51 protein-coding genes, 1 tRNA gene, 2 pseudogenes and 1 riboswitch (1 of these 55 cut by a window edge) are annotated in these 57,671 nt (G+C 38.6%); of the genes and pseudogenes, 20 read left to right on the top strand and 34 right to left on the bottom strand.

Annotated features, from left to right (window positions below):
* On the bottom strand, nt 1-26 hold the beginning of the coding sequence (locus tag NSR00_RS01065; RefSeq protein WP_340786379.1) for a permease. 967 nt of this gene lie to the left of the window's left edge; only the first 26 of its 993 coding nucleotides appear in the window; it begins with the start codon at nt 24-26; the stop codon falls past the left edge of the window.
* Nucleotides 27-917: 891 nt separating this feature from the next.
* Between NSR00_RS01065 and NSR00_RS01060 the strand changes: the two genes are divergently transcribed.
* Both NSR00_RS01060 and NSR00_RS01055 read left to right on the top strand, forming a co-directional pair.
* Entirely contained in the window at nt 918-1,481 is a 564-nt protein-coding gene (locus tag NSR00_RS01060) for a biotin transporter BioY (RefSeq protein WP_063386449.1), read from the top strand.
* Nucleotides 1,481-1,612 (top strand): annotated as a pseudogene (locus NSR00_RS01055) (AAA family ATPase); the annotation flags it as partial. The gene NSR00_RS01060 and the pseudogene NSR00_RS01055, both read left to right, overlap by 1 nt.
* A gap of 289 nt (nt 1,613-1,901) precedes the next feature.
* On the opposite strand, the gene NSR00_RS01050 reads toward NSR00_RS01055, so the two are convergent.
* The 4 genes from NSR00_RS01050 to NSR00_RS01035 all read right to left on the bottom strand — a co-directional run bounded on the left by NSR00_RS01050 (nt 1,902) and on the right by NSR00_RS01035 (nt 6,988).
* Nucleotides 1,902-2,873 (bottom strand): carbohydrate kinase family protein, encoded by a 972-nt coding sequence (locus tag NSR00_RS01050; protein WP_340786377.1) that lies wholly within the window; start codon nt 2,871-2,873, stop codon nt 1,902-1,904.
* A gap of 16 nt (nt 2,874-2,889) precedes the next feature.
* The gene (locus tag NSR00_RS01045) at nt 2,890-4,371 is read right to left on the bottom strand and encodes a glycoside hydrolase family 32 protein (protein WP_340786375.1); all 1,482 of its coding nucleotides are present in this window, start codon (nt 4,369-4,371) and stop codon (nt 2,890-2,892) included.
* 79 nt (nt 4,372-4,450) lie between these two features.
* Entirely contained in the window at nt 4,451-5,893 is a 1,443-nt protein-coding gene (locus tag NSR00_RS01040) for a sucrose-specific PTS transporter subunit IIBC (protein ID WP_340786373.1), read from the bottom strand.
* Between the two features lie 96 nt (nt 5,894-5,989).
* Nucleotides 5,990-6,988 carry a LacI family DNA-binding transcriptional regulator gene (locus tag NSR00_RS01035; RefSeq protein ID WP_066249868.1) on the bottom strand — a complete coding sequence of 333 codons (999 nt, stop codon included), beginning with the start codon at nt 6,986-6,988 and terminating at the stop codon, nt 5,990-5,992.
* A gap of 461 nt (nt 6,989-7,449) precedes the next feature.
* Between NSR00_RS01035 and NSR00_RS01030 the strand changes: the two genes are divergently transcribed.
* Nucleotides 7,450-7,671, top strand: a complete 222-nt coding sequence (locus NSR00_RS01030; RefSeq protein WP_340786369.1) for an immunity 22 family protein — start codon at nt 7,450-7,452, stop codon at nt 7,669-7,671.
* Nucleotides 7,672-7,899: 228 nt separating this feature from the next.
* Here NSR00_RS01030 and treR read toward each other — a convergent pair whose 3' ends face one another.
* The 20 genes from treR to moaA all read right to left on the bottom strand — a co-directional run bounded on the left by treR (nt 7,900) and on the right by moaA (nt 28,714).
* Nucleotides 7,900-8,646: a trehalose operon repressor gene (gene treR / locus NSR00_RS01025; protein WP_144598512.1), complete on the bottom strand. Its 747-nt coding sequence runs from the start codon at nt 8,644-8,646 to the stop codon at nt 7,900-7,902.
* 23 nt (nt 8,647-8,669) lie between these two features.
* The gene (treC, locus tag NSR00_RS01020; protein WP_340786364.1) at nt 8,670-10,355 is read right to left on the bottom strand and encodes an alpha,alpha-phosphotrehalase; all 1,686 of its coding nucleotides are present in this window, start codon (nt 10,353-10,355) and stop codon (nt 8,670-8,672) included.
* A gap of 117 nt (nt 10,356-10,472) precedes the next feature.
* A complete protein-coding gene (gene treP, locus NSR00_RS01015) occupies nt 10,473-11,888 on the bottom strand; it encodes a PTS system trehalose-specific EIIBC component (RefSeq protein WP_340786361.1) in 1,416 nt (471 codons plus the stop codon).
* A 31-nt stretch (nt 11,889-11,919) separates the two neighbouring features.
* The gene (locus tag NSR00_RS01010) at nt 11,920-12,405 is read right to left on the bottom strand and encodes a PTS sugar transporter subunit IIA (protein ID WP_063386461.1); all 486 of its coding nucleotides are present in this window, start codon (nt 12,403-12,405) and stop codon (nt 11,920-11,922) included.
* A 207-nt stretch (nt 12,406-12,612) separates the two neighbouring features.
* The gene (locus NSR00_RS01005; protein WP_340786358.1) at nt 12,613-13,188 is read right to left on the bottom strand and encodes an HXXEE domain-containing protein; all 576 of its coding nucleotides are present in this window, start codon (nt 13,186-13,188) and stop codon (nt 12,613-12,615) included.
* 372 nt (nt 13,189-13,560) lie between these two features.
* Entirely contained in the window at nt 13,561-13,704 is a 144-nt protein-coding gene (locus NSR00_RS01000) for a hypothetical protein (RefSeq protein ID WP_235600428.1), read from the bottom strand.
* Nucleotides 13,705-14,229: 525 nt separating this feature from the next.
* A complete protein-coding gene (locus NSR00_RS00995) occupies nt 14,230-14,607 on the bottom strand; it encodes a hypothetical protein (protein ID WP_063387544.1) in 378 nt (125 codons plus the stop codon).
* 662 nt (nt 14,608-15,269) lie between these two features.
* Nucleotides 15,270-15,542: a hypothetical protein gene (locus NSR00_RS00990; RefSeq protein WP_340786355.1), complete on the bottom strand. Its 273-nt coding sequence runs from the start codon at nt 15,540-15,542 to the stop codon at nt 15,270-15,272.
* The gene (locus NSR00_RS17965) at nt 15,539-15,844 is read right to left on the bottom strand and encodes a TIGR04104 family putative zinc finger protein (protein ID WP_066248242.1); all 306 of its coding nucleotides are present in this window, start codon (nt 15,842-15,844) and stop codon (nt 15,539-15,541) included. Before NSR00_RS17965 ends, NSR00_RS00990 begins: the two co-directional genes overlap by 4 nt.
* A gap of 764 nt (nt 15,845-16,608) precedes the next feature.
* Nucleotides 16,609-17,859 (bottom strand): benzoate/H(+) symporter BenE family transporter, encoded by a 1,251-nt coding sequence (locus NSR00_RS00985; protein WP_340786351.1) that lies wholly within the window; start codon nt 17,857-17,859, stop codon nt 16,609-16,611.
* Nucleotides 17,860-17,958: 99 nt separating this feature from the next.
* On the bottom strand, nt 17,959-18,747 hold the full coding sequence (locus NSR00_RS00980; protein ID WP_117017502.1) for an enoyl-CoA hydratase/isomerase family protein: 789 nt from the start codon (nt 18,745-18,747) through the stop codon (nt 17,959-17,961).
* Nucleotides 18,748-18,777: 30 nt separating this feature from the next.
* Complete coding sequence (locus NSR00_RS00975) at nt 18,778-20,337, bottom strand: class I adenylate-forming enzyme family protein (RefSeq protein WP_340786345.1); 1,560 nt, start codon at nt 20,335-20,337, stop codon at nt 18,778-18,780.
* Between the two features lie 7 nt (nt 20,338-20,344).
* Nucleotides 20,345-20,836: a (2Fe-2S)-binding protein gene (locus tag NSR00_RS00970; RefSeq protein ID WP_340786343.1), complete on the bottom strand. Its 492-nt coding sequence runs from the start codon at nt 20,834-20,836 to the stop codon at nt 20,345-20,347.
* On the bottom strand, nt 20,823-21,710 hold the full coding sequence (locus NSR00_RS00965; protein WP_066248256.1) for an FAD binding domain-containing protein: 888 nt from the start codon (nt 21,708-21,710) through the stop codon (nt 20,823-20,825). The genes NSR00_RS00970 and NSR00_RS00965 overlap by 14 nt, the downstream gene beginning before the upstream one ends.
* Before the next feature lie 593 nt (nt 21,711-22,303).
* Nucleotides 22,304-22,759, bottom strand: a complete 456-nt coding sequence (locus NSR00_RS00960) for an SRPBCC family protein (RefSeq protein WP_340786339.1) — start codon at nt 22,757-22,759, stop codon at nt 22,304-22,306.
* Nucleotides 22,756-25,173, bottom strand: a complete 2,418-nt coding sequence (locus NSR00_RS00955; protein WP_340786337.1) for a xanthine dehydrogenase family protein molybdopterin-binding subunit — start codon at nt 25,171-25,173, stop codon at nt 22,756-22,758. The genes NSR00_RS00960 and NSR00_RS00955 overlap by 4 nt, the downstream gene beginning before the upstream one ends.
* A 186-nt stretch (nt 25,174-25,359) precedes the next feature.
* Nucleotides 25,360-25,653, bottom strand: coding sequence for a hypothetical protein (locus NSR00_RS00950; RefSeq protein WP_340786334.1), 294 nt, complete (start codon nt 25,651-25,653; stop codon nt 25,360-25,362).
* A 40-nt stretch (nt 25,654-25,693) separates the two neighbouring features.
* Nucleotides 25,694-26,782 (bottom strand): XdhC family protein, encoded by a 1,089-nt coding sequence (locus NSR00_RS00945; RefSeq protein WP_340786332.1) that lies wholly within the window; start codon nt 26,780-26,782, stop codon nt 25,694-25,696.
* Nucleotides 26,783-26,793: 11 nt separating this feature from the next.
* On the bottom strand, nt 26,794-27,546 hold the full coding sequence (locus NSR00_RS00940; RefSeq protein WP_340786330.1) for a response regulator transcription factor: 753 nt from the start codon (nt 27,544-27,546) through the stop codon (nt 26,794-26,796).
* Nucleotides 27,547-27,694: 148 nt separating this feature from the next.
* The gene (gene moaA / locus NSR00_RS00935) at nt 27,695-28,714 is read right to left on the bottom strand and encodes a GTP 3',8-cyclase MoaA (RefSeq protein ID WP_340786327.1); all 1,020 of its coding nucleotides are present in this window, start codon (nt 28,712-28,714) and stop codon (nt 27,695-27,697) included.
* Between the two features lie 503 nt (nt 28,715-29,217).
* Between moaA and NSR00_RS00930 the strand changes: the two genes are divergently transcribed.
* From NSR00_RS00930 to NSR00_RS00890, 9 genes are all read left to right on the top strand, one after another.
* Complete coding sequence (locus NSR00_RS00930; protein WP_340786323.1) at nt 29,218-30,231, top strand: LacI family DNA-binding transcriptional regulator; 1,014 nt, start codon at nt 29,218-29,220, stop codon at nt 30,229-30,231.
* A 163-nt stretch (nt 30,232-30,394) separates the two neighbouring features.
* On the top strand, nt 30,395-31,453 hold the full coding sequence (locus tag NSR00_RS00925) for a TRAP transporter substrate-binding protein (protein ID WP_340786320.1): 1,059 nt from the start codon (nt 30,395-30,397) through the stop codon (nt 31,451-31,453).
* A 104-nt stretch (nt 31,454-31,557) separates the two neighbouring features.
* Complete coding sequence (locus NSR00_RS00920) at nt 31,558-32,091, top strand: TRAP transporter small permease (protein ID WP_340786317.1); 534 nt, start codon at nt 31,558-31,560, stop codon at nt 32,089-32,091.
* Nucleotides 32,088-33,365, top strand: a complete 1,278-nt coding sequence (locus tag NSR00_RS00915) for a TRAP transporter large permease (protein ID WP_340786315.1) — start codon at nt 32,088-32,090, stop codon at nt 33,363-33,365. Before NSR00_RS00920 ends, NSR00_RS00915 begins: the two co-directional genes overlap by 4 nt.
* 24 nt (nt 33,366-33,389) lie before the next feature.
* Nucleotides 33,390-34,481 carry an Ldh family oxidoreductase gene (locus NSR00_RS00910; RefSeq protein WP_340786312.1) on the top strand — a complete coding sequence of 364 codons (1,092 nt, stop codon included), beginning with the start codon at nt 33,390-33,392 and terminating at the stop codon, nt 34,479-34,481.
* 49 nt (nt 34,482-34,530) lie between these two features.
* A complete protein-coding gene (locus NSR00_RS00905; protein WP_289642870.1) occupies nt 34,531-35,694 on the top strand; it encodes an iron-containing alcohol dehydrogenase in 1,164 nt (387 codons plus the stop codon).
* A gap of 50 nt (nt 35,695-35,744) precedes the next feature.
* A complete protein-coding gene (locus NSR00_RS00900) occupies nt 35,745-37,214 on the top strand; it encodes an aldehyde dehydrogenase family protein (RefSeq protein ID WP_340786303.1) in 1,470 nt (489 codons plus the stop codon).
* A 90-nt stretch (nt 37,215-37,304) separates the two neighbouring features.
* Complete coding sequence (locus tag NSR00_RS00895; protein WP_340786301.1) at nt 37,305-37,982, top strand: RraA family protein; 678 nt, start codon at nt 37,305-37,307, stop codon at nt 37,980-37,982.
* Nucleotides 37,979-38,959, top strand: coding sequence for a 2-hydroxyacid dehydrogenase (locus NSR00_RS00890; protein WP_340786298.1), 981 nt, complete (start codon nt 37,979-37,981; stop codon nt 38,957-38,959). Before NSR00_RS00895 ends, NSR00_RS00890 begins: the two co-directional genes overlap by 4 nt.
* Nucleotides 38,960-39,111: 152 nt before the next feature.
* Here NSR00_RS00890 and NSR00_RS00885 read toward each other — a convergent pair whose 3' ends face one another.
* Nucleotides 39,112-40,308 (bottom strand): ISL3 family transposase, encoded by a 1,197-nt coding sequence (locus tag NSR00_RS00885; protein WP_340786295.1) that lies wholly within the window; start codon nt 40,306-40,308, stop codon nt 39,112-39,114.
* A gap of 103 nt (nt 40,309-40,411) precedes the next feature.
* On the opposite strand from NSR00_RS00885, the gene NSR00_RS00880 reads away from it, so the two are divergent.
* The 4 genes and pseudogenes from NSR00_RS00880 (at nt 40,412) to NSR00_RS00865 (ending at nt 42,906) form a co-directional block, all read left to right on the top strand.
* Nucleotides 40,412-40,555, top strand: coding sequence for a hypothetical protein (locus tag NSR00_RS00880; protein WP_340786292.1), 144 nt, complete (start codon nt 40,412-40,414; stop codon nt 40,553-40,555).
* Nucleotides 40,556-40,746: 191 nt separating this feature from the next.
* Nucleotides 40,747-40,819: transfer RNA gene (locus NSR00_RS00875), tRNA-Val, on the top strand.
* A 720-nt stretch (nt 40,820-41,539) separates the two neighbouring features.
* Nucleotides 41,540-42,367: pseudogene (locus NSR00_RS00870) on the top strand (ComEC/Rec2 family competence protein); the annotation flags it as partial.
* A 323-nt stretch (nt 42,368-42,690) separates the two neighbouring features.
* Nucleotides 42,691-42,906: a DUF3006 domain-containing protein gene (locus NSR00_RS00865; protein WP_094245372.1), complete on the top strand. Its 216-nt coding sequence runs from the start codon at nt 42,691-42,693 to the stop codon at nt 42,904-42,906.
* Between the two features lie 828 nt (nt 42,907-43,734).
* Here NSR00_RS00865 and NSR00_RS00860 read toward each other — a convergent pair.
* The 8 genes from NSR00_RS00860 to NSR00_RS00825 form a co-directional block, all read right to left on the bottom strand.
* On the bottom strand, nt 43,735-45,705 hold the full coding sequence (locus NSR00_RS00860) for a TRAP transporter permease (RefSeq protein ID WP_340786290.1): 1,971 nt from the start codon (nt 45,703-45,705) through the stop codon (nt 43,735-43,737).
* A complete protein-coding gene (locus tag NSR00_RS00855) occupies nt 45,686-46,216 on the bottom strand; it encodes a DUF1850 domain-containing protein (RefSeq protein ID WP_094245370.1) in 531 nt (176 codons plus the stop codon). Before NSR00_RS00855 ends, NSR00_RS00860 begins: the two co-directional genes overlap by 20 nt.
* A 65-nt stretch (nt 46,217-46,281) precedes the next feature.
* Complete coding sequence (locus NSR00_RS00850; protein WP_340786285.1) at nt 46,282-47,292, bottom strand: TAXI family TRAP transporter solute-binding subunit; 1,011 nt, start codon at nt 47,290-47,292, stop codon at nt 46,282-46,284.
* A gap of 800 nt (nt 47,293-48,092) precedes the next feature.
* Nucleotides 48,093-49,250 (bottom strand): cystathionine beta-lyase, encoded by a 1,158-nt coding sequence (metC, locus tag NSR00_RS00845; RefSeq protein WP_327862851.1) that lies wholly within the window; start codon nt 49,248-49,250, stop codon nt 48,093-48,095.
* Nucleotides 49,243-50,358 (bottom strand): methionine biosynthesis PLP-dependent protein, encoded by a 1,116-nt coding sequence (locus NSR00_RS00840; protein WP_340786276.1) that lies wholly within the window; start codon nt 50,356-50,358, stop codon nt 49,243-49,245. The genes metC and NSR00_RS00840 overlap by 8 nt, the downstream gene beginning before the upstream one ends.
* 116 nt (nt 50,359-50,474) lie before the next feature.
* Nucleotides 50,475-50,612, bottom strand: a riboswitch (SAM riboswitch).
* Nucleotides 50,613-51,928: 1,316 nt separating this feature from the next.
* The gene (locus tag NSR00_RS00835; protein ID WP_340786273.1) at nt 51,929-52,939 is read right to left on the bottom strand and encodes an aliphatic sulfonate ABC transporter substrate-binding protein; all 1,011 of its coding nucleotides are present in this window, start codon (nt 52,937-52,939) and stop codon (nt 51,929-51,931) included.
* Nucleotides 52,940-52,956: 17 nt separating this feature from the next.
* Complete coding sequence (locus NSR00_RS00830; RefSeq protein ID WP_340786270.1) at nt 52,957-53,715, bottom strand: ABC transporter permease; 759 nt, start codon at nt 53,713-53,715, stop codon at nt 52,957-52,959.
* Nucleotides 53,699-54,484 (bottom strand): ABC transporter ATP-binding protein, encoded by a 786-nt coding sequence (locus tag NSR00_RS00825; RefSeq protein ID WP_340786267.1) that lies wholly within the window; start codon nt 54,482-54,484, stop codon nt 53,699-53,701. Before NSR00_RS00825 ends, NSR00_RS00830 begins: the two co-directional genes overlap by 17 nt.
* A 178-nt stretch (nt 54,485-54,662) precedes the next feature.
* Between NSR00_RS00825 and NSR00_RS00820 the strand changes: the two genes are divergently transcribed.
* The 4 genes from NSR00_RS00820 (at nt 54,663) to NSR00_RS00805 (ending at nt 57,305) form a co-directional block, all read left to right on the top strand.
* Complete coding sequence (locus tag NSR00_RS00820; RefSeq protein ID WP_340786264.1) at nt 54,663-55,394, top strand: alpha/beta hydrolase; 732 nt, start codon at nt 54,663-54,665, stop codon at nt 55,392-55,394.
* Between the two features lie 61 nt (nt 55,395-55,455).
* Entirely contained in the window at nt 55,456-55,974 is a 519-nt protein-coding gene (locus NSR00_RS00815) for a YjcG family protein (protein ID WP_094245364.1), read from the top strand.
* Entirely contained in the window at nt 55,974-56,408 is a 435-nt protein-coding gene (locus tag NSR00_RS00810; RefSeq protein WP_340786261.1) for a GNAT family N-acetyltransferase, read from the top strand. The genes NSR00_RS00815 and NSR00_RS00810 overlap by 1 nt, the downstream gene beginning before the upstream one ends.
* Before the next feature lie 222 nt (nt 56,409-56,630).
* Nucleotides 56,631-57,305, top strand: a complete 675-nt coding sequence (locus NSR00_RS00805) for a DUF421 domain-containing protein (RefSeq protein ID WP_327862844.1) — start codon at nt 56,631-56,633, stop codon at nt 57,303-57,305.
* The last annotated feature ends 366 nt before the right edge of the window (nt 57,306-57,671 follow it).

Raw genomic sequence — 57,671 nt, 5'->3', positions numbered from 1 at the left:
CCAATCTGCTTCCCTGCATTTTCCATCGTTCATTCTCCTAACATTGTTATTAATAAAACAGAATGATTCTTATTTTCTATATGCCTGTTTATCTTTTAACATACCAATTAACAGTTGTCAAAGTGGAAAAAAATAGCCCTTACCAAACTATGTTTAATAAAGGCAATTTGCAATTAAAGAAAATGCAGCAAACTTTTGTAAAATTTTTCTACACATTTTTATAATTACTCCTTGAGTTTCCCGACTGCTCATAAATATCTGTTTACCCTTCTGAAACGACGAACTTTGTTGTTTTTACTTGAACTCATCCTTCTCCAGAAAACTATCCGTCTTGCAAACCGGACACTGCAAAAGAGATGGTGTTTAAAGGATTGCGAAACAGTAATTCATAAACATGAACAAGAACTTTCTTGATTATAAACTGAAATCATCGACCGCTTGTTCGATTAGATCTTGAACGTGACTGAAGGAGATGAATGAAATCTCTTGCAGAAATGCTACATCTTTCGTGCGCTAAAAAAAATGGCACCCAAACGTTTTTCGAAAGTGCGGGTACCAATTTCAGTGATGCCGTTTTTCTTTGCTTCACGGTTTATACCATAATAAGCTTGTGCTCTTTTAATCCGGAAGCAGCGGGCGGAATAATTCGCCGTGTAAGAAAGAATGTGCTGCAGCTCCCGATTGATTTTGAATCGCTTATATCTATCTATTAAAAGTCAACATTATCCGGGTCTGGACCGAAAAAACTTCATGCTTCAATGACAAAATCGGTCTTTCGATGATTGCTGTTATAGCTGGCAAAGTTCCCTTCATTAACCTCCTTCCTTTTAATATGTTAACCAAATAAAATTTTATGTTGACATTTCTATCATTCTTCTTGCATAATAAAAAACAAATATTGTATTAGGAGGAAAAACATGAAAATCAAGTCGATGGTGTTAATTGCTCTTTTTGCGGCGTTAACGGCGATCGGTGGGTTTATTAAAATCCCTATTCCATATGTCCCATTTACGCTGCAAATTGTATCTGTTTATTTAGCTGGGTGTTTGTTAGGCCCAAAACTCGGAATGTTAAGCCAGCTTGTTTACGTTTTGATTGGACTGGCAGGTGCGCCTGTTTTTGCGGAAGGAGGAGGTCCAAGTTACATTTTTAAACCTACATTTGGTTATTTACTAGGTTTTGTGTTAGGAGCATACGTCAATGGCTGGTTGATTAAGAGATTTCAATTGGTAAAAACATTTTCTATTTTTCTCGCTAATTTCGCCTGCCTTCTTGTAGTGTATCTTCTTGGCTGTCTTTGGTTATATGCAGCAATGAAATTTATTTTCGATAAGTCGTTAACGATTGCTCAAACATTATTATTTGGTTTTGTGATTCCTATACCGGGAGATATTTTCTTATGTATCCTATGTTCCATCATCGCAGCGCAGATTCTTCCACGGACGAACTTTTTGATTCATAAACAAGGAGTTGCATCTTAATGGGAAAAGCGATTTTTATCACAGGGACCGGAACAGAAATTGGCAAAACGATTGTCACTTCCATTCTATTTCTGGTATTGAAAGAAATGGGAGTGAAAACAAAAATATTTAAACCCATTCAAACAGGTGTATGATATAGCTCTTTCCCCTACTAACATCAAAGGCAATGACACTTTGCATAAACATTCCTCCTCCATTATTTGTAGAAGCCTTCATATAACCTTAATGATTCCCTTTTCTTATCCACGATCTCATGGATCCAACATATTAAATCTGATTCTTATAAGATCCGTGAAGTAGGCCAGTTTTTCATTGCGAACCTATCGTTCTTTAGGCTGTCACGACTTTTTCTCCACTTCTACTAAAAAAATAGCAGCACAGACCTTGACCGTGGTCTGTGCTACTAATCTTAATATGTTTTTATTTACATGAAATGAAGTTAAGGATTTCTTCTTTTGTCGGTAAGGACGAAATGGCACCTTTTCCTGTTGTTGTGATCGCACCGCTTGCATTGGCAAAGGTGAGGATTTCTTGATGGTGCTTATTTAATACATCTATTAAGTTATCATGGTTTACTTCTTTTTCGAGTAGTTTATATAAAAAGCCACCGATAAAGGCATCTCCTGCACCTGTAGTATCCTGAACCTCAACTTTGAAACCAGTTGATTCATATTTGGCATTCTTCGTGTAAAGGTCAGCTCCATTAGCTCCTTTTGTGTAAATAACGGCTTTTACATCACCTGTGAATAAGTTTTCAATCGCCTCTTTTTCATTAGTGATTCCTGTGATAAACGCTAATTCTTCATCGGAAATTTTGATGATATGTGCTTTCGGAATAAATTCTAAAATCGTTTGTCGACAATCCTCTGCACTGTTCCATAGTGGAAGGCGAACGTTGGGATCAAAGCTAATGATTCCCCCATTTTCTTTAACAAGTCGAATTGCTTTTTCATGGGCTTTTTTCATTGGGCTTTCGACTAGATCGACGGAGCAAAAATGTAAAATATCTCCTTTGGCAAACCAACTTTCTTCAATTTCATCTTCTGAAAGCAAAAGATCTGCAGAAGGATTGCGATAGAAGGAAAAATCACGTTCACCATCATCGCGCAGTGAAACAAATGCTAATCCTGTATTCGCTTCATTTGTTCGCTTTATTTTATCTGTTTTCACACCGATTTTTTGTAACTCTTCAATTAAAAAGTCACTAAAGGCATCCATTCCAAGCTTTGTAATCATTGCAGATTCTGCTCCAAATCTCGCAACAGCTGCTGCAACGTTTGCTGGGGCTCCCCCAGGTGCACGTTTAAAAGATTGAACATCCTTTAATGCTTTGCCTTTTTGCATTGGAATAAAATCAATTAACACTTCACCAATTGAAAATAAGCGCCCCATTGTCTACACCTCCCTTTTAATTCATAGTGGATAAGTTATATTTCGTTGTGTCTAATGTAACTTTTCCGTTTCGTGCAAAGAAGCGAATATCTGTGCTTTCAGGTCTTGGAAAAATTCGGCTCGTAAATACTTCAACGCCGTCATTGATAAAAATTTCGACAGAAGACGTATCAACAAACAGATGAAGCTTTAACGTATCCCCTTCAACGCTGCACTTTCTTGTTGTTCCATATTCTTTAGCTGGAACCTCGCCTGAATGGGTACGGTCTAAGGTCACCTTTTGTTCCTTTCTGTTATAGGAGATGACCGTTTTTTCATCATTACATGACCGGAATTCAATCCCGACTTCATCTGCTTCCATGTTCGTAAATTCACAAATAAGTTCATACGTCGTCCCATTGAATCCTTCATACATTTTTTTCTCATCATCGAGAATATCTTTCACATTTACCGAATCTTGTCGTAATGCTTCTAGTTCTTTTACAGGACACTGAATAAGCTTTCCATTTTGAACGGTCAACTCTCTCGGTAATGTTAAACAATGAGCCCATCCATCCTTATCAGTTGGATACTCGATTTCGGGAAGACCCATCCACCCGACTAAAAGGCGACGTCCCTTATGGTCAATTGTCGTTTGTGGTGCATAAAAGTCAAATCCACGGTCTAACTCAACAAACTCACCGTGTTCAAAAACTTTTGTCTTTAAATCTAGTGTTTTCCCTAAAAGATAACCGGATTGATAGATATTTTGAAATTGATCTCCCTTTGGCTCTAACCCTTGTGGTGAGAAGATCAGCACACCTTTTCCATCTAGTTCAAAATAATCGGGACATTCCCACATAAATCCAAATTCCTTTAAGTTTGTTTGAACCTCACCTTCAAATGTCCAATTTTTTAAATCAGGTGATGAATAAAGAACAATACAACCTGTTTTGTTTTCCCTCTGTGCCCCGATAACAGCATAAAATGTGTCATTTTCCTTCCAAACTTTCGGATCGCGATAATGATCGGTATAACCTTTTGGAACTTCTTTAATAACCGGCTCTTGTAATTTTTCAATACGTCCATTTTCATTCATTACCGCTAAGCACTGATATGGATGACGAACCCAATTTTCATCTCTTGTATTTCCTGTATACATTAAATGGAGCTTACCGTCATGACAAATAGCACTACCTGAATAAGCTCCGTGAGAATCAAAATAATCGTTCGGCTTAATACCAATTCCGACATTTTGCCAATTGACAAGATCTTTTGATTTTGTGTGATACCAATATTTTAATCCATGAACAGGACCTAGTGGAAACCATTGATAAAACAAGTGATATTCTCCGTTAAAATAAGAAAAACCATTTGGATCATTTAAAAGACCCGTTACTGGTTGAATATGAAATTTCTGACGCCAAATGCTTTTGTTGACTTTTTCTTTTAATGCATTCAATTCTTCTTTTGTCGCTTCTTCGATTCGGCGATACCGTTGTTTTCTCGTCCATTCCATCTTTAAACCTCAAACTCCTTCACGATGTAAACACAGGGCCTGACCTCTTTTTAAGGATCAGACCCCAATATTTACTTTATTAAGATGCTTTTTCTGCTGCTTGTTCTTTTTTCGCTGCACGTTTCGCTAAAATGATGGTTGTTACGAATGCAACGATGAATGAAATAACCATTCCAATTACGTATGGAACTATGGAATCTGGACGAATTGAAATAATACCTGGTAAACCAGCTGCTCCAAGCGCAACAGCTTTTACTTTAAAGATCGTAATAAATGCGGCTGATACAGCTGCACCTGTAATAGCACCAATAAATGGATAACGAAGCTTCAAGTTTACACCAAACATAGAAGGCTCTGTAATTCCTAAAAGAGCCGAAATACCAGCTGCGGACGCAATACCTTTAATTTTCTTATCATTAATAATCATAAAAACAGCTAATGTTGCTGCACCTTGAGCTACGTTTGACATAGCTGCAACAGGGAAAATAAACGAACCACCTGTTTTAGCAAATTCTGCTAACAATTGTGTTTCAACTGCAATAAAGCTATGATGCATACCTGTAATAACGATTGGGGCATAAACTAAACCGAATAACGCACCACCAATGAGTCCCGTAGTATCATATAACCAAACAAGTCCGTCTGTTAATAAGTTACCTGCAGAACGAGTAATAGGTCCTACTGCTGTAAACGTTAAAATGCCTGTAATAAAAATCGTTAATAATGGCGTTAATAAGTTATCAAGTGCAGACGGAATATATTTGCGTAAGAATTGTTCTGTTTTCGCTAAAATAAAGGATGCTGCTAATACAGGTAATACGGTCCCTTGATAACCGACTTTTTCAATTTCAAATCCGAAAATACTCCAAACTGGAATTTCACCGTTCGCTAAGGCGCTACCATATCCCCAACCATTTAATAAATCAGGGTGAACCATTAACATACCTAAAGTAGCTCCTAAGTACGGGTTACCACCAAAGCGCTGTGTAGCGGAGAAACCAATTAAAATTGGTAAAAAGACAAATGCCGCATTGGCAAATGTATTAATAAGTGCTGCTAAGTCCGCTATTTCTGGATATGCATCAATGAGGGACTTACCTTCAATAAATAGATCCTTTGCCGTTAATACGTTATTAATTCCCATTAAAAGACCGCCAGCAACAATGGCAGGAATAATCGGAACGAAAATATCAGAAAGTAGCTTCACTAAACGTTGAATTGGATTTAAATTTTTCGCTCCAGCATCTTTCACATCTTTTGTAGACATTTCTTGAAGTCCAGTTAATTTGGTCAATTCTTGATAAACTTTGTTAACTGTACCTGACCCTAAAATAATTTGGAACTGTCCACCCGTTGAAAAAGTTCCTTTTACATCGTCCATTTTGTCAAGCGCTTCTTGATTTATTTTACTTTCATCATTTAAAACTAGACGTAAACGTGTCGCACAGTGAGCTGCAGCAGAAATATTATCTTTTCCACCAAGAGCTTCTAAAATTTCTTTTGCGATTTGATCGTATTTCATAGCTTCCTCCCCCATTTATTTAGCGGAACCGGTTCCATTTTTCACGATTTAGGAACCGGTTCCAAACTTTATGAAATGGGACCGGTTCCAATCTGATTATAAGTCATTAGGAATGATGCTGTCAACGCTTTCTCGTTCAATAATTTCATATTTTGATAATGTTCTTTTTGGAACTGACTCCTCATTGACAAGCTTTACAATGTTTTGCGCTGCCATCTTTCCAGCCTCTTTAAAAAACAATTTTACTGTTGTTAGCCCTGGGTGAATAATTTCCGTCACATCATATCCTCCAAAACCCGTAATAGAAACATCCTTTGGAATGCTCAATCCTTTTAATTGTGCTGCCCTTAAAGCACCAAGAGCAATATTATCCGTTGCACACACAATGCAAGTCGGCTGAAATCCTTCTAGCATTTCTGTTACTCTTTGTTGAGCAGCAAACATATTAAAACCTGTTTCAAAATAACGAACCTCACATCCTTCCGCTTCTGCTATTGCCCTTTTAAATCCTTCCTTTCTTCTTACTCCAACTGCTACATCCTTTTCGGTAACACCTAAGTAAGCAATTTTTCGATGCCCTTTCTCTAATACATATTTTCCAATTGCATAGCCTGCTTCCAAATCATTATGAATCAGACTATGTACATCAGGATGTTCTTGACCAACAAGAAGAATCGGGATGTTCACCTTTTCAAATGCCTCTAAATGTACTTGTGTAATTTGAGTAGCAAGTAAAATAATTCCCGCAACTTTTTGACTAGCCAGGCTATAAATCGTTTCAATTTCACGTTCAATTTGCTGATTCGTATTGGATATTAATAATTGGAAATTCAACTCTTTTAATTGTTCATCAATCCCAATTAAAGTATGCGATGCTGCATAGGAATCTAATCGCGGAACAATCGTTCCAATAAAATATGTTTTCTTAGCCTTTAAACTTTGTGCAAAAGGATTAGGTGTATATCCTGTTTCTTTAATGGCAAGTTCAATTTTTCTTTTTGTTGCTTCACTAACAGATCCACCATTTAAGTAGCGAGATACAGTGCTTTTGGAAACTCCCGAAATTTTTGCTATATCTGCAATAGTTTTATTCATTCCTAGTCCACCTCAAAAATGAGTTCTCTTTTTTTATTATAATATTAAACCCATTTTTAATGCATGGGGTAACAAAATAAGCATTCGAGATTTAAAATCCTGTGCTCCGAATAATAAAGCACTCGGTCATTCACCGATTGCTGCAAATTTGATAGGTTACTTCTAGGATCGATTGATTCCTCCACTTTTGCTGGGGATTTAAATCACTTCTGGGATCTTTCCCATCACTTTGGCTAGGGATTCAATCACTTTTAAGCACTTTCCCATCACTTTGGCTAGGGATTCAATCACTTTTAAACGCCATTCCATTACTTTCCCCTAACATTTTTACGCACCTTTCCATCACTTTGGCGGGTGATTCAATAATCAATCTTTTGTTTCCACTACTCGATCGACTCTCAACTTTTGAACATTAAATAGGTCAATGCCCTTATCTCAAGGATTTATGACTTTTCATCTCGATGATTCCGACTGGGCGAAGTGCGCGACCTCTACCCTGTCAAGGTGGCGCTCTCACTAAAGAAGATGGAGATTTACTACCTTCCGAATTTGAAAAAGACTTTAACATTGATTACTACAATGAAGATTTTAGAGAAATAGAATTCTATGATGAGCCATCGAATGATTTACGTGATCTACTTGAAGGCTTTTCTTATGATGAGGAGAAAATTCAAAATTTATAGAGTTTTGCGGTGATCGTTTAAATCAAGAAGCGAACTCAGTTCTTTTACTTTATAACTTTCAATATAATGGAAATGTCAATGAAAAACATCAGTTTAGATTTCTAGGAGCCGTGCAATATAAGTAATTATAAACACCTTGAATGAGTGTTCGACACTCTTTCAAGGTCAGTTTGTCAACCAAGTCTACAAGCTGAGTGGAGAAAAACAACTCGTTTTTCTCCACTGGCTTCATTTTAAGGACTTATCGGACATCCCCGGGTGATGAGTACGCCGCGCAAAATCAACAAACCGAAATTTATCGAGCCGATGTCTCGATTCGGTATACTGAAACAAGCTCGCATCTTCTAAGTAGACAAAATTTTTCACCACTACTACATGCTCGTAGCCGTTTAAATCCATATATTTTTGATCCTCAGCTGTCACTCGGTCGACAAACATTTCTTTTTTCGCAAAGCTAATGCGAAGCTTTAATTCATTTTCGACATATTCATAAATCGAATTTTCACAAATGCCGCGCGTCAATGTTGGAACGAATTTTTGGCAAAGAAAGTCCTTGTCTAAAATAATTTTCTCTTCTTCTATTTCCCTAGCACGAATCACTTTCCAAACTTTTTCCTTATTTTCGGTTTCCAATTGTCTTTTAATATATTCATCAGGCTCGATCAATTCCAGTTCATGTACGATCGTTCTTGCCGGCTTGTTCATTTTTTGCGCCAATTCTTTAAAGCTGACAAGTCCAGAGACAGGAAAATCATATTTTCCTACATCTAACACAATCGAACCTTTTCCTTTTATTTTTTGAATATAGCCATGCTCTGATAAAAGATTGAGCGCTTTGCGAATCGTCTCACGCGATGTTTGATACCGCTGGGACAATTCATTTTCAGAAGGCAGCTTTTCGTTCGGCTGAAAAATGCCTTTGCGAATATGAAGCAAAAGGTCGTTGTAAATCGCCATAAATTTATTTTCCTTCATAGTCATCACCGAATTGTATAGTATCATTTTGTTAAATGATACACAATCGCTTCATATGGACGCAACTTGATTTCTTGTACATGTTCAGAAGAGTCATTATAGTTGGAAAGCAGGATACGGCATGTATATCCGTTTATATCAAGCTCATTCGGCAAAACAAATTCTGTTTGGCCGCCAAAAAAGTTGGCCACTACTAGAAGCTTTTCACCATCTCCATTGCGCACATAAGCAAAAATTTGCGGATGATCCTCTAACAATAGCTGATAGTTTCCTGTTGTAATAATGTCATAGTTCTTTCGCAATTCAATCAAACGTTTGTAATGGTAAAAAATCGATGTTGGATCCTCTAATGCTTTTTTTACATTAATCTCTCTAAAATTCGGCGCGACATGAATCCAAGGAGTCCCAGTTGTGAATCCGGCATGCGGACTGTCGTCCCATTGCATAGGTGTCCGTGAATTATCGCGCGATTTACATTTTAAAATTTCAAGCACCTCTGCTTCTGTTTTTCCTTGCTCAAGCAAAATTTTATACATATTTAATGTTTCCACATCTCGGTATTCTTCAATTCGCTCAAACTTCGGGTTGGTCATGCCAATTTCTTCACCTTGGTAAATATATGGTGTTCCTTGCATCATATGAATAACTGTTGCCAGCATCTTCGCCGATTCTTTATGATATGCTCCATCATTGCCATAGCGCGACACAATTCTCGGTTGGTCATGGTTGCACCAGAAGAGCGCATTCCAGCCTCCGCCTTTATTCATCTCCACTTGCCAAGTAGATAAAATTCGTTTTAGAGCCAGAAAATCGAATGGAGCTGCCACCCATTTTTCACCATTTGGGTAGTCTACCTTTAAATGGTGGAAGTTAAACGTCATATTCAATTCGTTCCGTGCTGGATTAGTATATTGAATGCAATGGTCAATGGTGGTCGATGACATCTCACCGACTGTCATAATATCATATTTAGAAAATACTTCCCTATTCATTTCCTGCAAAAACTCATGGATGCGCGGACCGTCTGTATAAAATCGGCGGCCGTCACCCAATGGCAGGGATTCGTCATCATCGAGAAAACGTTGATCTTTCGAAATCAAATTAATGACATCTAAGCGAAAGCCATCAATTCCCTTTTGAAACCAAAAATGCATCATTTCATAAATCGTTTTGCGCAGCTCTTCATTTTCCCAATTTAAGTCCGCCTGAGTTACATCAAACAAGTGCAGATAATATTGTCCCGTTTGCTCATCATACTCCCAAGCCGATCCGCCAAATTTGGATTTCCAGTTTGTTGGGGCACTGCCGTCTGGTTTGGCATCCTTCCAAATATAAAAATGTCGGTAGCGGTTTTCTTTTGACGAACGAGCCTGCTGAAACCACTCATGATCGGTCGAGGTATGGTTTACGACCATGTCCATTATCACTTTGATACCGCGCCGATGGGCTTCAGCAAGCAAACGCTCGAAATCCTCCATTGTTCCATAATCTTGATGAATGCTAAAATAATCACTAATATCATAGCCGTTATCTCGCTGCGGCGAAGCATAAATAGGCGTCAGCCAAATGACGTCAATCCCTAATGTCTTTAAATAGTCTAATTTCTCGATAATCCCTTGCAAATCTCCTATTCCATTTCCCGTCGTGTCTTTAAAGCTTTTCGGATAAATTTGATAAACAACGGCTTTTTTCCACCATGGCTGCTTCAATGAATATCACCTCGTTTATAATTTTGAGACTATCGGGAAAAACGATACCATTGGCGGTCATTCACCAATGGTATGAATCTTTGATTATTCATATTTATTACTTAGAACACAGTTCTATTAATTATGATCTTTGCGAATTTTTCCTAACACAAATGTTAGGGCAAACGGCAGCACAATCGCGATCGCCATTCCAATGAAAAACGGTGCCCATTTTTGCTGAACGATTGATAAAAACCCAGGAAGACCGCCAACACCAATAGAAAATGCGATCACTTTATTAAGCGTAATGAACATTCCGCCAATTGCTGCTCCTATCATCGCAGAAATAAATGGATAACGGTAGCGTAAATTCACTCCAAACATGGCCGGTTCCGTGATACCCAAATAAGCTGAAACGGCAGATGTGAATGACAGCCCTTTCAGTTTTTCATCTTTTGCTAAAAACATCATGGCTAACGCCGCCGAACCTTGAGCGATATTAGAAAGAACGAGAATCGGCCATAAAAATGTTCCGCCAGTGTTGGTGATCAGCTGCAAATCAACCGGCAAGAACGTATGATGCATCCCCGTGACAACAAGAGGGGCATATATCGCTCCATATAGAAGCCCGCCAATTGCTGGAACATTATGAAACACTGAAACAAATACACTTGTAATCCCGTTGCCGATTGCAAATGTAATCGGTCCGATCGCAATAAACGCTAAAAAACCGGTAAATAGCAGCGAAAGCGGAGCGACTAACAGCAACTGAAACGCATCGGGAATTCGTTTGCGCCAAAACAGCTCTGTTTTCGCCAGCACGTACGATGCCACTAGCACAGGCAATACTTGACCCTGATATCCTACCTTTTGAACATCCAATCCGAACAAATTCCATACAGGAATGTTTCCTTCTTCTTTCGCTGCTCCCCAGCCCCATGCGTTTAACAAATCTGGGTGAACAAGCATTAAGCCTAGCACAATACCAAGCAATGGACTGCCGCCGAATTTCGTTACCGCTGACCAACCGATTAAACCTGGCAGAAAGACGAACGCCGTATTGGCAATTAAGTTAATAATGCTGGCAAGATCGGCCCACTCTTTATGCACTTCCACAAATGATTTGCCTTCATAAAAAATATCTTGGCCTGTCAGGATATTATTAATTCCCATCAACAAACCTGCTGTCACAATCGCCGGCAAAATCGGTATAAAAATATCAGCTAATGTTTTAATCGCACGCTGAAGAGGGTTTAGCTTCGCTTCCGCCGCATCTTTAATCTCTTGCTTTGTCGCACGGCCAATCCCCGTCAACTCCACCATTTCGTTGTACACTTTATCGACAAGCCCTTGTCCAATCACGACTTGAAATTGACCGTTTGCCGAAAAGGAGCCTTTGACGAGATCAATGCTTTCCAAAGCCTCTTTATCTACTTTTCCCTCATCCTTTAATGCAAATCTTAACCGGGTAACACAATGTGTTGCCGCTACAATATTCTCTTTTCCTCCAACAGACTCAACAATCTTTTCAACTGATTGTTTGCTGATATTCATGATGATCCCCCCATCGTTTACAAAACAAGTGTTATTTGGCTACGACAACCATAAATGAATCCGTTCCTGCCTGCACGCTTTCGAGCGACTTCTTTTCGAGTGATTGAACGGCATCCATATTGGTGATGACAATCGGTGTGATCGTGCTTGCTGCTTTTTCTTTGATCAATGCAAGATCGAATGTCAGTAAACTGTCGCCCGCCTTGACTTTGTCACCGACCTTCACATGTCCAACAAATCCTTCACCGTTCATCATAACGGTGTCTAAACCGATGTGGATCAATAGCTCCAGTCCCGTCTCAGAACGAATACCAATCGCATGCTTCGTATGGAAAAATTGAATAACTTCCCCATTGACCGGCGAAACGACAATTCCGTCTGCAGGATCAATAGCCACTCCATCCCCCATGAGCTTTTGGGAAAATGCTGGATCAGGAACTTGTTCGATCTCGACTATTTTTCCGGTTAAAGGTGCTAAGAGCGTTTCCTCTTTTTTTCGAAACCATTTTTTTAACATTGTGAACTCTCCTTTTAACCGCTTTCAAAACTTGTATATACAAGATGCTTTTATTTTAACCTGTATATACAAGTTTGTCAATAAAAAAGTGGCTCGGTTACATGATAGCCACTGAAAAAGTACTATATTTATTGGAGCCATTCTCAAAAAGAGAATGCATCCCCCCTATTTGAAATTCCATTACAGAGATACCCTATTTATCTTACATTACAAAAAATTCTTGTCGGCACCATCTTCCTCAACTTTTTTTGTAGCTTTATTTCTTCCATTCACTAGAAACAGAAATAATATTGGTACGATGATGATTGCTCCAATTATACTCCACAATATATCTGTTCCGCTTATGACTTGTTCTTTCATCAATCGATAGTAGGTATATGAAGAATAGGGTAGCACTAGAAAGATGGAAGTGATTACACCAGGAGTGTATTTCCTTAGATAGAGTGCTTGCCCTAAATGTGTGAACACATGGGCAAAAAAGATAAACAGTAACATTAAAAAAATATAGTAAAAAGAGAAAATGACGGCTAAACATGTTGCTGTTGTAATGGTATGGAAAATCCAAAATACATCGTTCGCAAATTGAACAGTTGTCATCTGAAAGCTGCTATAAAAATATTTTCGTATTGATTTAGGTAAAACCGCAAGAACTTGTTCTTTGTTCTGTTTGGTCCACTTCTCTACCGTAAGAATCTCTTCGAAATCATGAAACATAAACAAAATGGGAAATAACCAAAGCACGCTAATCAAATGAAGTTGAGAATCCAACCAATCTAATACCATCTCAATCACCGCTTTTCGAACGATTTTGAATTCCGCTCAAAAACATCTGTCCTACTTTACTTTTTCTCCTGTTAATAAATATCGATGTACCAATCGTTCTATAATAGCAGCGATGGCCTCTGCTGCCACCCTGTGTCAATTTTTTCTTTTACAATTCCGAATCGCTTGTTATTGAACATATCAATCTTATTCGAATCTGATCACTGTCTCCTTGTCTGATTTGTTTTTTCTAAAAAAGTAAACAATTTGATAAACATGTTGGTTACAAAAGTTTTGACATCCGATAGCGATAGTTCAACAGATTTTTCCAACATCCCTTAGTTTTATTAACTGTGATCAAAATTTTGAAATATTTGTTGAAAGATATCTTCCTTACTTTTGAAACGCAGCTTGTGTTAAGCTTTCGTTTGCAACAAATTCACTTCTTTTGGTACTTTGAAAACCCTTTTTTCGTAAAAAGCTCTTCTGGCATAGAAATAACTTTCTCTTACTCGCCTCGCCTTTTTTTACAGCCAACAAGAACCCCCTTTTTTTATAACTAACTAATTAGTTAGTTATAATTATAGGAAAAATTTGCTTTGTTGTAAATAGGTTTTCGAACAGTGAAGAATGGAAAGTACCGAAAGTAAAAAGCCTGAGGCGCTTAAAACTAATGTCAGTCTTTGCTTTCGCTGATAGAAAAAATTATTGCATTTATAATAAAAATTAATCAATAAGGTGAAAGCATAACGAGGCTGCCGCAATGGCCGTTAAACCGATTGAGACAGCCGCTGTTTTTTGAATGGGGACTTATCCTTTCTTGCGCCTTTTTTCTCACACTGTAGACAGCACAAGCCAGATCCTATTCCGGGGATTATGTGTTAAAAACGGGGATAGTATTAATTGGATAATAATAGGAATGAATAAAGCTAAATAGAAAACGGCGAAGAAGTTTGGACATTATTTTGAAGAAAACAGGGAGGCGAAAAGCTAATTTCAGACATCATTTTGTTTTTATCTAACGGTTTTGTCCAAAAAAAAACACTTAATAGATCAGTGCGGTTAATATATGTTTAAAATATTTTTGACTCGCTTGATTTCTTTCTTATTTTCAAACAACTCTTCCACAAGAATTTTTTGACCGTTTGCTACATCAGTGAGCTGTTTGTCCATCTCCTCGATCTTTTGTTCAACTTGGTCGAGCCGCTCATTGATTTCGACCAATTGCTGCTTCGTTTGTTCAAACTGCTGATCGGTTTGTTCAAATCGTTGGTCAATTTGTTCAAACCGCCGATCAATTTGCTCAAACCGTTGGTCAATTTGTGCAAACCGTTGGTTAATTTGTTCAAACCGGTTATTCGTTTCTTCTGAATGGTTTTTTAGCTGCTCAGCCAGTTCTTTAATCGCTTGCAAAATCATTTCATTTGTAATTTCAGCCATCGGTATGCTCCTTTCTTCATTATAAATATAACTATTATTATACCATATTGCGGTCATTTCGATATAATTCGCATCAACTTTCATGTATTCACATGGTAATTGGAGTATGATGTTTAAAAACACTTTAAGCAATGTCTCTCTCAAATAGAGAAAGTTCGACACTCTCTACATTCGCAAGAGCGGTTATAGATACTTTTTGTTGATCTATTAAGAATCTATCACATTATTTCAGAATAATTTTCGCTGATTTTTCCATTTTCGGTTTTTCGAACGATTGTCTTTTGTTGCGTTTCATAATTTAACAACGATGTTTCGCTTATTGATCATTTAATACGATCAAATGATTATTTGTAATCTTTAACCATACTTCTTTTTGCGCAAGTTCAGAAGATGTTGAGTAGAGATTTTTTCATAACGTACTTTGTGTTTCTATCCCTTTTTTGCTCTTACTAATCGGTAGAGATCAAACGATGTCCTCGTTAACAGTCCGAATGTCTTTTCGTCTTCCTCAAAAAAAAATAGAAATTTCGGAAAAACTCTCTTTCGTTTTTGAAAGGCATCGCTTAAATAGATGCAACCTACTTCCTCATTAATTTCGAAGGAGCAGTTGAGAGATTGAATAGATTTCTGAACTGTTTTCGATCCTCAATTTCCTTATATTATTAGAAAATATTCATTCCTCTTTCATATATCTTCTTCTCGTAATCGTAAACGACAGCTTCTCTCATTGACACTATAGTTATATGCGAGGATTTTTTTTCAGGCGATACGGGGGTACCGGTTCTGAGGTCCTTTTGATGAAAAATCGGGATTATTGAATTAAGATGAGAAGCTAAAAACTTTACACACAAATATTCTCCATAAAACTCCTCCCTATCATCAAGATTACGCAAAAACCCTTTTATCATCAGCTTTAACAATACGTCCTTTTTCACCAAAGGGGCTCCTCATGATCGACAAACGAATATAAAAATGGCAGCAATATCATACCCAAAACTGACAACAACAAAAATATCAACATAGTAAACTTGAATGGAAGCCCAAATACCTGTAATGCAAAAGATATGACCAATGGTACAAAAGTTGCTATACCCATTTTTTGTCTTGATTTCATTGTTGGATACATTTTTGTTCCACACTTAGGGCACTTTATTTCTTGGCTAAATTTGAACGAAGCACAAAATATGTTTCTCCAACTAAATGGATGGTTACATTTACAACATTTTGGCAATCCCATTGAAACTACCCTTTTTTACTTTATTTTACCATATGATATATATTTCTCTATGATTGATAACAACAATCTTTTAGAGAATAGCTTTTATTTTACACTGATGTAACCTGTTACAAATCCGTGGAGTGTATCATGTTTTCATGAGTGAAATGTTTGGATATTATGTGTGAAAATAAAGGCAGAAATTACACTTATTATCGGCATATAATAAATAATAAGTGTATGTATTAAGATGAAAAAGAGGAATATTGCAAATAATCAAGAATGATCAATGCCGATCTTTAGGTGAAAAGAGTAATAATAGCATGAAAAAGATATTTTTTATGAGTCAAAAGGATTTGTTAAAAAGAAGGATTAAGCAAATATTATCGAAAGTTCGAACAAAATAATTAGGATCAAACGCGGACTTTACTGTTAAGCTGAATTTAAAATTAATGGGATCGATATGTTTCGCGTTGCAATGAATAAGTTCGGAACATGAAAAATATGATAAAGTAGAGTAAATATTTATGGATAAAATCAATTAACCTCCTTCTTTTTGAACATTTTTAAGAAGGAGGTCTAAAAGCAATCGTACGATAGGCTTGTTCAAAACAGACCTTTTTCCTATCCTGTATGTTGTTTTTAAAGGCTGTTTTCGTAAGATTTGCTGCTTTGCGACTATCTAGGACAATCAAAAAGAAATAGTAAAACAACAATCTTTTAGGCAGAACCTAAACGATTTTTAGAAAGCGATTTTAATTTGTGTCATTTTGAATTTGAACACCTTAAAATGTTTCAGAAATGGAATGATCCATTTTCTCAGGAAGATCAAAATTATCCTCATGTTCTTTTTGAAAATGATGAGGTTCGATTAACAAGGAAACCAACACTCCTCCAACTAATGCCCAAAACGGTGAACTAATATTAAAAAAACTAATATTCGACATACCAATGATTAATGCGAAAAACGCTCCAACTTGAAATTTAGATTCAGAAAAAGCACTTTGCAAAGAGTTCACCAGTACGCTAATCATTGCTAGACCAGCAATAGTACCAACGAGTACAGATGGTAGAGCCGTTACAAACGGTACGACGATGCCGGCAAGTAATCCAAATAAACTGAATAAAATACCGTTTACCACAACAGATGCATAGCGTCCTTCCTTATTTTTCCCCGCTTCCTCTGAAGCACAAATGGCCGTCATCGGACCGGCAATATTTGCATTATGTCCTCCAAAGAAAGAAGTGACCATCCCACCAATTCCGCTTATTATTGTCATAACATTGACAGGCGGCTTGTATCCTTGAGCCATTAATACACCGGTTGCTTGAGCATTTTCTGCTCCGATAACTAAGAAAGCAAGCGGAATTGAAACAGATACTATTGCCTCAAGACTAAATGAAGGTATTAAAATTTGTGGAAGAATAAAACTACTTTGCTGATCTTGAATTTGAAATTCGTTCATGATTACTACTAAAATAACAGAAACAATGAAAGATGTTAAAATTGGCGGTATGACTTTAATAAATCGTACTGATAGCAAGTATACGAGAACTGCTACCCCTGCGATCAACGGGGCTTTTTCAATAGATGTAATCATTCCGGTTCCAAACCGGATCATGGCCCCAACAATCATCCCCATTACGATCGGAACGGGTATCCAGTTCATTATCTTTCCGATTGTACGAGTAATTCCTAGTAGTAAGACAATGACACCAGCCACAAAATAAGCACCCGCCATTTCATTTAAAGAAAACTGTGATAATGCACCTGCAACAAGTACTGCACCTGGAATAGAGTAAGCTCCTGCAATCGGCTGGCGATATTTTAAAGACAAATAAATCCCCAACAATCCACCAAAGAAATAAACAGCAAAGAGCCACGAGATCGTCTGCTCATGTGTTAAACCACCGTCTGCTGCTCCACCAATAATAATTAAAGCTGGACCAGTACATCCGAAAATAGCGGCAAGTGTACCAGCGCTCACTGTGTTAATATTTAAATGTTTCGTAAATCCTTTTCGTTCGGTATTCATAATATACCTCCTTTTTATTATGAATTTTCTGAAAATGAACTATTTTTTATATGCTCCCTCAACTATAGTTGGGGAGCACGAATAATTCGTATTTCAATATTATTTTCCTGTGAAATTCGGCTTTCTTTTTTGGACAAATGCTTCGACGCCTTCTTTGAAATCTTCTGTAGTGCGAAGCAATCCATAGGCTTTTCCTTCTATTTCAATTCCTGCACTAAGCGGTGTTTCATCGGCTGCATTGAGCACTTGTTTACATACTTTTAATGCAAGCGGAGAGAAGTTTACAAGCTCTTCAACGAGTGAATTGACAGCGCTTTCTAGTTCTTCCTTTGGAACAACCTTTGTAATAAGGCCCCATTGATACGCTTCCTCAGCAGGAATTCTTCTTGCACGCATAATCATGTCTTTTGCGCGAGTTAATCCTACTGCTTTAGCCACCCTTTGTGTTCCGCCGCTTCCCGGAATCATACCAAGATTCATCTCAGGCAGTGCTAATAATGTGTCGTCTGCTGCAATTCGAAAATCACATGCCATAGCAATTTCAAAACCGACTCCAAACGTATAGCCTTGAAGCTGAGCAATGACAGGCTTTGGAGAACGTTCTGGTGCTGCAACGTTTACAGCAAGATGTGATAATTCTTCTTGGTGCACTTCCAAAAATTCAGGGATATTCCCTCCTGCACTAAATGCCTTATCTCCTTCACCTTTAATAATAATGACGCGAACATCATCGTCTTTATTTAACTCATCAAAAATTTCTGGAAATTGCGAGCGAGCTAGCATGCTAATATAATTCATTTTTTCTGGACGGTCGAAAACAATCGTTGCCGTCTTTTTTTCCGGATTTTTTTCAACTCGAATGTGATCATATTGTTTTACTGCTTCCATGTTTTGGTTCCCCTTTCTTTTTTGAAAAAATTAAACGATTTTTTCACTTTCATTTATATATAGTTCAAATTCTCCCGTTTTGAGTTTACGACGGAGAATTTTCCCAACAGGGCTTTTCGGTACTTCTTGAATAAATACATATTTTCTTGGACGTTTAAAGTTTGAAAGTTTTGTATTATTTTTACAATAATCGTCAAGTTCCTGTATGGTAAGTGACGGATCTTTTGGTACGACATAGGCAGAAACAACTTGGCCCCAGCGCTCATCTTCTTCACCAATTACAGCAACTTCATGCACTTTCGGATGCTTCGCTAAAACATCTTCTACTTCAAGAGGATGTATATTTTCTCCGCCGGAAATAATCATATCATCGACACGTCCGACGACATATAAATCTCCATCCTCATCTAATTTGCCAAGGTCTCCAGTAAAATACCATCCATCCCGAATGGCTTTTTTTGTAGCATCTGGTCTATTCCAGTAGCCTTTAAAGCTTTCTGGTGATTCAATATTGACAATAATTTCTCCCAGTTCTCCTTTTTCCACTACATCCTCTGGAGTTGCATGGCCATCAGGATCTGCCTTAACAATGCGGATATTTTGATGAAAGCCTGGCTTGCCGGCACATCCTGGCTTTTCCATCACATTTGGATTGATCGTAAATGTATAAATTTCAGTGCTGCCTAAATGGTTCACAAACACTTCAGGCTTTAACATCTCAATACATTTTTCTGTTAAAGCTGTTGTCATGGAAGCGCCTGCATAACCAATTTTTTTCAACTTAGACAAATCGAAATGATGAAATTCAGCGTGATTTAACATATCGTGATATAACGTAGGGACTAAGTAAAGGCATGTAATTTCTTCACGTTCTATTAATTCCAACGCTTCCTTTGCATCAAAATCAGGCAGAATAACATATTTTCCATTTAAAAACATAATAGATAGAAGGGAGCGCATTCCCATTGTGTGATAAAGCGGCATTATCCCTAATGTACTTTCCCCGTCTTGATATTGGTTTTGGATAATATGGGCTAGCGCTGCACTATATTCATTTTTGTGCGTTCGCGGAACTCCTTTCGGTTTTCCTGTTGTTCCGGACGTATAAAGCATGAGGGCGACATCGTTATCATCTATAGTAGGTTTTTCCAAGCTGCCAGGACTTCTTTCAACAAGTTCATTATAGTAGATATCAGCACCTTCCACTTCGCCAAGACCAATCAGTATTGGCTTTTGCTGAAGATTTGCTTTCAAAACGGATTCCTGGCTTACGCTTTCGTATATGACAGCAGCAGCCTCAGCATCATTGACACAATACTCAACTTCTTTCACCGAAAGGCGAAAATTAATTGGAGTGTAAACGGCTCCAATTTTTTGCAGAGCCCAATAAATCACCGTATTTTCAAGACGATTTTTTAAAAGGATCATAACGCGGTCATGCTGTTTAATGCCGATTTTTTGAAGTGAAGCAGCGACTTTCTCCACTTCGTTATGATATTGCCTGTACGTATACCTTCTGTCTCCTTCTACAACAGCAAGTCGATTTGGATGACGCTCAACAGCAAATTCAAAAAGAGTTACAAGGTTCATATCATCATCACCTTTCCACCCGAGCATGATTACTATTTTCTTCAACTGTTTTTTGAATTGCTTCTATAATTCCAACATAACCCGTGCATCGGCATAAATGTCCTGATAGCATTTCTTTTATTTCTTGAACGGAAGGATTCGGATTTTTTTGTAAATAGTCAGTTGCTGACATTAAGATTCCAGGTGTACAGAACCCGCACTGAAGGCCGTGACATTCAATGAAATTTTTTTGTAATGGAGTTAATTGACCGTCTTCTCCCAAACCTTCTACTGTTGTGATCTCCTGCCCATCCGCTTGAACCGCAAATATGAGGCAGCTTCTAACAGCTGAACCATTTAAATGGATCGTGCAAGCGCCGCACACACCATGTTCACAGCCGACATGCGTGCCAGTGAGACCGCACGTTTCTCGTAAAAAATCACTTAACAGCAATCTTGACTCAACTTGTTCTTTATACTTTTTCCCGTTGATCGTCACTTCAATTTCATGAACGCTCATTGGCTTCACCCCTCGCTCGTTCGTAGGCTGATTTCACCGTACGCACTGCCAATTTTTTCGAAAGATGTCTTCTATATTCAGCAGTTGCGTGTATATCTGACTCTGGATCTACCATTTCATCCACTATATCCTCGACTTTTTGGAGAAGGGAGTCAGATAAAACCTCTCCTTTCATCCATTCGTTTGCCCCTTCTATTAACAATGGCGTTGCTTCAACACCGCCTAATACAAGTCTTACATTTGTAATGCGATCTAAATGATCAATCGTTAATTGACAAGCAGAGGCAACGAGTGCAAAATCACCGTGGCGGCGAGAAATTTCATAAAATGAATATCCATTTCTTTCTTGTTCTATAGGAATGTGTATTTCCGTCAGCATCTCATTTGGCATTATGTCAGTTGTTAAATAAGTAATAAAGAAATCCTCGACGTTTACTTCTCGCACCTCTTCTTTAGAAGCAATATGAAGTGTCCCTCCGAGCGCCATCAATGAAAGAGGAATTTCAGCTGTTGGGTCAGCATGAACAAGACTTCCTCCAAATGTTCCCCGATTTCTCGTTTGAACGTGCCCAATAAAGGGAACCGCTTCACTTAGAAGCCCTAAATGCTTCTGAACTACATCTGATCTTTCAACTTCCGCCTGCCGTGTCAACGCACCAATTTTAACTTTGTCGCTATCAAACTCAATAAATTGCAAATCATGAAGTTGATTAATGTCAATTAAACATTCTGGCGATGATAGTCTCATGTTCATTATTGGTACAAGACTTTGACCACCGGCAATGATTTTCCCGTCAAATCCTGCTTCTTCTAAAAGTGTTAAAGCTTCATCAACTGTTTTCGGGGAATAATAATCAAATTTTACGGGTTTCATATACTCCCCTCCTCGTTTAGTATTTTTAGAATCCTCTTTAGAGAGAGGCATTTTCCAGTTAGACTCTTTGATAACTTTTTCAGATAGTGTTGCTAACTGGCACTATCTGAAAAAGTTCCATTTTAGGGGTAGACTTTTCGTGATGCCCCTAGATAGTGGTATTAAGGATCATTGGGAGAAATCCTTATAAAGTCTGTTTTCCCAGCTCTTGTTCGAGCTTCTAACCCGCAATCTTGTTCCCTCTGGCCACCAATGCTGAATGTGACAGCTTCCAGACAGCATGGATTAAAGCAAGTTCTCGTGATTGATCAACAAGTGGGCTGGGGACATCCCGAATAGTCCTTTCCACAGATCCTTACATGAAAGGGGTTATTTTCAGGAAAAGGGCAAAAATCGCTTTACTGATGCTAAATGTAGCAAACTCCATTCAAAAGGCAGCCAGATTTTCTTATCGGTGCAGAAGACTCAATCGACCTTTTCATTGCGTCCACTCACAGTATGATCTAGCAGCTCAAAGAATTGGATAAAGCCATTCAGAAGGTTTAGAATTTCCAATTCCTTTGATTTTTGTGCTTGACTAGTATTTTCTCTATTTAAATAGATTGTTCGCTTTTCGCTAGTTCTTTATTAAACTTTTTAAAGAAGTCCTGAATGATTAATTTAGCTACACCATTTAGCATTCTTTGCCCAACCATTGCCACTTTACCGCCAACTTCCGCATCATACGTATAGTTCAATTCCGTCTTGTTATCGTCAATTGGAATAAGATCAACAACACCTGTTGCTTCAACACTTCCTGGTCCGCCTTCCCCTTTTACAATGAGCTTATAATGGTTCGGTTTTTGAACATCAGCAATTTCAATGGTTGATTCATATTTCCCTTTAACAGCAGCAATTCCAATAGATAATTCCGCTTCATATTTGTTTTCATCGACAGGCTCTAATTTTTTACAGCCCATAATGCAATTTTTTAATGCCAGTGGGTCAAGCAGCACTTCCCATGCCTTTTCAATTCCTGCATTTAATGTTACGCTCCCTTTTCCGTTCATGATGAAACCTCCTGTTTTTTAGACTGATTCAACATGTTCCATACTTTATTTGGCGTTATAGGTAATGAATCAATCGTCACACCATATGGCTTCAACGCATCATTTACTGCATTTGCAATGACAACTGGTGCACTCATTGTATTTCCTTCCCCAAGACCTTTAGCGCCTAATGGTGTAATTGGTGATGGCGTCTCAATATGTTTAATCGTTACATTTGGTACTTCAGGTGCTGTTGGACATAAATAATCCATAAATGATCCAGTTAAAAACTGACCTTTTTCATCGTAGACGAGTTCTTCATACATGGCACCGCCAAGCCCATGGACAAGACCTCCTAGTATTTGTCCATCGACAATAAGCGGATTTAACAGTTTTCCAGCATCGTGGACCGTGAAATAATCAAGAATGTGAATGTCACCCGTCTCTGGATCAATTTCTACTGTCACTAAATCAGCAACAAATCCATACGTAACCGATGAATTAATAAGGTCCTGGTCATCCGGTGGTTCAGCCTGGGCAGTATAATAGGCTGTTTCATAAATTCCAGGCTCCATCCCTTCTGGTAAAGAAAGTGGATTCCAATGGGCTGATCCAACAACCCTTTTTATAGAAATAGATTTAGATGGATCGGTTTTGGAAACGATCTTACCGTTTTCGATCGTTAAATCTTCTTCCTTCACTTTTAAAAAATGTGCGGCAATTTTTATGAGTTTATTTTTTACCTTATGAGCTGCGTAGTACACAGCGCTTGATCCGAGTGACGCAAACCGGCTCGAATAGCTTCCGGAAGCAATAGACCAGGCACTTGTAGCTGTATCAAGTTCAGCTACAACATTAATTTTGTCATGCGGAATTCCGAGAATTTCCGATACGATTTGGCTAGCGACCGTTTCATGCCCTTGTCCGGATGGTGTTGTACTAATGCGCACATTCACATTTCCCATCGGATCCATCGAAATCGTCGCCGCTTCTGAACAACCTGATTTCGGCAATCCTGCTTTTCTTTCCTCTGGGGTTAAGGCGATCGTAATGTAACCCATATTTGAACCAGATGGTTCAACGATCACAGCAAGACCAACACCTAGAAGCTTTCCTTTCTTGCGTGCTTCAGCTTGTTTTTTTCGGAATTCATCATATTTTCCGACTTTTAACAGCAGGTCAAACGCTTTTTCATAGTCGCCGCTATCATACACTCCACCAGATGCCGTTTTGTATGGAAATTGTTCTTTTTTAATTAAATTTCGTTTAATCACTTCAGTTGGCTCTAATTTTAATTCATCCGCAATCATTTGCATGATCCGTTCAAGAGGGAAATACGTTTCTTGTCCCCCATATCCGCGTATAAGCCCTGTCGGCAATTTATTCGTCATAACGGCATACGCATCAATCATTAAGTTTGGAATATCATAGGCACCTGTTGTATTAGCATGGTTCCGGTACAAACATGCCGGCTCTGGTGCCCGAATATATGCACCAACATTGTCAATCATTTTCATTTTTAATCCGAGTATTTTCCCATCATCTTTTACAGCCGCTTCTATATATGTGACGCGATCCGTACAGCTTGAACTAGCTGCTAAATGCTCCTGCCTGTCCTCGATCCATTTCACTGGACAGCCTACGAGACGGCTTACAACGGAACAAAGAACGATATACGGGAATATTCCTGCCTTAATTCCATAACTGCCGCCAATATCCTTTGGTATGATAATTCGCAACCGATTGCTTGGAATTTTTAATGCACCTGCCATAATCGAATGAAGCACAAACGGTCCGTGAAAGTTCGCGTGAACCGTATAACTATCAGAGCTATGATCGTATTGTGCAATAATGCCGTATGTTTCAACTGGCGTCGCAGAATATTTCGGAAATTGAAAACGATGCTTGATGATTTTGTCAGCTTTCTCAAAAGCCTTCTCTACATCTCCATAGTGAAATGTTCGATGATTAGCAATATTTGAACCAACATTTTCATGTAAAATAGGTGCTCCATCTTCTATTGCACGTTCAATGTCTACAATTGGTTCAAGATTTTCATATTTCACCTTAATTTTTTCTAACGCATCCTCCGCAATATAACGGTTTTTGGCCACGACAACTGCTACTGGTTCACCTACATAACGAACTTTATCAATAGCAATTGGATAGTAATGAACTGGAGCACTGACCCCAACACTAAAAGGATTTAATAGAGGATGTACATCCTTACCTGTTACAACACCCTTTACTCCAGGAATTTCTAAGGCTTCCGAATAATCGATAGACACAATTTTGGCATGCGGATAAGGGCTTCTTAAAATAGCCACATGACCAGTATTCGGCGGGGTACCGATGTCATCAATATATTTTCCCTGACCAGTCAATAATCTAGCATCTTCAACACGCGTCACTCTTTTCCCAATCACTTTACTCATTTAACTTACCTCCTTCCGAAGAAATCTCTTATAATTTTGTGGTGACTCAACAACTTGAGGATATTGCGATCGCAGCAAAACAAATATCATTACGAATTTTTGCCCTTTTGGCTCATCCCTTTAAAGAACTGGATGACCTTTTTAATTCGATATTTTGCTTGAACAATAAACAGGTTCCCATTTCTTTCATAGCATTGAATCACGGCACAATAACGCAACTACGGTGTCAGTCTTGTCAGATGCATTTTTTAATCTTATTTTTAGCAATGTAATCAGTATTGATTGGTAATATCTCCTAAAACCAATCGGTTTACTTATTTCATAGAAACTTCCGTTCAGAGTTAAGTCAGCAGCAATACCGCTTAACTGAGGTTTTTTACTTTCATCCACGGTATTTTGGTTAATACCTTTCCAATAGATGGTATTAATAGATTGTGTTTGACCATCCGCTTTGAAAAAACTGCAGCTGATATCACTCAACAAAATATGTTTTTTCACCTTTATGACTGATGTATCTTTTTTAGGAATAAGCCATTGCCGCCAGCTCTGATAATTTCTTTCCTGTTCCGCCTCTGTACACCGTCATAATTTCAGCCAAAATACTAAAGGCAATTTCTTCCGGTGTTTTCGCTCCAATATCAAGACCGACAGGACTATGAATTTGCTGAATAGAAGGATGAGCCTTCAGAGTTTGGCTGCTTTCAATTAATTGGGCAGTTCTTTTTTTCGGACCTAATAGACCAATGTAAGCCGCATTTGAATGAATGATGGATTCTAATATTTCTTGATCGTGTAAAAAATTGTGTGTCATTATAATGACATATGTGTTTTCATTAAACGAAACGTCAGGAACAGACCCTTTAGGATAAACTTGGATAAAATCAGCATCAGGAAAATTATTTTCATTGCAATGAGTAGGACGATGATCAAGAACAGTCACAATCCATTTCAAGCTTTTCGCCATTTTGACAAGCGGAATGGCATCAGGACCTGCGCCAAAAATCTTTAAGTGTGGTGGTGGACTTAATGATTCATAATATACGTACAATTCTTTTTCACCACCTAAATAAACCATTTCATTTTTTAAATTGTTTTTCCGATCTTGATAATCATGAGCAATTTCAGAAACGGTAATAAGTGAGTCGTCATTACTTTGCAAAGGGTCTAGGATCCACATTTTTCCTTGAAGATTTTCATCTTTCGCATTCACGATCGTGACAGCGTGTAATTGTTTTTGGAGGGATTGAGAAAAATATTGATCAATCACTTCTGTCCTTTCAGGCTGCTTTTTTGGCAGATATGGTTGTAAAAATATGTTCATTTTCCCATTACAGCCGACACCAAGTCCCCAAACAATATCCTCTTCTCCGTAAAAATCATAGTGGAGAACTGCCGGCTTACCCGTTTCGAGCACTTTTACAGCATGTTCTACAATATCTGCTTCGACGCAGCCTCCGCTTAAAAGACCTGTTAGCTTTCGATCTTCTGATACGAAGCATTTTGCCCCTGTCTTTTGGTAGGTAGATCCTTTTGTAGAAATAATGGTTCCAATAACACCTGATAACCCTTCCTTTTTGCAGCGTTCCAATTCCTTTTTAATCGTAATCACGACTTCACCTCCTATTCTTTAAAATGAAACTGCTCCCGATACTCTCTTGGCGTCTTCCCAACCAATTTTTTAAAAGCGGTTGCAAAATAGCTTGCATTTGAAAAACCGGTATTGTTAGCGATAATTTCAATCGGAAGACTCGAAACTCTAAGCAGCGTTTTAGCTTTTTGAACTCTAACAAACGATAAATATTCCACAAATGTCATACCAACTTCTTCTTTAAACAATCGGCTGAAATAAGATGGACTTAAATATACTTGATTTGCCACTTCTTTTAAAGTAAGAGCATAACCATAATTCATTTGAATAAACTGAATGGCACTTTCGATCGGATTTTTTAAGTCAGAGGAAAAATGACTTTTACCATTGATGGTTTGATTAATTTCTTTATTTAATCCTTGGGGCAAAATCCGCTCAAATGTATCAAGCAGTTCATTTTTGGAAAGCGGTTTCAACAAATAAGCTGAAAAACCTGAGTTGATCGCTTCCTGAACAAACTCGAACATTTTTAACTGAGTCACAACAATCACGGGCAAATCTGGATACAGCTCTAACGCTGATCTCCCTAATTTGATACCGTCTATATCTGGCAAGGAGATATCCACAATGAGTATAGTCGGTCGATTTTGCTTTAAAAGGATCATACCTCGTTGAGATGTACTTGCTTCATAAATGGAAAGAAAGCTGAATTTACTATCTTCAATAATTGACTTTAAATCCTTCCGAGCAGATTTATCATTATCAACAATTAATACATCAGCCAATTGCTCCCCTCCTTGTTTCTATATATTAGATAAAAATGTATTTTAATGGTTTAAAAATTTTGCGATTTCAATTTTGATTTTTTCTCTTTTGAATTTTCTAAAAAAAATAAAAAAAACAATCAGCATTTCATCACCAAACGCCGATTGTTTATCCTCCTATATATGACATCTCAATTTTATTTTTGTTCAACATACCTTTGTTTTCTGTACGTTCAACAGAATATTGATCTTTACGATTTTGCCAAACACGTTCAATAGCCATTTTGATTTCTTCTGGACTTTTTCCTGAACGAATGAAATCCCGTAAATCAAATCCTTCGTGGGCATATAAACAAGTGTACAGCTTTCCGTCTGATGAAATACGCGCCCTCGTACAGCTTGAACAAAATGGTTCTGATACTGATGTAATAAATCCGATTTCTGAACCTGTGTCTTGATGACGATATCTCTTGGCTACCTCTCCAAAGTAGTTTTCATCAATTGGTTCAATGGAATAAACAGAACTAATCATCTTTACAATATCTTTTTTTATCAAGACATCTTTCATATTCCAGCCGTTTGTATTGCCTACATCCATAAATTCAATAAATCTTAATGGAATCCCCTTTTTTTTAAAATATTCCGTCATCGGCAAAATTTGGTGATCATTTACTCCTTTTTGTACAACCATATTTACTTTAACCGAAAATCCGATCGATACAGCATAATCAATATTTGCCAAGACCGTTTTTGCTGATATATTTCGTCCATTTAGACGGCGAAACGTATCGTCATCAATTGCATCAAGGCTGATGTTCAATCGGCGAAGACCTGCTTCATACAATTTTGAGCCATACTTTTTTAAATACACGCCGTTTGTTGTCAAACCAATATCATGAATTCCTTCAATTTTTGAAAGCATGGCAATTAGTTTATATACATCCTTTCGAAGAAGCGGTTCGCCTCCCGTCAGCTTAATTTTCTTCACGCCAAGCTCAACAAAAATTTTCGTGAGCCGGACAATTTCTTCAAACGTCAACAAGTGATCCTTCGGAAGGAATTGATAATCGTCTCCGAATATCTCTTTCGGCATACAATACGTGCACCGGAAATTGCATCGGTCGGTTACAGAAATACGCAAATCGCGCAAAGGGCGGTGCCTCTGATCCAAGACTTGGTTCTTTTTCATTTTTTATCACATTCCTTTATAAGGATTTTCAAAAATGATCGATATTATAAATGTTATCCTATCAAATTATTAAAACGGTTTCAAAAATATTGCATGAAAGGCAAAAGGACACTCCTTTTTCTTCCCTATAAAATTTTGTATAACAAAGAGGACTCCTTACAGATTATTTAGATAAAACGAAAAAATAACTACTGTTGCACTTTGTCGTCAATCAGAAACAAAAACCGCCCGGTAATCCGGTTGGTCGTTTCGCATAATTTATAATTCTCAACATTTGTGCTTCTATTAAAAGCACTTCCTTTTATCAATTTAGATTCTAAGACCAGAAAGAGCTTATCAATGATTAAAAACTACAGCAAGTAAAAAAACTTGCATATTTTTAATGAAATATTTTTAATGAAATATCTTGAACAATTAAAAAAAATATGCTATCTTCTCAATAAGATTAATAATAAAAATAATGAAACCGATTTCAGAAATCGGTTTTAAAAGGGGTTAAGCAAGTGGTAACTATTGATGATGTAGCTAAAAAAGCTGGTGTTTCTAAAAGTTCAGTATCACGTGTGCTAAATGAAAATTTTGAATATATGTCTGAAGAAATGAAAGAAAAGATTCTAAATGCTATAGAAGAACTTAATTATACTCCAAACTCTCTAGCTCAAAGTTTGAAGAAAAAAAAGACACAAGTTATTGGGATTATTCTTTCAGATATTTCAAATCCCTTTTGGGCAGAAGTTTTGAAAGGTGTTCAGGATGAATGTAATAAAAATGGATATGGGCTTATGGTGAGTAGCTCAAATGAAGATCCAGAAACTGAAAAGGATAATTTACTTATGTTAAGGAGTCGACAGGTTGATGGTGTTATTGTCAATACTACAGGGAGCAATTTAGATTTATTTAAGAGCCTATTAGGTGAAAGATTTCCTTTTGTTTTACTTGATCGTTCACTTGGCGGTATTAATGCAGATACTGTTGTGGTCAATAATGTTGAGGGGGTAAAGCAAGCAATTCAATTTCTTATTGATCAGGGGCATCGGCGGATAGGGATTGTTTTGCATACCCTTGGTAATCGGAGCCCCAGAATTGAGAGATTGGAAGGATACAAACAAGCCTTAATTTCTAATAATATGGCCATTGATGAATCCTTAATTAAAATATGCAATCTATCGAGAGGTAATGGTATAAAGGCTACAGAGGAATTATTATCTTTACAAAAAAGACCTACAGCAATATTTGCAACAAATGAAATGTTAAACTTAGAAGTGCTTACGGGGATTAAAAAATGCGGTCTTAAAGTACCTGATGACATATCAGTTATTGGATATGATGATTTTCCGTGGATTCCTTTGTTGGATCCTCCCTTAAGTACAGTCGCTCAACCTGCATATGAAATGGGGGTCAAAGCTGCAGCATTGTTAATTAGTAATATAAAACGGAAAAGAAAAAGAAGACCGCAAATTATACAGTTAGAACCGCAACTAGTTATTCGCAATTCTTGCCAACCCCCTAAAAGATAAAAAATATAATAAAGGAGGTGATTAATGAATGTAAAAAAGGCTTTCCCAAAAGAGCTTTGTATCTAGTTGTTGTTATATTGCGGGTTGCTCTTTTGAAAAAGCCCAAAAGAAAAAGGATAAAGCTACGATTCATTATACCAAAAATGGTAAGGGGGATTCATTAATGAAAACGAAAAAAATTATTTTTACTTTAATGGTTATGTTTTTAATCACAATTTTATTTGGATGTTCTCAATCTACCTCAACACCGGACGTGGGAAATAGAGCAGAGGATACTAATAATGAAGTATCGAAAGATGTGGAAACGGATACGATCGTGTTTAAATTAGGTCATGGGACTCCCACTAATTCCTTATACCATAAAGGGTCTGAAAAATTTAAAGAACTAATTGAAGAAAAAACTAACGGAAATATTAAGGTTGAAATCTATTCAGATGGATCGATTGGACATGATAACGACTTGGTAAACCTTATGAAAACTGGAAATGTCCATATGGGGATGATCGGAGTTGAACCTCTTACGACAATGGCTCCAAAATTAAAAGTTGTTAATATGCCGTATATTTTCTTGGATCGCGAATCCGCTTACAAGGTACTTGATGGAGAAATTGGTTCTGAGATGGTTGAAGAACTCCCAGAAAAACATGGGATAAGAGTTTTAGCTTATTTTGAAAACGGTTTCCGACATGTGACGAACTCCAAACATGAAATTTTAACCCCAGATGATTTAAAGGGTTTAAAGATAAGAACTCCGCAAAGCCCCGTTTCTATGGCGATTTTTAAGGCCTTTGGAGCAAACCCTGTACCAATGTCTTTTGGTGAATTGTATACGGCGCTTGAGCAAAAGACAGTAGTCGGTCAAGAAAATCCCCTATCATTAACATATAACAATAAATTTTATGAGGTTCAAGATTATGTTTCCTTGACTGGACATATGTACTCACCAATGGTTTTAACTATTAGTGAAAAAGTTTGGGCTGAACTTTCTCCGGAATTGCAAAAAGCTGTACTGGAAGCAGCGAATGAAGCACGAGACTTTCAAAGAAAGCTTAGTGCGGAAGAAGAGGAAGATTTAATTAAAAAGTTAGAGGAAGCTGGAGTAACCATTAGCCGTCCGGACATTAAACCTTTTATCGAAGCAACAAAAGACGTTCATAATGAATTTGATGGGGAATATGGTAGTGATTTCTATAAAAAGGTAGTTGAAGCTGTAAACAAATAATTCTGTTCTGTAAGAATAATAAAATCTATATTGAATTTTGTTAGGACAGTAGCAAATGCTCCTGTTCTCTTCAAAGAATGTAATGATGAAATAGAGGTGATAACTTGAGGATCCGCTCTATTATTCTTGAAAAATTATTGAATTTTTTAATGGCCCTTTCTATAGGATTGATGTCCATTTTTGTATTTGGAAATGTCATATTAAGATATGTATTTAATTCCGGTTTAACATGGTCAGAGGAGTTAGCGCGATTCCTTTTTGTGTGGATGACATTTCTTGGAGCCATTGGAGCATTAAAAGATAATAAGCACCTGGGAGTAGACTTACTTCTTAGGAAATTACCACCCAATTTATATAAGTTAATATACGTAATAGGACAAATAGTTATTCTCTTTCTTCTGTTAATAATACTACATGGAAGTTGGAAGATGACACTGCTTAATGTTAATAATTATTCACCAGCTATAGGATTGCCTTTGTCCTCTATTTTTCTAGTAGGTATCGTGATGTCTGTCTGTATGTGGGCAATAGTCATTTATAGGACTTATTGTGTCTGGTTTAAAAAAGAGCAATCAAATGAAATTGGTAAATCAACAGAATTTGAGGTATTTGTTAAGCAAAGGGGGAATAAGAAATGACATTAACTGTTTTTGTTGCCTCACTTATTGCAATGATAATATTAGGGATTCCCATTGCATTTGCTCTTTTGGCCAGCGGAGTTGCGTTAATGTATTATCTAGATATTTTTGATACTCAAATTGTTGCACAAAATTTGATAAAGGGAGCAGATAATTTTCCATTAATGGCAATACCTTTCTTTATCCTTGCTGGAGAATTAATGAATAAAGGAGGGATGTCCAGACGGATGGTTAATTTTGCCTTGTCATTGGTGGGTCATATTCGTGGGGGGTTAGGTTATGTCACGATAATTGCAGGAGTTCTTTTAGCAGGTTTATCAGGTTCAGCGGTTGCTGATACCGCCGCTCTAGGAGCAGTTTTAATTCCGATGATGGTCAAAGCTGGCTATAAACGTAATCGTTCAACTGGATTAGTTGCAGCCAGTGGGATTATTGCACCTGTACTTCCTCCAAGTATTCCGATGATTATTTTTGGAATAACCGGAGGGGTATCAATTACTAAATTGTTTATAGGGGGGATTGTTCCTGGTCTTTTGATGGGTATAGGTTTAATGATTACCTGGTGGTTGATTACACGTAATGAACAAGTAGAAGTTTATACTCGAAAATCGTTTCGTGAAATGTTAATAGCATCAAAAGAAGCTGTGTGGGCTCTGTTTCTACCAGTAATTATTGTAGGAGGTTTACGTGGTGGAATATTTACTCCAACAGAAGCGGGCGTTGTGGCAGCCTTTTACGCTCTGTTAGTTGGTACTATCATTTATCGTGAACTGAATGTAAAGGATTTGTATAAAGTATTGGTTGATTCTGCTAAAACTACTAGCGTAGTCATGTTCCTTGTTGCAGCAGCGATGGTACCAGCATGGTTGATTGCCTTTGCGAATATTCCAATGCAATTGGCAAATTCGTTGGGATCCTTAATTGAAAATCCTTTACTTCTTCTGATTCTTATTAATATAATTGTATTATTTATAGGTATGGCAATGGATTTGACACCGATTATTCTCATACTAACACCTGTTCTTATGCCAATAATCACTGAAGCGGGTATTGATCCGGTCTATTTTGGAGTTTTACTCGTCTTGAATTGCAGTATAGGTCTACTTACGCCTCCTGTAGGCTCAGTTCTTAACGTAGCTTGCAGCATTGGAAAGGTGAGCATGGCGGAAGTTATGAGAGGAATATGGCCTTTCTTATTAGTTAAACTTATAATTTTGCTTCTTCTAGTTTTCTTTCCTTCTATTGTTACCGTGCCGATCGACTGGCTTACGTAATTATCCTGGAAAGGGGGATGAAAGATGGTCCGGTTTTTTCCTGATAAACTAAAAGAGTATGTTTGTAAGATTTTACAAAACGTAGGTCTTTCCCAAGAAGATAGTAAGGTGGTGGCAGATAGCTTAGTAGGAGCAAATTTACGTGGTGTGGATTCTCATGGTGTTACTCGTCTTCCGATCTATGTAAAACGATTGAAATTGGGTGTGGTGAATCCAAAACCGAATGTCAAGATTTTGGAAGAAAGTGATGCTACTCTTCTAATCGACGGCGATAACGGTATGGGTCAAATTGTAGGTAAGAAGGCTATTGAACTTGGCTTGGAAAAAGCACGTAAAAACGGTGCGGTCTTTATAGGTGTTAAGCATTCAAATCACTTTGGAACGGGCGCTTTTTTCGTACAAATGGGTGTTAAAAAGGATATGATAACGTATGCTATGTCAAATGCCCCTTCTACGATGGCGCCATGGGGAGGTATTAAACCGTACATTGGTACAAATCCATTTGCTTTTGGAGTACCAGCAGGTAAGTATAATCCTATTATTTTAGATATGGCAACAAGCGTTGTTGCACGCGGCAAAATAATAACTGCTGCCAGGGAAGGGAAAGAAATTCCATTAGGTTGGGCCATCGATAAGGAAGGAAAGCCAACGACTGACGCAAAAGCAGCTTTGGATGGATCTGTTCTTCCCTTTGGAGGTCCAAAAGGATATGCAATTTCCCTTATGATAGATATTATGAGTGGAGTACTGACAGGTGCCGGTTTCGGTCCATATGTAAACAATATTTACGGAGATTTTGATAAACCGCAAAATGTAGGGCATTTTTTTCAACTGATTGATATTTCCAGGTTTATGCCTGTTGAAAAGTTTAAACAAAGAGTGGATCAAATGATCGAAGAGATCAAAAGCTCTCCAAAAGCTCATGGTGTGGATGAAATTTATTTGCCTGGTGAGATCGAATTTAACAATGAGAAGAAAAGACGTGTTGAAGGGATTTTTCTTACGAAGGAAGTTTACGAGGATATCAAAGCAGTTGGCGAGGAGGTAGGAGTAAATATTGAGGAATATCTATATGTCGATAAGTCCATCGGAAAAAATGTAGTCCCTGATTCGTGAGAGCGAAAAAATCAGTTGAACAACATATGGTACGAGGGAGAGATTAGAAATGAATTTATTAAACAGGATCTTTAAGTATGAATTGCCAACAGAAATTGTTTTTGGAAACAATGCAATTGATGAACTTTCACATTGGGTGAAAGCTTTAAAAGGAACAAGAGTATTCGTTGTTTCTGACCCTGGAGTAGAACAAGCTGGGATTCTTGAGCGAGTAACGTCTATTTTAAAAAAAGATAATATTTGTTTTCAACAATTTACCGATGTTGAGAGAGAGCCGGATGTCAAAACGATTGATAGAGCGACAGCAGAGGCTAAAGCTTTTTCAACGGACCTTGTTATCGGTGTGGGAGGAGGGAGTGCGCTGGATGCCGCAAAAGCAGTATCAATTATGGTAAAAAATAAAGGAAAAATTACACAATATGCTGGTTTGAATAACATTCCCAATCCTGGGCTTCCGACCATATGCATTCCAACAACAGCTGGAACAGGAAGTGAAGTGACCATTTGGACGGTCATTTCTGAAAAAGAGAATGATCGTAAATACGGTATCGGGGGCAAATATTTGGCTCCGACATTGGCGATTTGTGATCCGACGTTAACGTTAACGTTGCCGGCAAACATAACGGCAGCAACAGGAATGGATGCGCTAACTCATGCATTAGAGTCATATGTAAATAAAGCCACTCAACCAATTTCTGAGGCTCTTTCACGTGAAAGCATGAGACTTATAGCAAAAAGCCTAAGAAAAGCCGTGGCACAGGGAGATAATCTGGAAGCACGCTATAATATGCTTTTAGCCAGTACGATTGCTGCTATGGCGTTTAATCCTACGAGATTAGGTTTGGCGCATGCTTTATGTATGCCATTGGGGGGTAAATATAAAGTTCCTCACGGTGTTGCCAATGCTATACTCCTCCCTCAAGTTATGCAATTTAATTTGGTAGGAAATCTGGAAAAGTTTAAAGATATTGCGGAGATATTCGGAGAAAATACCGATGGTTTATCACTGAGAAAGGCTGCCGAATTATCCGTTAGTGCGATTAAAAAATTAAATGAAGATATCGGGATTCCGAAGGGATTGCGTGAATACGGGGTATCTGAGGAAGACCTAGAATATATTGCCCGTGAAGGAATGGAAAGCGGCAACGTGGCTGTTAATCCACGAACGCCAACTTTGGAAGACCTAAAAGAAATAGTTCGTATGTCCTTATGATTAAGAGTTAAATAAATTAAAATAAGTCAAGGTTAAGGAGGTACATTGAAATGAATGTAGAAAAAACAAAAGTTCAACCATATCAAAATTTTATTAATGGTCATTGGGTGGATGGTAGTACAAAAGAATATTATTATATCCATAATCCTGCTAATACGGAAGAAGTGCTTGGAAAATTTCCTTTGTCAACGGCAGAAGATGTTGAAAAGGCAGTTGTTGCTGCAGACGAGGCTTTTAAATCTTGGAGAAAGGTACCCGCTTCTGAACGTGCAGAGTATATATATCGCTTTATTCAACTTTTACATGACCATAGAGAACGGATTGCAGAGGCTTTAACGAAAGAACAAGGAAAACCATATAAGGAAGCCTTAACCGAAGTAATTCGTGGTGTGAAGGAAATGCGATATGTAGCTGGGGAAGCCGCTCGTTTGGAAGGAATAACACTTCCAAGCGATCGTAAAGGTGTGACCAATACCGTCATTCGTGTACCGATTGGTGTTGTTGCAGCTATTACTCCATGGAATTTTCCTGTCTTAACTCCTTTAAGAAAGATAGTGCCTGCATTAATTGCTGGATGTACTGTAGTCTTTAAACCTGCGACAAATACACCTTTGACCGCTATTTTACTGACTGAATTATTTCAAAAAGCCGGGCTTCCATCAGGAACTGTCAATCTTGTGATGGGAAGCGGAAAATCACTTGGGGATGCTTTGGTTAGCCATCCATTAGTTAAAGGAGTATCGTTTACAGGTTCAACAGCAGTAGGTAGAAATATTAATAAAGTAGCCGCAGGCAATTTCACAAAAGTTCAATTGGAAATGGGAGGAAAAAATCCGGTAGTAGTAGCGGAATATGAAGATTTGGAAAGAGCAGCTACTGAAATAGTAAATTCAGCGTTTACCAATGCTGGACAAAGATGTACAGCAATCAGTCGCGTGATTGTATTGGAAGAACATGCGGATCAATTAGAGAAATTAATCGTTGAGCGAGTGAAGAAATTTATAGTTGGAAACGGGATGGACCCTGAAACAGAAATTGGCCCTGTAGTCAGTGAAGATGCGCTGAATACCATTGAGGAATATGTAAAATCAGCTGAGCAAGATGGTGCGAATATCTTGATAGGCGGAAAGAGGTTACATGGAGGTGTATATGAGAAGGGCTATTATTATGAACCGACTGTGATAACAAATGTAACTCCTGAAATGAAAGTTGCTAAAGAGGAGATCTTCGGTCCTGTATTGGTAATTATTCGTGTAGATTCGTTTAAAAAGGCTATTGATGTTTGCAACGATACAGAATATGGATTAACTGCGGCCATTTTCACGAATAAAATGGAGTACGTATACGATTTTACTGAAGATGTAGAATCCGGAATGATTCATATTAATAATGGAACTATCAGTGAGGGGCATATGCCGTTTGGCGGAGTTAAAAATTCTGGTTTAGGCCCTTATTCTATTGGTTCAACAAACAAGGATTTCTATACCGAATTAAAAGTAGTATATACACAGTATAAATAAATGTAATTAAATAAGTTATATTTAAAACGATTTCAGAAACCGGTTCCTAAAACCGGTTTCTGGAAATATTTTCAAGGGGTGAGATTTAAAATGTCTAACTTAGGTTTTCGGATTTTACCAAGAGTCAGAAAGGTTTCAGAAGAGTTGTTAAAAAAATATAGGAATTTTGTTACACCTCATATATCTGACAATATGAATCGTCTAAATGCAGTTGATGCAGCTATTCGTCCAATTCATTGTAGTGGCAAATTGGTTGGATCAGCTTTTACGGTAAAAACTCGTCCAGGTGATAATCTGATGGTGCATAAGGCGATTGAAATGGCTGGACAGGGAGATGTTATTGTAGTTGATGCAGGTGGAGATGTTACACATTCCATAATGGGTGAGATTATGGTTCGGATTGCAATGAAAAAGGGGATTGAAGGATTTATAATCGATGGAGCTATTCGTGATTCTGAGGCCATTCGTCAATTAAACTACCCTATATATGCAAAGGGAATTACTCATCGCGGCCCATATAAAGATGGACCAGGAGAGATTAATGTGCCGATACAAATAGGAGGGATGGTGGTGAATCCGGGGGATTTAATTGTAGCGGATATGGATGGAATTGTAGTTATACCAACTGAATTTGCAGAAGAATTAGCAATAAAAGTAGAAAAAACTGTGGAGAAGGAAAAAGAAATTTTATCTTCCATTGAAAATGGAACATTAGAGCGTAATTGGGTAGACGAGTTGTTACGAAAGAAGGGTTGTGAGGGAATTTGAAACCAAAAGTATTTGTAACACGAAAAATTCCGGAAAATGTATTAAACAAAATGAAGAGTGTTTGTGAAGTTCAAATCTGGGAAAAAGAAGATATTCCCGTACCTCGTGATGTTTTGGAGCAACAGATTAACAAAGTGGAAGGAATATTTTGCCTTTTGACAGATAAAATTGATGAAGATTTATTACAGAGAGCAGAAAAACTAAAAGTTATTAGCAATATGGCAGTAGGATACAACAATATCGATGTTGCTGCTGCGACTCGAAGAGGAATTATGGTTACCAATACACCAGGTGTATTAACTGAAACAACGGCAGATTTAACTTTTGCTCTATTGATGGCAACAGCACGTCGTTTGGTGGAAGCATCTGATTATTTAAAACAAGGGAAATGGCGGACATGGTCTCCTATGTTGTTAACGGGACAAGATATTTTTGGGGCAACGATAGGAATAATAGGAATGGGAAGAATTGGAGAAGCGGTGGCAAAACGGGCGCGTGGGTTTTCCATGAAAGTACTTTACTACAATAGGAGTAGAAAACCGAATGTGGAAGAAAAACTAGGAGCTACGTATGTTGATTTGCAGTCCCTGTTAAAAGAATCCGATTACGTATGTCTACTTACTCCTTATACACCAGAGACACATCATATGATCGGAAAAGAAGAATTGTCACTTATGAAAAAGACAGCAATTTTGATAAATACCTCACGAGGTGGCGTGGTAGATGAAAAAGCTTTGTATGAAGCTTTAAAAAATGGAACGATATGGGCTGCTGGATTGGATGTCTTTGAACAGGAACCAATACCTGTAGATCATCCCCTTCTTTCATTACCAAATGTAGTTGCATTGCCTCATATCGGAAGTGCAAGTTTAAAAACGAGAATGAAAATGGCAGAATTGACTGCAGAAAACATGCTTCAAGCATTAGCCGGTAAGGTTCCTAAATATCTTGTAAATACAGAATTGATTAGAGCATAATTTCATTTTGAGGCTCTTCGTCATTTTTTGTGGAGCTCGCACATTTCCGGGCCTTGAATAGGCTGTAAAATCTCCTTCTTCTCTTAGCCAACAAACAGATGATGGAGCGAAAGGGTCAAGCGCTTTTGGCTTGAGGCTTGAAGCGACATCATCTATGCTGAGGCGAAGTGAAGAAGGGAATGATCTTGTTGAAAACAGCCACATTCAAGCTTAACTCTTAACCTAAATCGTTCTCTATTCCGGTAGCCATAAGCCCTTCTTTTAAGGTTCTTAATCTTATGGTTTGTACCTTCTGTCCTTGCATTGGTATAGGGTAACCGAAAATAGGCTAAAATATGAGTTTTCCAAGTCACCAGTGTCTTGCTGAAATCATGAAAAGGCTTGAATGGACTTTGAAGGGCTGCCTGAATCCAGGTATCCAGGAATGTTTCTGCCTGGTTAGAGTCATGTTGCTCATAGAGATCATAAAACCACTCTTTCAGGTAATAAGCATAGGCTAGCTCCTCTGATTGACTGTGATATTCATCTAGCTTCTTATTTTGTTTGTCGGTTAGACGGAAATGACGTTTAAGCAAGGCAAAGCGCCCGTTCTTTACCCCTTTCAACTCTTTAGATACAGATTTGCGGATCACATCAAAAGCCTGATTGACTTTTTGAACCACATGATATTTATCGATCACAATTGTAGCATGAGGAAATAACGTTTGGGCCGCTTTATAATACGGGCGCCACATATCCATGACAATGAGGTGAATGTCTTGCTCACATAATGTGCTCATGACATCCAATGCTGATTCATAGTCACGGTTGGCTCCCATCTCATGAACTTGACCTGACACTAAGTCTGTAACAACGGTTTCATAAACATGTCCTTTGCGCACAGCAATTTCATCAATACCAATACATCCGGAGGATTCAACTTTATTTATTTCCTGTTCAGCGAGGTCGTAATAAATGCGTTCAACGGTCTTATAGGGCAGATGGACCTGCCGACTCACATAACTGATGGTCACTCCGTGACACATGTCGAAAACATATTTTCTGAAACGATGAGTTTGATGTTTGCTTTTTGGTACAGATGGGAGGTGTTCATCAAAGATTTCCTGACAGTTGGTACAGTGCCAACGCTTGAGTTGGATGATCAAATAAACCGGTCGGTTATGAATGGGCAGGTCACGTACGCTTCTCAGGCGTTGATCATGCTTTTTCAACTCTTGAAAACCACAGTAAGGACAACGCTCAGGGGGATCCACTGTCTCCACCTGAATCACAACTTTATTTTCCGTGATTTCTTGTTTTAAAACCGTAAACTCTGGCAATCCTAGTGGTAAACGGATATCTGTTTTCACTCGCTATTTCCTCCAATCGTTTTGTTTTTGCCTATGACAAGGATTGCCAGGAAATAGCGAGTTTTTTCATGTCATCTTACACTACTTCTCACAAAAAATGACCATGCAAATTGAACAAAAAATTCAAATCCACCCTCGCCTGTTTGAACTGGGCCGCAAATTTGGTAAAGTAGAAATCGATGTGCTGCATCAGGGCAAGCTGGTGGCCAAAGGCATTATGAGTGCGCAGTTGATTGACCGGAGCTAGATGTGCAAGAAAAGGAGGGTTCTTGGGGATTGTTCCCCACCCTCCCTGCACCGTTCCGGGAGTTGGCCTGCTGAACCTGTTTTTGGCAGGTTGTTTTAACTTGCATATTGAGGCTTGACATATTTTTTTAACAACATTACAATAGATATTGTCAAAAAAACGCATTAGAAATTCATCTGTTTTGTTAATATGATTCCGTAGCTCAGCAGGGAGAGCGCCACCTTGACAGGGTGGAGGTCGCTGGTTCGAGCCCAGTCGGAATCATCATTAAAAACCTTAGTATGACGTGGTTCTTGTGAAATACAAGAATCGCGTTTTCTTTTTCTCTTCTTTTTTGCCGACTTTTTGACGGCGAAACATTAAAATATCAGGTTTATTCAACAGACTATTTAACTTGTAATTTTTTCCAAATGTAAATTTTGTTTACGCCTTTTATATCATTCAAATTTTCCATTTCTTGCGGCCATATTATATTTTTTAACAATTTTAGTTATATTCACCTTTTTTTGACTGGGTAATATGTTTTAACTTTAAATAAAGTTAGGTACAGCGGGCTAATTGGCGACGAATTTGGCGACCGAATGGCGACAATAATAATTAGCAACACAATGTTTTATTTAATCTTCTTATCAATTGTTTTTAACAAATTACGTTTCTCCTTGTTTAAAATATGTAAACTAGTTTTTTACCTAAACTTTTTGATTCCTCCATTCACCAACAGTTGCGTTTGAAAAATTAAATTTTGGGATGACCCGATTTCAACAAAATTAAAAATGTACAGACCTTTGTCTGTTTAGGCCGATCCAAGCCTATAGGGTCGGCTTCTTTTTTTGGCATGAAAAAACCGGATGAGACTTTAGTTCAATTAGACTAGAAAATTTAATTTTTTGTAAAAAAAATTAAATTTTCTAAATTAAATCTTGTAAATTTTTCCTACCACGCTGTATAATCAATTTGATCTATTCAGTACTCGGAGGGATTTTGATGAAATTACGTAAGCTATTGTTTTCGATAGTGTTCGCACTTTCTTTTTTGCTGATGCCGTTTCACGAAACAACAAGCGCTCAGGCAAAAAATATGTATGTTCATTTTATTAATGTCGGACAAGGAGACGCAATTTACATAAAAGCTCCGAATGGAGAAGATATTCTCATTGATGGCGGAAATAACAGTTATGGAGATGACGTTGTTAATTATTTGAAAAAGCAAAAAGTGGATGATATCGAAATAATGATTGCAACTCATCCGGACGCAGATCATATTGGCGGTCTGGACACTGTCCTATCTGCTTTTCGAGTAGAGCAAGTGTATGCGCCAAAAGTAAGCCATACGACGGAAAGCTACAAAGACTTTTTAAATGCTGTTAAGCGTGAAGGCAAAAAAATAAAGACCGCTCAAGCAAATGTTGCTTTGCCGATCAAAGGAGTTACCGCAAAATTCGTTGGGCCTGTCAAAGCATATCCAAAAAGCGACTTAAACAACTGGAGTGCTGTTTTAAAGCTTACTTACGGTAAAAAATCATTTCTTTTCACTGGCGATGCGGAACTTAATGCAGAAACGGATATGATTAAAGCTAAACAAAATTTGCGAGCTAACGTCCTAAAAGTAGGACACCATGGCGCCAAAACATCTACAAGCACAGCGCTGTTAAACTCAGTAAAACCGACATATGCCGTCATTTCCGTCGGCAAGAACTCATACGGCCATCCTACTCAAGATGTGATCAATCGACTGAAAGCATACAAAATAAACACTTTTAGAACGAATAAACAAGGCCATATTGTGGCAACAACGAACGGCTCCAATCTTTCCTTTAATGTAAAAGCGGCATCGTCCGGTGCAGCAAGCAAACCAACTAGCTACAAATTAACAGCAAGTGTCGATAACAAAACTCCAAAGCAAAACTCAACAATAAAACTGAATGTAAAAGGGCTGCCAAATGGAACAAAATATAAAGCTGTTTTTAAATATAAAAGCAAAAACACCACTTATACCGGTACTATTGGCAAGCCATTGTCGGTAAAAATCGGCCGTGCTGAAAAAGGTTATACTGTTAAAATCGATGTATCAGCCACTTATAAAAACAAAACTTATAAAGCACAAACATCTTTCACTCCTAGATAAGGTGGGACATTATGAAATTTATTATTGATCGATTTGAAAATGACATCGCAGTCTGCGAAGATGAAAACGGCAAAATAATCGAAATTTTAAAAAGCCAGTTGCCTAAAAACGCAGAAACGGGAGATGTAATTATTCAGAAAAATAACCGTTATTATGTCGATAAACAAGAAACAAGCAAACGAAGACAAGAAATTGAAGAGTTAATGGACGAATTGTTTGAAGATTAATCGTTTTTTTCAATTAAGATTTCAAGCAAATATGATTGAAGCGGAAGTGTCAAATGATGCTTCCACTTCATTATTTTTTGCCGTTTTAGAATCGTGCGTATAGAGCTGATCATTCATTTTTTCCTCTATGCTTGGCTTTTTATAGATTTAAATTTTCGTTTTCTATCGGATTTCATTTTGCCGTCTAGGTTGATATGCCGCTCCATTCCCCCCTATTCATGACATAAAGCGGTTTTTCTTAAACAACATTTTGAATTTTGCAGCACAAAAATAAATCGGACTCACAATGTTCGTACCGAAAAGGGACGATCTTACTGGATTGATAGAAAGTTTGTATACTCAACAATTGGAAAAAATCATGCTATAAAATAATCGTTATGAACCAACAAGCCTCGCATTTCAAATCATGCAGTCTAAAACGGAAAAATAAGTTTTCTGCAGGCTCTTTTTTTATTTATGATATAAAACTGTCCCGCTATCAACCGCTTACACACACGAGCAGCCGTTCCCCAAAAGATTTTTAGAAGCTTGCTGTATTTTCAATTTTGTTTGCCCCTTTTTCATTTTTACAAGCAATTCAGCCTGTCAAAAAACCAGTTTTATTTTTCGCATAACAAAACAAGCTGAGTCATATCATCCTTTTGGAGAACGTCTTCTGCAAATTTATGGATCGATTCCAACACATCTCTTTCAAGCTCCCCGACATTTTATCCTGATTTTGTTCGTTCCAATGTGAATGGCTCTCCGCGTTTATTCTGCGTCTCAATGATCCATCTGTAGAATCATGTTCTAATCATTGGATCGATTCTTCATAACAACCTGTCTTCTTTATATGCTTTCACCTTTCACTTTTTGATCAGCTCCGTATTTCCATATATATTGAAACGCATATAATGCGATGAAAATGATGAGACCTGTTATGTCTGAAAAACGTTCTGGATAAATCAGCAACAGCCCGCCCACGACCGCAGCAATTCGTTCAATCAAATGCATTTTTCTCATCCAATATCCGATCATCCCGGCTCCAATTGCGATCATTCCACAAAACGCCGTAAAGACTACCCATAAAATTCCAATCCATGTCGTATCAATCATTAACATTTGCGGAGACAAAACGAAAATATACGGAATGATAAAGGCGGCGATTGCCAATTTTGAAGAGTGAATTCCCGTTCGGATCGGTTCTCCTCCTGATACACCGGCTGCGGCAAAGGCTGCAAGGGCTACTGGCGGTGTAATGTCGGCAATAATCCCGAAATAGAACACAAATAAATGTGCAGACAGATCAGGTACTCCTAACAAAATAATCGCTGGTGCAGCAATCGTTGAGGTAATAACATAGTTCGCTGTAGTCGGCGAACCCATTCCAAGAATCAACGAAGCTATCATCGTCAGCATTAATGTCGGAATGAGATTGCCCCCGGCGATATCAAGCAGCCCGTTGGCAAGCTTCAAACCAAGCCCGGTTTTCGTCACAACGCCGACAATAATTCCAGCAGCGGCTGTTGCTGCCGCAACCCCTAACGCTGTACGGGCGCCGTCGACGAGCGCTAATACAATATCCTTAAATGTCATCCGATTCTCACGATTTAAAAATCCAGCGACAATCGAAATACATATCGAATAAATGGCAGCATGTGTAACGGTCACTCCTGACATTAGCAAAATAATAATAACAACGATCGGGGCTAACAAATGCAGTTTTTTCAAAATTTCTTTCCGATTCGGCATTTCTTCTTTTGACAAGCCTCTTAAACCGATTCGCTTTGCTTCAAAATGAGTCATGATCCAAATCCCTGCAAAATATAGAATAGCCGGAATAGCTGCCGCTTTGGCAATGTCCCAATACGTAATGCCGTTCCCGATAAATTCAACCATTAAAAACGCAGCTGCACCCATGATCGGCGGCATTAACTGACCGCCTGTAGATGAAGAAGCCTCCACCGCTCCTGCAAAATCTTTGTTATAACCAAGCTTTTTCATCATCGGGATGGTAAACGCGCCGGATGTGACGACATTGGCAACTGAGCTTCCGCTGATCGTTCCTTGAAGAGCGCTGGAAAAAATAGCTACTTTTGCAGGACCGCCAATTCTGCGTCCTGCAACAGCAACGGCCAAATCATTAAAATATTGACCGATCCCTGTTCTGATTAAAAAGGAGCCGAAAAGGAGAAACAAAAAGATGAAGGTTGATGACACTCCAAGCGGGGTTCCGAGTATTCCTTCCGTCGTAAAAAACATCGTTTGCACAATCCGATCAAAACTAAGTCCGCTGTGTTGAAGGAAATCCGGCATATAAGGACCGAAATAAGCGTACGCTAAAAAAAGAAGAGCGATGATGGTGATCGGCAAACCCACTGCACGGCGCGTTGCCTCTAAAACTAGCAAAATAGCGATGATGCCAATATAAAAATCCGTTTCTGTAAGCATCCCTACTCTCATGACAATATCGTTAATAAACAGCGGCCAATACGCCCCCACGACAACGCTCAAAAGCGCAAGAACGATATCATACCACGCCACTTGAAATTTATATTCCTTTTTCTTTTTGCGGTTGGCTGGGAATAACAGGAAGATTAAGGCTAAAGCAAACCCAAGATGGACGGAGCGTTGGATTTGTGCTGTAAAAACACCGAAAATTGCTGTATATACCTGAAACAGGGAGAAGGCCAACAATCCGGCAAAAACAATGCCTCCCAAAACGCCTTTTAGTTTTCTGGTACCCGCTTCAGGGTCGTATTTTTCAATTAAAGCTTGCTGTTCTTCTTCCGAAATTACTTCAAATTTTTCTTTGCTCACTGATTTCAACTCCTTTCAGCCTTTCCCAATAGCTCAGCTTAGCAGGTTTTATTCTAACCCATGTACCGGGTCTAATATAATTCGACAACTTGTAAACGTTTTCTTTATAAATGACCCGGTGATCTGCTCTAACTAGTCCAACCCGCAAATCAATATACGGAAACCGCCGATTCATATTTTTAATCAAATATTTTCCATCTTTTTCTACAAATTTTTCATTTCCTTCGACATTGGAAGGCATGCCGATAGCAAAATTTTCAAACTGTAGCTCTGTTTGCACAATTTCCTTATTGCGTAATTCATATGTCTCCACGACATCGGTCAGATGAATGGAATGGGTGTATTGTATTTGAAAAGAGTTGTCATCTTGGATAGGCAAAAAAGCCAACAATTCTTCACGGTCTTCTTGATAAAAAGCGATGGTTTCGGTAAAAGGAAAGAAAAGCAAAAAGGCAATGGTTGCGATGAGAAGGAGAAAACCAATGATAAACACTTGCCGCCATGACCTCATGAAACCCCCACCAAATAAAAAGAAATGAAAAGGATAGACCGAACAATTCGGCCTATCGTCGCACTTTATTTTTGAACTCCTTTTTCAGAAAAATATTTTTCAGCGCCGGGGTGCAACGGCAGATCGCCAATGCCGTCAAGCGCCGTCTCCGCCTTAATTAATTTGCCTTTTGCGTGGGTGATTTTATCCGTATTCTCAAAAATCGCTTTTGTGATGGCGTAGACATCATCTTCTGGCATGTCATCACGAACAACTAGCATTGCTTTTACGGCAACAGTTTTCACATCTTCAGGAATTTTATAAGTCCCTTTTGGAACTGTATCCTCTGCATAGTAAGGATATTTTTCGATCAATTGTTTGATTTTGTCATCGGCAATCGGAATTACTTTAATTTCTTTTTGTGCTGAGAGCGATTCAACTGCAGCCGTCGGTGTCCCTGCAGTAATGAATGCAGCGTCTATGCTCCCGGATTGAATGCCGTCCGTTGATTCGTCAAAAGATAAGCTTTGCGCTTTAATATCATCAAAGCTTAATCCATGAATTTCTAAAATTTGCTGTGCGTTTGCATTCACTCCAGACCCAGGGGCACCAACGGAAACCGACTTGCCTTTCAAATCTTCAACAGAATTAATGCCGCTACCTTTTGTTGTAATAATTTGTACCGTCTCCGGATATAAAGTCCCAATTGCTTTAACATTGTCGACTTTATTGTCTTTGAACATCAATTCACCGTTTAATGCATAAGCAGCAATATCAGTTTGCGAGAAGGCAATATCTGCTTCACCGTTTTTAAGTGCTTGCATATTTTCAGCAGAAGCGCCAGAAGATTGGGCATTTGCATTATAATCTGTCTCGTCTGAAATAATTTGCGCCATCGAACCGCCAAGCGGATAATATGTACCGCCCGTTCCTCCAGTCAAAAGGCTTAGTGTTTTATTGTCTCCGCCTCCGCTGCTCTTTCCTCCTTCACTCCCGCCGCCTTGATTTCCGCCGCCATTGTTGTTTCCGCAGGCGGATAGAATCAACGCAAAAGCGAGGAGAATGGCAAAGAACAAACCGCTCCCCCTCTTGCTCATACATAACATCCCCCTTTAAAAATTCTTTTTTATATAACACATTAACTATAATATCACAAATAAATAAAATAATGTCAAATAATTGTCAATTTTCCTTACAATCGAGTAGGAGGGAGCGATTAACTCCCGTCCTCTCACACCACCGTACGTACGGTTCCGTATACGGCGGTTCAATTAAGATAATTGACGCAAGTCTTTATAACTTCCGTGAATAGCTGTTCTCTTTATGCCAGTGGTCACTCCACCCTCCAAGAGATCTCCCACGGGATTCACCGCTTCCTCCCTCAAGTGAGGTACTACGTTTTCTGTGTTCATCATGACTCACTGAATGCCAAGGGCTATTCTCTCTTAATTGTTCGGTCCTTCTTAGTTGTTCTAGACCAACTAATACTATGACCTCTGCTGACTTCTGACTGTTCAGCTATCTATCACTAGATAGGTTACCAAGGTTACTTGGCGTGCCAGCCAGACCTCCCCGGGTAAGAGTGTAATCTTTCCTTCCATCCATCTGCTTCATTTACTCTGTATCACCTTCGGCAGAAAGGGCTTTGTTTTGTCTTGCAAACTCACCCAGTGATACCTAGCCTCATATGAAGTTCGTGTTCCTCAGACCGGAAGTTTGCCGCTCGCTTCCTTCAGATTCCGCGTCACCACGGACACCCTTGCGTTAAGCTAACTGCTACTTCTGCCTTCGCAGCTCGGGACTTTCACCCTATAGATTACACCCATGCCGGGCGCACAAAAAAAGAAACAGGGGACATGCCCCTGTTCTTATGAGTGATTTTCATGAAAATCATTGCTTATGCAAGAATTTTGTCCAGTCCATGCTGCAAATCGCGTCTCAAGTCCTCAAAGCTTTCCAAACCGACGCTTAAGCGAAGCAATCCGTCCGTAATCCCTCTTTTTTCTCTTTCTTCTTTCGGCATTGCTGCGTGGGACATTTTCGCCGGATAGGACAAGATGGACTCTACTGCCCCTAAGCTGACGGCAAACACCGGGAGCTCAATGTTGGATGCAAGTGTTTTCACCGCTTTTTCGTCTTTAAGTTCAAAAGATAAAACCGCACCCGCACCTCCGCTTTGTTTCCGATGAATGTCCGCCCCCGCATGGCCGTCTAATCCGGGATAATACACTTTTCGCACTGAAGGGTGATTTTGCAAAAATTTTGCCAATTGGAGTGCTGTTTCTGCCGATTGATTAAGCCGAACCTGGAGTGTTTTCAATCCTCTAAGCACAAGCCAGCAGTCATGAGGCCCTAAAACAGCGCCAAAAGCGTTTTGCAACTTATAAAGCTCCTCACCAAGCTTTTTATCCTTTACAACCGCCAATCCCGCTAAGCAGTCGCTATGTCCAGCAAGAAATTTTGTTGCACTGTGCAAGACGACATCTGCCCCCAAATCCAATGGACGCTGCAAAGCAGGTGTCATAAACGTGTTGTCGACAAATGTTAAACAACCGTATTTTTTGGCAAGTTTGACAACTGCACGGATGTCGGTGATTTTCAATAACGGATTGGAAGGCGTTTCAATATAAATGACTTTCGTGTTTGGTCGAATATTGGCTTCCACCTCATTAAGATCTGTCATATCGACAAACGTATATTCAATGCCAAAGCGCGATAAAACATCGGCAACGATCCGGTATGTTCCGCCGTACACATCTTCTGTAACCAAAACATGATCACCGGAAGAAAGTAAGAGAAAAGCTGTTGATATAGCGGCCATCCCAGAAGCAAACGCAAAGCCTCTCACTCCGCCTTCCAGTTCGGCAATCGCCTCTTCCAACGCTTTTCGTGTTGGATTTCCTGAACGGCTGTAGTCAAATTCAGGAGATTCATCCAATGTTTGCTGATGGAACGTTGACGCTTGCTGAATCGCCACGCTGACAGCACCGGTTGTCGGGTCAACCTTATGTTTATTATGAATCAATTTTGTTTGAAAGCTCCATTGGTCATGCATTTAGTAAATCCCCTTTCGCAGCTGCTTGCAATGCCTGCTTGAGATCTTCCTTCAAATCCTCCACGCTTTCAATCCCTACAGAAAAACGGAGAAGCCGGTTGCATACACCGTTTTGAATTCGGATTTCTTCCGGAATATCCGCATGAGTTTGGGTAGCTGGATACGTTATAAAGCTTTCTACCCCTCCAAGGCTTTCCGCAAAACAGATTAATTTCAGATTCTGCAAAAACGGGTTGACCCATTCTTCTTTTTTCACACGGAAGGAAAGCATTCCGCCTCTGCCAGGATATAATACATCATCAATTTCAGGAAGCTCTTTTAAATATGCCGCCAGTTCCCTTGCATTTTCCTGATGTTTGTCCATTCTCAATGATAAAGTTTTCATTCCTCTAAGCAGCAGCCACGAATCAAAAGGAGATAATACCGCACCAATTGCATTTTGATGCATGGCTAATTTTTCGCAAATTTCTTTCCCTTTTGCACAGACCAGGCCGGCAAGGACATCGTTGTGACCGCCTAAATATTTCGTTGCGCTGTGAATCACGATATGCGCTCCTTCTTCAATCGGACGCTGCAAAACAGGTGTGTAGAACGTATTGTCAACGATCAGCAGCAAATTGTGCTTCCGGGCCAATTCCGCCAACGAGGAAATCGATGTTTCCTGCATAAGCGGATTAGTGGGCGTTTCTAGAAAAATCGCTTTAGTATTTTCGTTTATTAATGATTCCGTATATTCGCGAGACGTAAAATCGTCATAGTGGAAGGAAAGACCGTATTTGCGCCACTCTTCTTCAAACAAGCGGTATGTCCCGCCATATAAATCTTTTGAAACGATCAGTTCATCTCCACTTTTAAATAAAGCCATAATCGTCTGAATCGCTGCCATTCCGGAAGAAAATGCAAATCCTTGATCGGCTCCCTCCAATTTGGCTATGGCGTCCTCGACAAGCTCTCTCGTTGGATTTTTTGTCCGAGTGTAATCATAACCTGTTGATTCACCTATTCCTTTATGCCGGTAGGCTGTGGACAAATAAATGGGGGCGCTTACTGTTCCTGTAAGAGCTTCACTTCGATTTCCTAATTGGGCCAAAACTGTTTCAATATTCATCTTTGACTTTCCTCCTTTTTTAGTTAGTAAAAATGTGCTGCTTTCATTGCCTGTAGAGGAGGCTTTAAAAATAAAACGCCCTCTTCATAAGAAGAAGGCGTTTATTGTTTGGCTCCTTCTTATCTTCCAAGCATATCTTACGGCAAAATGCTTGCTGGATTTAGCACCTTGGTACAAAGGTTATCATGCCGCCGTCCTTGTACCGGTTGCTGAGACTTCTTCGGGCCAGTTCCCTCCGCCTCTCTCGATAAGAATTCCGATATGAACTTTTGATAGGTATAACTTTACCTCAGTTTTAAAAAAAATTCAAGACGTTTCCTGCCAACAATTCCGATAACTTTGATTTATTTTCAGTAAAACTAAAGAAAAATAAGAACATTCTTTAAATAATCCGTCGATTCTTGAAATGTTTTTTTGCGAAAGCCAAAAGGGAAATTTTTTTGTATGGATCACCTTGATCCTCCATCATTTCAATGAAGTGGTTTTATTTTCCCTTGAGGCTTCCCAAATTTTAATAGATTTTAAAATATAAATATCCAATTCGGAAGCTGTCGTATTTGGAGAAAAATTGTGAACGAGGTGATCTTCTTTAGAGGAATTGGAAAATTTTAAGAGAATTTAATAAACAGAGAATGAAACGATTGAATTAGCAAACTAATCGTTTGATAAATTTTTCGCCAACTTCAGTCAAACGAACCCGTATTCCATAAAGCAGCTGAACGGAGAACGAAGATGCGATATTTGTTTTGCAGGTGAAGCTGAGAAGCAAAAAAAAGATGAACATAAACGTGCCGTTGGAAAATTTGCTGAACATTCTTTACTGATGCGCCTTCTCTTTTTTATCAATATTATGGAAAGGAAAGACTGTTTATGATGCTGTATATGATCGACAGCATACGAACCAATAATTTTCATGACGAGCAAATGATGGGGCAAATCAAAATTATGTGAGAAAACGCTTTCTAAAAACTGGAACATCATCAAAACAATGTGTACGGAATTTATTATGATTATGAAAGCGACTACAGAGGAGATTATTTATTAAGCATTGCAATTGAAGAAAATAATGGGGAAGCTTTTAATTGAAATCTCGAGGAACATGAAAATAAAGTTTTTCAAGTAGATACAACGGACGAACAAGGCATTTTTAAAACTTGGAGTAAGATTTGGAAGCAAGAAGAAACTGGTTTAAGTAGAGCGTGCTTACACATATGATTTTGAAAAATACGGCCCAAATGGAGAAATTGAAATTCATATAGGCGCTGTCTAATAAGTCGATTTTCCGGCTTATAGACGCCCCTTTAATGTTTTAGAAATGTTGATTCGTTTTCAATGGATTTTGACTTTCTGGACAGCTCCAAACAATGTGAAAAAACGGGAGCTTATTCGAGCGATTTGCATAAAAAGCTCTCACAACAACAGAATCCCAATATACAGGCATAGTCATAAACAACTTTTGGGATAAGCCCTGTTTTAACAACTGCTTCATCTTGAATTTACATCAACAAAATAACCCCCCTATCCAGAAGCCGCATAATATCAAAAAGCTTCTGTATAGGGGGTTTATTACTTAATTCAAAAAGCTTGTATCTACAAGACCTGTAAGATCCGGTTTTTCTTTTAAAAATTTCAAGTCATAAGAAGAGTTAGAAAAGTCTTGAAGAACTTTTTCATCCACTTCGGTTGTATAGCGGACACGTTCCCAAGCGCTGTCGATAATTTCTGGGTCAAGCTCTTGATTTGTTATTTCTTTAATCGATTGAATGGCAATATCGCGTGCTTCCTCTTTGTTTTTATTGATGAAGTCGACTGCTTTTTTGTGGGCTTTGACAATATTTTGAACTAAATCTTTACTTTCTTTAATAAATTTGTTGCTCGTCACTAAAACAGTGTTCGGAAGCGTTGTGCCATAGGCGATATCTTTCGTATCGACAATCACTTTCGCCCCGTCTTTAATTAATAATGAAGCCCAAGGCTCAGGCACAGCGGCTAAATCCACTTTTCCCGATTCAAAGAAAGCTTGATATTGTGCCGGGTTTCCAGTTGTATGCTTTAATGTGCCGCCGATTCTTGATGAAGCAATGTCGTAATCTTGCAAGTACGTTTCAAATTGGACATCGTGAGTGCAGCCGACACCAGGAGTAATGAATGTTTTATTATGAATATCATCTAAGCTTTCGATTCCGCTTTTTTTGCTTGCTACGACGACAGTACCCCCAGATGACGCACCGGCAATAATTTTCACGTCTGCACCATTAGAATAGTTATTCATGACAGGAGCTGGACCGACAAGCCCAGCGTCAATTTCGCCGGTTTTCAACGCTGTCATAAAAGCGCCGCCATCCGGAAAAGTTTTATATTCAATCTCTACCTGATCCCCTAGTGCTTCTTCATAGTAGCCCTTTTCCTTCGCAATCATCGCCGGAACATGGTCAATATTTGGGAAATAGCCGATGACTACTTTATTTTTTCCGCTTTTCTCTTTTCCTGATGCCTCATTCCCTCCGCCGGCTCCGCAGGCAGATAAAATCCCAATTAACAACAAGGTGATAAATGATAGCAGCAAACCTTTTCTCTTCATAATCTCAACTTCCTCCTTTATTGTTCAAGCAATCCCCATTTTTTCATCACTTTCTTTTCAATTCTGCTGAAAAAAACTAAATCTACTAAAATTCCAATTAAGGCAATGATAAATATAATGCCCATCACTAACGCCATATCGCCAAAATCTGATGCGAATTTTAACGTATAGCCTAAACCCGGGCCGGTGCTTAGCAGCTCGCTACCCATTAGGCCTCTCCACCCAAACGCCCAAGCAAGCCTTGCACCAGTTACTGCATGCGGAATGGCTGCAGGAAAAATCACATGAGTAAACAGTGAAAATCCGCTGTAATCCATTGTCCTTGCCGCATTTGTATATATTGGAGGAACGCTTTTAATGCCTGTCCGCATATTCAATGTCATCACAAGCGTTCCACCGAGCACGACAATAAAAATGATCGCTTTTTCATTTAACCCGAACCAGATGATGGCTAGAGGCAGCCAAACGATGCTCGGCACGCTTTGCAACGGCAAAATTAAAGAGCCAATGGTATCATCAATTACTTTCGATTTTGCCAAAATAACCCCTAGCACCGTTCCAAGAATTAGAGCAATTACAAGCCCGATTGCCAGCCGCTGAAAACTTGCCAGCAAATCATAAACAAGAGTTAAATCAGCAAAACCGTTCCACAATGCCTGAAAAATATCGCTCGGAGCCGGAAAGACGACAGCCTTAATATTTAACAGCTTGACGATTGCTTCCCATATACCCAATGCGGCTGCATAAAAAATGATTCGTTTAACGACCTGCTGCATAACTTTCTTCCTCTTTCACTACTTTATCTATTTCTGACTTCAACAGCTTTTGAATGCGCTCTTCATATTCAGCCAGCTGCTTCCTAAATTCATCGCGAGGTCTCGGAAAAGACACTTCTATTTCATCAATAATTCTCCCAGGCCTTGTACCCATGACAATAATACGGTCCGATAATTTTAACGATTCTTGAATGCTGTGCGTAACAAAAAGAATTGTTTTTTTCGTATCGATCCAAATTTTTTCCAACACTTCGTGCAGGCGTGATCTCGTCTGCTCATCCAACGCTCCGAACGGCTCATCCATTAAGAGCACCTCAGGATCCATCGCCAAAGCTCTTGCGATCGATACGCGCTGCTGCATGCCGCCGGAAAGCTCGTGCGGAGAATGCTTGGCATATTGGCTTAATTGAACCATGGCCAAATATTCGTGCGCCTTTTTTTTCGCTTCTTCCTTCGGCATTTTTTTCTTCAGCGGAAACATGACATTTTCCTCAACTGTCAGCCATGGAAAAAGGGCTGCCTGTTGGAACACTACTCCCCGGTCGCTTCCAGGTCCCTTTATTTCCTTCCCGTTTACCAGCACTTTTCCCGATGTGGGGGCTGTTAACCCGGCAACGATCGATAATAACGTCGACTTTCCGCAGCCGGAAGGGCCAAGAATGGAAACAAACTCTCCTTTCTGCACAGTCAAATCAATTTGGTCAAGAACCGTTTGGGAGACGCCATGGTGTTGAAATGTTTTTGAAATTTGCGCAATTTGGACAGACAAAGTGATTCCCCCAGTATATGATCATTCTTACCTATCTTATCGGATTAGTCGTTATCATTATAATATAAACATTTTTTATTTTGTCAACCTTTTTATTTGTTGGAGACTTTTCAAAAGAGTGATAAAATAATGAGAAGTCCAGCCTAACTGGTTATTAGTCAATTTTGGAGGAATTGGTATGGCCCAAAAAGTCGCACCTATAAAAGAAGAAACGTTTTTTAGCGAAGAGCTGGGGGAAGAAGTTTCTTTGCTCATGTATTTGCCGACTTCCTTTTCTCCATTATCTCATCATCATCTTCTCATTGCTCAAGATGGCGGAGACTATTTTAAACTGGGAAGGATCGCGCGTTTTGTTGAGGAGTTAACGGAGGAGCAAACGATTGAAGATTTGATTGTCGTTGGCATTCCTTATAAAGACATTCAAGATCGAAGAAGAAAATATCATCCCGATGGAAGCCAGTTCAACAGTTATATCCGTTTTTTAGCTCATGAATTAATTCCATTTTTAGAAGAACGTTTTCCGCTTTTGCCATTAGGAAGAGGTCGCGCGCTTATCGGCGATTCTCTAGCTGCAACCGTTTCGCTTATGGCAGCGCTTCATTATCCGCATACATTTGGAAAAGTGATCATGCAATCACCATATGTGGATGGAAAGGTGTTAGAAGCGATCGATGCTTTTTCACAGCCCTCTTTACTATCTATTTATCATCAAATCGGGAAACAGGAAACGGCTGTAAAAACGACTGATGGGAAAATAAAAGATTTTTATACAATCAATCAAAAACTTCATGAACAAATGGTACATAAAGGATTCGAATGTATTTATGAAGAATTTGACGGCGATCACCGCTGGACATATTGGCAGCCGCTGTTGAAAGACATATTAAAAAAAATGTTTGCTATATCATGAAAATTCATTCTTTAAGTTGTTATAATAAAGAATACGAGTAAATATCAAGGAGGCCAAAAAAATGAAGTACGGAATTGTGTTATTTCCTTCAAAAAAGTTGCAAGACATTGCCAACTCATATAGAAAACGTTACGATCCGCATTATGCGCTTGTCCCTCCTCATTTAACATTGAAGGCTCCGTTTGAAGCTGACGAAAAAGAAATTGGCGATATTGTGAAAGAACTTAGGAAAATTGCGAAACAAGTGAAGCCTTTTAAACTCTCTGTCTACAAATTCAGTTCATTTGCTCCTGTCAATAACGTTATTTATTTAAAAGTTGAACCAAATCCGGAATTAACAAAATTGCATGAGCTTCTCCATCAAGGAAAATTTAAAGAGAAGCCTGAATACGCTTTCGTACCTCACATTACAATTGGACAAAATTTATCGGATGATGAACATTCTGACGTTCTCGGCCGTTTAAAAATGTTAAAAATTCAACATGAGGAAACGATCGACCGATTCCATATTTTGTATCAATTAGAAAACGGCTCATGGACTGTTTATGAAACATTCCTGCTTGGAGAAGGACGAGATTGATGAAGGCAGTCAAAGCTATTAATGAAAAACAACGAAATGATGCTTTTTATGTTAGAAAAAAAGTGTTTGTAGAGGAGCAAAACGTTCCAATTGAAATTGAGCTCGATGAATATGAAGAATTTGCCGAGCATGTCGTGCTTTATGACGATCATCAGCCTGTTGGAGCTGGCAGATTTCGTGTCATTGGCAACATCGGAAAGCTCGAGAGGATCTGTGTTCTGCCACAATACCGCGGAAAAGGAGCGGGAAATATCATTTTGGAAACACTTGAAAAACTCGCGGCCGAAAAAGGATTAAAGAAAATAAAATTGAACGCCCAAGTACAAGTAGAAAATTTTTATAAAAAGCATGGATATCAAACCGTTTCCGATATTTTTATGGATGCGGGCATTCCCCATGTCACGATGGAAAAAACGTTACATCCACATTCATAAATAAAGACAACCAAACGAGGCCGCGGATTGCGGTCTTTCATTTGGAATGGTCAGAAAGCGTGTTAAAGAGGTTAAAAATCTCCCTGTATTACATTCAGATCAATTCGAATGTTTCTCCATTTTCTCCACTGCACGACTTCCCATAGTTTTTTAAAAGAATGTACATGAATTTCGGCAGTTGGGACAACCTAACCATTACCGATCTTAGCAAAGGTGATGGAAATGGAATTTGTAGCAATTGCCACTGAACTGGTCTTCGGTTTCTTTGCCCTTTTTCTATTGACAAAAATACTAGGTAAAACACAAATTACGCAAATCACGACGTTCGATTTTATCTCTGCGCTCGTTTTAGGTGAGCTAGTTGGCAATGCTGTATATGATGTAAAAATGGGCGTTGAAAAAATATTATTTACGGTCGTGATATGGGGAATGCTAATCTATTTATTGGAATTCATCACACAAAAATGGAGAAGAACCCGCGGAATACTGGAAGGAGCTCCGTCAATGGTCATCCACAAAGGAAAAATTATTCGTGATCAGCTGAAAAAAAACAAGCTTGATATGAACCAGCTTCAACTTTTACTAAGAGCAAAAGGAGCTTTTTCGATCCGCGAAGTGGAATACGCAGTTCTTGAAACGGACGGCACGATCAGCGTATTGAAAAAATCGGAATTTGATAAGCCGACCCGAAACGATTTAAATATTTTATCTTCGCCAGCTACCATCCCCTACACGATTATTGTTGACGGCGAAGTGGTTAGTGAAAATTTAAAAGAAGCAGGTTTTGATGAAAAATGGCTTCAGCAGCAGCTTCTCGCTTACAGTGTGGAAGACGCGAAAGATGTTTTTTACGCGGAATGGGATCAAAACAACGGATTATTTGTCCAAAAATATTAGCTTGTTTCGAAGCATATCATGAAACTCATGTATGTGCTTTTACTGGAAATTGAAATATTTTTCATCCATTCTAACATTTGTTTCGCAGTTTTCGTTTCGCATAATCTGCTGTTGGCTGAACAGCTCTGCTATCTTAATTGGCAAAAGTCTGGATGGAAAAAAGCTGCCCTATTTTCTCTTTTCCTTCCATGCTGCCATAAAGCAGAAGTGTAAAACAATTGGCATCGCCAAACAAGGCCATCATGCCCGCCACTCCATGTAAAGCGGGTGCACAATCTTAAGATAGCCATTAGGCAGTACGCCGAATGTAGTCCTCTAGCTCTTGTGGGGTTTTATAGCCAATGCTGCTATAAAACCGTCAGCGGG

This window comes from Aeribacillus sp. FSL K6-8394 (assembly GCF_038008865.1).
In the GTDB taxonomy this organism is placed as follows: domain Bacteria; phylum Bacillota; class Bacilli; order Bacillales; family Aeribacillaceae; genus Aeribacillus; species Aeribacillus composti.
The sequence above is the reverse complement of the archived record's forward strand: the minus strand, read 5'-3'. Positions and strand labels throughout refer to the sequence as shown.

Coding starts and splice junctions, on each gene's coding strand:
- NSR00_RS01060 (WP_063386449.1), top strand. CDS start 918: ATGAAAATCAAGTCGATGGTGTTAATTGCTCTTTTTGCGGCGTTAACG.
- NSR00_RS01050 (WP_340786377.1), bottom strand. CDS start 2,873: ATGGGGCGCTTATTTTCAATTGGTGAAGTGTTAATTGATTTTATTCCA.
- NSR00_RS01045 (WP_340786375.1), bottom strand. CDS start 4,371: ATGGAATGGACGAGAAAACAACGGTATCGCCGAATCGAAGAAGCGACA.
- NSR00_RS01040 (WP_340786373.1), bottom strand. CDS start 5,893: ATGAAATACGATCAAATCGCAAAAGAAATTTTAGAAGCTCTTGGTGGA.
- NSR00_RS01035 (WP_066249868.1), bottom strand. CDS start 6,988: ATGAATAAAACTATTGCAGATATAGCAAAAATTTCGGGAGTTTCCAAA.
- NSR00_RS01030 (WP_340786369.1), top strand. CDS start 7,450: ATGATTCCGACTGGGCGAAGTGCGCGACCTCTACCCTGTCAAGGTGGC.
- treR (WP_144598512.1), bottom strand. CDS start 8,646: ATGAAGGAAAATAAATTTATGGCGATTTACAACGACCTTTTGCTTCAT.
- treP (WP_340786361.1), bottom strand. CDS start 11,888: ATGAATATCAGCAAACAATCAGTTGAAAAGATTGTTGAGTCTGTTGGA.
- NSR00_RS01010 (WP_063386461.1), bottom strand. CDS start 12,405: ATGTTAAAAAAATGGTTTCGAAAAAAAGAGGAAACGCTCTTAGCACCT.
- NSR00_RS01005 (WP_340786358.1), bottom strand. CDS start 13,188: ATGGTATTAGATTGGTTGGATTCTCAACTTCATTTGATTAGCGTGCTT.
- NSR00_RS00995 (WP_063387544.1), bottom strand. CDS start 14,607: ATGGCTGAAATTACAAATGAAATGATTTTGCAAGCGATTAAAGAACTG.
- NSR00_RS17965 (WP_066248242.1), bottom strand. CDS start 15,844: ATGGGATTGCCAAAATGTTGTAAATGTAACCATCCATTTAGTTGGAGA.
- NSR00_RS00985 (WP_340786351.1), bottom strand. CDS start 17,859: ATGAATACCGAACGAAAAGGATTTACGAAACATTTAAATATTAACACA.
- NSR00_RS00980 (WP_117017502.1), bottom strand. CDS start 18,747: ATGGAAGCAGTAAAACAATATGATCACATTCGAGTTGAAAAAAATCCG.
- NSR00_RS00975 (WP_340786345.1), bottom strand. CDS start 20,337: ATGAACCTTGTAACTCTTTTTGAATTTGCTGTTGAGCGTCATCCAAAT.
- NSR00_RS00970 (WP_340786343.1), bottom strand. CDS start 20,836: ATGAGCGTTCATGAAATTGAAGTGACGATCAACGGGAAAAAGTATAAA.
- NSR00_RS00965 (WP_066248256.1), bottom strand. CDS start 21,710: ATGAAACCCGTAAAATTTGATTATTATTCCCCGAAAACAGTTGATGAA.
- NSR00_RS00960 (WP_340786339.1), bottom strand. CDS start 22,759: ATGAACGGAAAAGGGAGCGTAACATTAAATGCAGGAATTGAAAAGGCA.
- NSR00_RS00955 (WP_340786337.1), bottom strand. CDS start 25,173: ATGAGTAAAGTGATTGGGAAAAGAGTGACGCGTGTTGAAGATGCTAGA.
- moaA (WP_340786327.1), bottom strand. CDS start 28,714: ATGAAAAAGAACCAAGTCTTGGATCAGAGGCACCGCCCTTTGCGCGAT.
- NSR00_RS00925 (WP_340786320.1), top strand. CDS start 30,395: ATGAAAACGAAAAAAATTATTTTTACTTTAATGGTTATGTTTTTAATC.
- NSR00_RS00915 (WP_340786315.1), top strand. CDS start 32,088: ATGACATTAACTGTTTTTGTTGCCTCACTTATTGCAATGATAATATTA.
- NSR00_RS00910 (WP_340786312.1), top strand. CDS start 33,390: ATGGTCCGGTTTTTTCCTGATAAACTAAAAGAGTATGTTTGTAAGATT.
- NSR00_RS00905 (WP_289642870.1), top strand. CDS start 34,531: ATGAATTTATTAAACAGGATCTTTAAGTATGAATTGCCAACAGAAATT.
- NSR00_RS00900 (WP_340786303.1), top strand. CDS start 35,745: ATGAATGTAGAAAAAACAAAAGTTCAACCATATCAAAATTTTATTAAT.
- NSR00_RS00895 (WP_340786301.1), top strand. CDS start 37,305: ATGTCTAACTTAGGTTTTCGGATTTTACCAAGAGTCAGAAAGGTTTCA.
- NSR00_RS00880 (WP_340786292.1), top strand. CDS start 40,412: ATGCAAATTGAACAAAAAATTCAAATCCACCCTCGCCTGTTTGAACTG.
- NSR00_RS00865 (WP_094245372.1), top strand. CDS start 42,691: ATGAAATTTATTATTGATCGATTTGAAAATGACATCGCAGTCTGCGAA.
- NSR00_RS00855 (WP_094245370.1), bottom strand. CDS start 46,216: ATGAGGTCATGGCGGCAAGTGTTTATCATTGGTTTTCTCCTTCTCATC.
- NSR00_RS00850 (WP_340786285.1), bottom strand. CDS start 47,292: ATGAGCAAGAGGGGGAGCGGTTTGTTCTTTGCCATTCTCCTCGCTTTT.
- metC (WP_327862851.1), bottom strand. CDS start 49,250: ATGCATGACCAATGGAGCTTTCAAACAAAATTGATTCATAATAAACAT.
- NSR00_RS00840 (WP_340786276.1), bottom strand. CDS start 50,358: ATGAATATTGAAACAGTTTTGGCCCAATTAGGAAATCGAAGTGAAGCT.
- NSR00_RS00835 (WP_340786273.1), bottom strand. CDS start 52,939: ATGAAGAGAAAAGGTTTGCTGCTATCATTTATCACCTTGTTGTTAATT.
- NSR00_RS00830 (WP_340786270.1), bottom strand. CDS start 53,715: ATGCAGCAGGTCGTTAAACGAATCATTTTTTATGCAGCCGCATTGGGT.
- NSR00_RS00820 (WP_340786264.1), top strand. CDS start 54,663: ATGGCCCAAAAAGTCGCACCTATAAAAGAAGAAACGTTTTTTAGCGAA.
- NSR00_RS00815 (WP_094245364.1), top strand. CDS start 55,456: ATGAAGTACGGAATTGTGTTATTTCCTTCAAAAAAGTTGCAAGACATT.
- NSR00_RS00810 (WP_340786261.1), top strand. CDS start 55,974: ATGAAGGCAGTCAAAGCTATTAATGAAAAACAACGAAATGATGCTTTT.
- NSR00_RS00805 (WP_327862844.1), top strand. CDS start 56,631: ATGGAATTTGTAGCAATTGCCACTGAACTGGTCTTCGGTTTCTTTGCC.